Raw genomic sequence first — 57,671 nt, 5'->3', positions numbered from 1 at the left:
AGCGCGCCCATAATAAATAGCAGGGGCAAACTGGGAATCGTCAGCAGCAAATCAGCAACGCGCATAATAATCTGATCCGCAATCCCGCGAAAATATGCGGATATGACCCCCAGCGTAGCCCCCAAAAAGACTGACAATACCATTGAAGCCAAACCCACGGTAAGAGAAATTTGACCTGCTTGCATCACACGTGTCAACACATCCCGCCCCAGCTTGTCTGTTCCTAACCAGTGATGGATATTTGGCGCCTTGTTCATCATTAATATATTTGTTTTATTATCGGAATAAGGAGAAAATAGCGGACCGATAAAACAGAGCAAAAACATAAATACCACGACAAGCAGACCAGCCATAGCAAGCTTGTTTCTGAACAGCTGCCGGAGCGCTTGCTGCCACATTGAAGATTTAACAGTTGTTCGCAGTCTGCCGCTGCTCTTGCTCAAATTACTGCTCACGGATGACATTCCTTAGCCCCCTTCTTACACTTTCACACGCGGGTCCGCGATGCGATACAAAATATCGGACAACAGTGTTCCGATAACGCTCAATATGGCAATTAGCATCGTAAAGCCCATAAGTAGTGGATAATCCCGGAGCGAAAAGGATTGCATGTACAACTGACCGATTCCTGGCCAATTAAAAATCTTTTCAATAATCAGGGACCCGCCAAACAGCGCAGGTAATTCGAAGCCAACGAGCGTAATGGCAGGCAGCAATGCATTTCTCAATGCGTGCGTAAAAAGTACCTTTCTTTCCTTTAAGCCCTTTGCACGGGCTGTGCGTATATAATCCTGCTGGATCACGTCGATCATATTGCTACGGAAGTAGCGGGTCAACGACCCCAGTCCCAGCAACGTCATAACGATCACTGGCAAGGTCATATGCTGGAGAACCTCCTTCACATACTCCATACCTGTAGCGTTACTCCCCGTATTAAGCATGCCACCGGGTGGCAACCACTTCAGGTCAACTGCTGCGATTTTAATCAGATACAACCCGATAAAAAATGAGGGCACAGACATGGCAGCGAAAATCACCACCATTACCAGAGTATCAAACCATGAATACTGCTTATAAGCAGCAACCACACCGATAATGACCGCGATAAACCAGGTCAGGAAGGTCGATACAACGGCCAGCAAAAACGAGTTCCAGATATACTCATTAAATAAGGTCAGCACCGGCTTTTGCTGGGCAAGCGAATAACCAAAATTTCCATGCAGCGCATTGCCCAGCCAATTTCCATAGCGTTCAAGAATAGGCTTATTCAGGCCGTAAATTTCCCTCAGCTCCGCCTTTCTCTCTGGCGACAGCTTCAGATTGCCGCTAATGAAATCTCCCGGTGTCATGGCATACAGGAAAAAAATCATCATCGAAGCGGCCAACAAAATAATAACCATATACGTCAGTCTTTTCGTTAAAAACGAGCTCATGACAGACTCCTTTCAATTCAAGGTCAGGCTACTCATTACGTTTCCCCTATTTGGGAGGCCCCTTGATCCGAACCTGATGTTCTTCACAAGGGGCCCGCAAATGTGGCTTATTTAAGGGACCATTCGAACAGATTACCAGACAAGCCAATGAACGGACTGACCTTTACATGTTCCATCCGACCATTGTAGGCATACACCGTCTTCTTATAGTTGGTAAAAATTACGGGCAATTCATCGTTTAGCAGCACATATAATTCTTGATATATTTTCTTGCGTTCTTCCATATTCGTCGTAGACAAGCCTTTTTCATACAGCTCTTTTACCTTTGGATTGTTATATCCCTTGACTTCTCCATTGACGAATTGCTCGATTCCATCTGATGGATCTGTCAGCATGCCTGTCGAAAAGGCGGCAAGATCATAATCCTTACCTTCTACTTTGGCGACCATTGCATTAAAGTCTGCAAAGATTTCCGGCTGTAGGTCAACACCAATCGCTTTGTAATTTTCAGCCGCAAGCGCAATAAAGGTATCTGTTTCTGGACGTTTAGAGGTCAGCAGGTGAATGGTCAGCTTCTGACCGTTTTTCTCACGGATGCCATCACTACCTTCTGCCCAGCCCGCTTCATCCAGCAGCTTTTTCGCTTGCTCTGGGTCGTAGTTATATGGATTGATTCCATCGGTCGTGTAAGACCAGAATATTGGGGAAGCTGGAATGTTTGCGACCGCCCCTGCTCCCTGAGCTGCGTCGACATAAATGCTTTTCCGATCCAGTCCATAGGTCAATGCTTGACGAACCTTTTTATCCTTAAGCTTTTCATTTTCAAGATTTACTTGCAAATATCCGTAAGTGCTAGGGGTATACGGCAAAATGTTTAAAAAGCCAAGCCCTTTTAGTTTGTCTATATTTTCCTGAGTTGCGGTGAATTGAGCAAAATCGGTATCGCCTGTTTCTATGAATTGCCAAGCGTCGCCTTCTGCTGTTTTGTAAATGAAATGCTGTGTTTTCGGTTTGCCTTTGAAAAAGTGATCATTCGCCTCCAGACGAACTTCTTGCCCTGGAATGAACTTTTCCAACTTATAAGCCCCATTTCCCAGAGGGCTACTATGTAAATTTTTAAAATAATCCAGCTGTCCGAACTTGTAATCCTTGCCGTAGTAGGCTTTGGACAGTACATAGTCACCCAGAATCGGCAGAGCCAGCGCGTTTGGTTTTTCTAACGTCGCAGAAATGGTCTGCGCATCAATCACCTTGATTCCTTCAATTTGTTTTGCCTTGCCTTCCGTATAGTCTTTGCCGCCTTTAATGTTCAGCTTTCGGATTTGGCTGTCACCAGGATAGGCTTTGTCATAGATCAACGTCCAGGTAAAAGCGACATCCTCTGCTGTCAAAGGAGAGCCATCACTGAATTTTGTACCGGGAACCAGATGAAACGTGTACGTTAGATTATCCTTAGAAATATCCCAGCTCTTAGCCAGATTGGGCAGCGGAAGCCCCTTCTCGTCTACCGTGACCAGCGGAGTCCACAACTGCGAAATCACGTTGCCGTCATAGCCGCTTTGGTTAAAATACGGAGTAAACACCCCGGCTGGGTCAGTCAGACCAACAATAATCGTGTCGCTTCTCTTTTTGGACACTTCCGGCAATTTGGATAAATCAGAAGCTTGTACCAGACTTGTTAATGGCTGCGCTGTAGCGGCTGTCTGTGCGGCATCACTATTTTGCGAAGTAGCATCGCTAGTGCTATCTGATCCACCACTAGAGCAAGCTGCTAATAAGGTAGAACTTGCCAGAAGTAGACTGCTGAGTAGAATAATTCCCTTTTTCAAAATAATCCCCCCGAGTTAATTTAGTAAATTCCGATCGAACAAGTTGTAATTAATAAGATAAATCTCATTATAGGAATCTATTCCGGTTCTGTAAAGAGAGAACTCCATTTTTTATGTAAAAAAATAGACGTCATCTCATCTGGATTCCAAATGATCGACGTCTATTTGTTTAAAGTGTTAAAGTCTAACTGGTGAGTGCAGCCTAATTTCGCTCCATATAGCCCAGGATGCTCCGATGCATTTCATCCACAGCCGAAAGCCGTGCGCTATAGCCGAGCAATGTTTCACCATCAAAATGTGCATGGATGAAGCCAGAGGCCCGGAGCTTAAAAATATGGTCGTGGGTGATTCCCTTGGACAGCTTGAGATGACGGACAATCTCAATAAAGGTTCGTGGAGACTGGCTTTGGTACAAATATTTTAAAATCTTAAGCCTGCTCTTCTCCCCCAAACTTCGGATCATTCGATATTCCTGTGGGGATAAAAAATCGTCCTCCTGAACATAAATCCCTGCCGAATAATGGCACAACAGGAGCGACCCAAATCGATAAATGATATTAATCGGCTGAAAATGGTATTGAGGCACCAGCAACACCCGTGTCAGCCCTTCGGAAGGCTCGAACCGGAAGCCATTAGTGGTACGATCCACCCACTCCATAGAGCTATGTAAGCCCTTCTCCTTATTTCTCCGTTCAGCTTCCTGTTCCAGACCGCTTAGAATACTTGTATCCACATGGCGAAAATACTCCTCGTCCCAGCCAGATAGCAGTTGCAAAGCAAGTTTACGAAGCTTCTCCATATCGTCAGGCAGCGGGACCCCAAAGGCTGATGCCTGTTCATTTAATTCCTGTACAGCCCGGTTCTCCAGACGGTCTACGACCTCTTCAACGTTCCCCTGATCAGAAAGCATACAGACGAGTCCATAAATAACCTTCCAATCTGCATTGATTTCCATGGACTCCAGCAATTTGGACAAACCTGGAGACAGCGTTCTACGCACTTGCTCCGCCCACCCGGCTGATAAATCGGTCTTCTTGTAAGCCTTGCGGCAAATAAAGGTGTGTAAGCTGCTGAGCAGCTCAAACACCGGTCCATATGCTACATGTACATCGTAAGGAGCATTCACGTCGTGACTCATCGCTTTCTGTCCTCTTTTCTTTCATGTCTGATGTCCATTATACATACTATCGTACACCCGTTCATTCTTAGTGATCCATTCATACGAGAATTTAGCAAAACACAGATACAAATATGAAGGAAACAAGCATCATAATCAAGACGAAAAAAAAGCCTGATCTCATCAGACTCTAACTGTTCAGCTATGAATTAAAAAAGGTTGTCTCCCACAAATATCGCAGGAGACAACCTTTGGACAAATAATATGATGCTTAAAGTTTGTTAGCTGCTACTTTCCACTCTAATATTCCTGTGGATACTGAACCTTTGGATACCATTTCAATTCTTAATTTCGTTGTTTTTACAGGCGTAAAAGTGGTCGTATTATACTGGTCTGCCGAAGTACCCAATCCATTAGCCTGCTTGACATTGGACCAGCTACGACCATTCCAATACTTAATCTTGTAAGATTTAGGAACATCAACGCCAGCGCCATCTTTGAACCAATAGACATCCGTTTGGGATATCGTATATTCTTGATCAAAATCATATTGGACCCATTGTGTACCCGTCTCAGGCCAGTTACCATACACAGCATGACTTCTATCGTTGGAATTGGCAGGTTCAAATCCATCGTTTAGCGCGCTTACATTTTCCCAAGATGAAGTATAAGAGCTGCTAGCCGTTGCCGCAGGTGCTATGTTCACGATTTCATCAGGATCTGTTTCAATTGGGCCCTCGTCGTCTTTAGTCGTGATTGGGAAACGAGCCGTATCCTTCTTGATTTGACTCCAGGTATAACGCAGCATCCAAACATCCCAGTCGGTGATATGATCGGAATTGCCGGCCCACATAATGGTGTTCGTTGGGAATCCACCTGGTGGACGCTCATGTTCTTCATAAAAATCAGTTAAGCCAAATCCATGCCCAATTTCATGTTCCGTGATTTCAATCTCATCCGAGTTTAAAGTGCTAAAAAGGTAATCATCATTCACACGTTGGCCCCAATCCTGACCGGTTCCTCCTACAAAATTTTCGGTTACCCACAAATACATATCAAAGTGTTTATCATATCCACCCGGATACGAATAGTATGGGTCCCAATAGTGCTCATATCTGGACAAGGCTGCCGGCGCAACCGGGAGTACAGCGGGAATTTCAGGTTTTTCGGAAGCTAACTCATCTGTAGTCGTATCCGTATAAACGACCTCGTCAGGTTGCTTGTCCAGTAATAGTGAAGGATCAGCAACAGCCCACCCTACTACTTTTACTTTAATATCTTGATAGGGCCAGCCATCATATCCTTTGAGATGCTCCGTCCAATGATTCATCTGGCGACCTAGCATTCTAGCAATATCTTGGCGTTGTTGCAGTGTAACGGGCTTAGAAGATTGCCAGCGCACAACGTAATTGAGTGACCCTTTTCCCGCATCAATTTGATCAAAAATCGTGTTGTTACGAGCAGTCGAGCCTTCAGTCAACATTCTATTCTTCCAAACCCATTCCACTGAGGATTTGAGATAGGACGGCATATCAGCCAATGTCGAATCACCTGTTGCCGCAACCACAGAACTCACGTTTAGATGAGAATCCGCTGATACAAAACTAGCGTTTCCCATCAGTAATGAACTAGCAATGGCTACTGAAAAAGAAGCCGCCATCATTCCTTTTTTCTTCAACATTCGTCGTTTCCCTCCATCTCATTTCAAGAGATTACTTACTGATTCGCTGCTACTTTCCACTCCAAGATTCCTGTGGATGCTGAACCTTTGGATACCATTTCAATTCTTAATTTCGTTGTTTTTACAGGCGTAAAAGTGGTCGTATTATACTGGTCTGCCGAAGTACCCAATCCATTAGCCTGCTTGACATTGGACCAGCTACGACCATTCCAATACTTAATCTTGTAAGATTTAGGAACATCAACGCCAGCGCCATCTTTGAACCAATAGACATCCGTTTGGGATATCGTATATTCTTGATCAAAATCATATTGGACCCATTGTGTACCCGTCTCAGGCCAGTTACCATGCACAGCATGACTTCTATCGTTGGAATTGGCAGGTTCAAATCCATCGTTTAGCGCGCTTACATTTTCCCAAGATGAAGTATAAGAGCTGCTAGCCGTTGCCGCAGGTGCTATGTTCACGATTTCATCAGGATCTGTTTCAATTGGGCCCTCGTCGTCTTTAGTCGTGATTGGGAAACGAGCCGTATCCTTCTTGATTTGACTCCAGGTATAACGCAGCATCCAAACATCCCAGTCGGTGATATGATCGGAATTGCCGGCCCACATAATGGTGTTCGTTGGGAATCCACCTGGTGGACGCTCATGTTCTTCATAAAAATCGTTTAACCCAAATCCGTGACCAATTTCATGTTCAGTAATCTCAATCTCATCCGAGTTTACCGTACTCAGAACGTATTCATCATTCATACGCTGTCCCCAGTCGCCGCCGGCTCCCCCGCCAAAATTTTCTGTGGCCCAGAGATACATATCAAAGCGTTTATCCAATCCACCCGGATACGAATAGTTCGGGTCCGAAAAATGCTCAAACCGGGATATTTCATTAGGCGCAACTGGAAGCGCAGCAGGAATTTCCGGTTTTTCAGAAGCTAGTGTATCTGTAATGGTATCCGTATAAATGACCTCGTCAGGCTGCTTGTTCAGGAGCAGTGAAGGATCGGCAACAGCCCAGCCTACCACTTTTACTTTAATATTCTTATAGGGCCAACCGTCATATCCTTGAAGATGATCTGTCCAATGGTTCATCTGCCGATCTATCATTTTAGCAATATCCTGGCGTTGCTTCAGTGTGACGGGCTTAGAGGATTGCCAGCGTATAACATAATTAAGAGTCCCTTTTCCCGCAAAAATTTGATCAAAAATCGTATTTTTACGAGCCGTCGAGCCTTCGGTCAACATTCTATTCTTCCAAACCCATTCCACCGAGGATTTGAGATAAGCTGGCATATCAGCTAACGTCGAATCACCCGTTGCCGCAACCACAGAATCCCCGTTTAGATGAGAATCCGCTGATACAAAACTAGCGTTTCCCATCAGTAATGAACTAGCAATGACTACTGAAAAAGAAGCCATCATCATTCCTTTTCTGTTCAACATGTATGTACCTCCATATCCATTTGTATTATTGCAATAGTTTTCTTGAAATAACTATCTCTATCACCTCTCTTTTCGTGTTTGCGAACTAATCTAGGAGATTAAGAGTACACTATCAAATCTCCTTGTCGTTTTTTGTAAATAATCACAAATCATATTATCACTGGATTATTGCATCGTCAATATTTTCCTTAATGATTTAAATTAGTCATTTTAATCGTATCTTGGAACATATACTTGATCTTTGCATGCACAAAACTGGTATTTTATAAAATGAAAAAACCGTTTATTCACTAAATCAATTCCACCATAGAATTTGATTTTGGAACAAACGGCTCTATTTATAAGCTTTTTTCACACTACTCTAGCATTTTTTAGCGGTTAGGAAAACGAGAGGTATCCTTCTTAACCTGGCTCCAGGTATAACGCAACATCCAGGTATCCCACTCTGTTATTTTGGGGGAATTTCCGGCCCACATAATAGTTGGCACAGGAAACCCACCGGGTGGACGCTCATGTTCTTCATAGAAGTCAGGCAAGCCGAATCCATGCCCCATCTCGTGCTCTGTAATCTGGATTTCATCCGAATTCAAGGTGTTCAGGATATAATCATCAGGCATACGTTGCCCCCAATCCCCGCCGGCTCCGCCTTGAAAATTGGACGTTCCCCATAAGTACATATCAAACCGCTTGTCCAGGCCACCTGGGTAAGAATAGTTAGGGTCCATAAAATGTTCAAATCTCGATAGTGCGTTAGGAGCAACTGGAAGTTTAGCTGGAATATTCGGGTCTGTTTTACTTAAGTCATCCGTAATGGTATCCGTGTAAACGATTTCATTAGATTGTTTGTTAAGAATCTGTGATGGATTCGCAACGGCCCAGCCTACTATTTTTACTGTAATATTGTTATAAGGCCAGCCATCATACCCTTTCAACTGCTTATTCCAATTATTGATTTGGCGACTCAGCATGGAAGCCATATCTTTACGCTGCTGAAGAGTGATATTTTTAGAGGATTGCCAACGCACTACATAATTTAGCGTTCCTTTTCCCGCATAGATTTGATCAAAAATCAAATTTTTACGGTTGGTGGAGCCTTCTTTGACCATTCTATTCTTCCAAACCCATTCTACCGATGGCTTAAATTTAGCAGGTATATCAGCAGCAGCCAAATTAATATTTGTCGACGCTATATCAGAAGTGCTTTCCAAATCTGAGGCTGCTGAACCAACGTTAGCCCCGCCAACCAGTAAAGAAGCAGCCACTACCAATGAAAAAGAAGCCATGATCATTCCATTTTTCTTCGGCATTTATTTAACCTCCATACCTTTTATTTTTACGAGACATCTAAAAGGACAACGCCTACTCTCTTATTACACCCACTCTCGTTTTTGAATAAAATTACAATTTTATACTATCATTGGAATGATATAGCGTCAAACAAAAATATCCCCTCTACAAGGAGGGGATAAGTATCCATAGACTAGGCTTGCACTCCTACTCTATGGATATCAATGCCGATTCTGCCAGTGAAGCCAGTAGCTTCGCTGTTCCGGGCAACGCGCGTTCGTCCAGATCAAAGGCAGGATGATGCCATTCCTGGCTTCCCGCAGTGCCGACAAAGACAAATACACCAGGGATGTTCTTCTGATAAAACCCAAAATCCTCGCTCGCCGAGGATGGTATGGGACGAACTACGTCCAGACCGACCGCTTCTGCCGCCTCCTCCGCGATGACGGCCAACTTACCGTCGTTCAGCACAGGCGGCGGACCCTCGATCCAGCGGATGGATGCTTTCGTGCCGAAAGCATCCGCAACGCCTTTTACGACCTGCTCGAAGCGCTCAATCACCTGGGCGCGAACATTTTCGTCAAATGTGCGAATGGTTCCGTCCAAATGGGCGCGGTCAGGAATGATGTTCCAGGCGTTGCCACTGTGCAGCTTCGTGACGCTAATGACCGCGCTATCCAGCGGATTAACGCTCCGACTCACAATGGATTGCAGCGCCGTAATGATATGTGACGATACCACGATGGGGTCAATCCCTGCATGCGGCACTGCCGCATGTGTGCTCAGACCCTCCACCTCGATGTAAAAACCATCCGCCGCTGCCATTAGCGGACCTTCTTTGATGCCGACCGTGCCTACTGGCAGGTCCGGCTTGTTATGTAGGCCAAATATGGCCTGCACCCCTGCCAACGCACCGCTGTCCAGCACTTGGGCAGCGCCTTTGGCCTTTTCCTCAGCTGGCTGGAACACCAGCCGAACCGTGCCTTTCAGCTCCTGCTCCCGCTGCTTCAACAATACGGCTGCTCCTAACAGGGATGCGGTATGAAAATCATGCCCACAGGCATGCATCTTGCCGGGATGCACCGAAGCATAAGGCAATCCCGTCTCTTCCTGAATAGGCAACGCATCAATGTCTGCACGAAGCGCGACAGTTGGTCCCTCCTGCTGTCCGCCGATTTCCGCTACTAATCCGGTACGCAGCGGCACATCCAGAATGGTTATGTTCTGTTCTTCCAGCAGACGGCGGATAAAGGCGGTAGTTTCAACCTCCTCGTTAGATAACTCGGGATTTCGATGCAGATGGCGGCGAATGTCCACCAGCTTCTGCTCCAAAACCTGCTCCTTCGTCCCGGTTGATCCACTCATCCCTATTCCTCCTTCGTGAACCCAAAATAGTTACAATTCTCTCAGACCAACAACATCTAGGACTGCACAGGCAACCCGGCAAAAGCTTCATGCAATAACTCGAACGAGCGCACGCGCTTGTGTATATCCCTTATTCCTGTCGTAACAATTAGCTCATCGGCCTGATACTTCGCTTGAATTTCCGTCAACACAGCATAGATTTCGTCTTTATTCCCTTTGTTAATTTGCGCTTGTGTAGCTTCAATTGTATATCCTTCACCTGATTGCTTGCCGAACTCTTCTGCACTTTCCAGCGTGCCCACCGTAGCCGTCTTGCCACTGGCCAGATGAATTTTGTACAGCTTGTGCTCCCCTGCTAACTCCTCAGCTTCCTCGGAAGTGTCCGCTACGATGACTGAAAGCGCAAAAAGAGCTTTCGGCTCACGTCCATAACTATAATCGAAAGACGCCCGATACGTACGGAATGATTCCAATGCAATCTGCTCATTACTATTGATAAATTGCGAGAAAACGTAGGGCAACCCCAAACGCGCAGCAATTCCAGCACTGTCTGTACTTGTACCCAAAACGTAAATATCCGCTGGTGTTTCTGGAATCGGATTCGCCTGTAACCCGGCTAACGGTCCTTCTTCAGACGGAATATTATGAATATAGCGACTTACTTCATCAATTTTTTCTTCGAGAGAAGGCGCGTCATGAACGTTTCGTTGTAACGCCTGTGTGGATTTCGGCAACCCGCCCGGCGCGCGTCCAATTCCCAAATCTACGCGACCCGGTGCAAGAGAGGACAGCACATTAAAGTTTTCAGCTACTTTATAAGGGCTGTAATGCTGAAGCATCACTCCACCAGAACCGACTTTAATACGTTCAGTGCGTGCCAGCAAATGGGAAATGAGTACCTCTGGCGAAGAGCCCGCAACCTGCTCGGAATCGTGATGCTCTGATACCCAGAAACGCGTAAACCCCAATTCCTCTACACGCTGTGCTAGCTTAATCGTATTACGAAGGGCCTGCGCTGCCGTTTCCCCCTCGTGTATAGGGCTTTGATCCAATACTCCGATTTTAATACTCATGTCTCCCTCTCCCGTCTAAATTGAATAGTTATATTCCGGTGTAATCCGTTTCAGGAATTGTTTGGTACGTTCCTCTTTGGGGTGGTTAAAAATGTCGTCCGGTGTGCCTTCCTCGATAATATGACCGCCATCCATAAATACCACATGATTTGAAACATCGCGCGCAAAGCCCATTTCATGTGTAACGACAATCATTGTAATGCCTTCCTTCGCAATCTTGCGGATCACCGACAGCACCTCACCCACCAATTCAGGGTCCAGCGCCGAAGTCGGCTCATCGAACAAAATCACTTCCGGGTTCAGCGCCAAGGCACGCGCTATGCCGACACGCTGCTGCTGCCCTCCGGATAGCTGGCTTGGATAATGATTCAGCTTTTCACCCAGACCGACCTTTTCCAGCACTTCAATGCTAATTTTTTTCGCTTCCTCCTGCTTGACCTTGCGGACAACGACAAGCCCTTCCATGACATTTTCCAGTGCTGTTTTATGCTTGAACAAATTGTACTGCTGAAAAACCATAGCCGTCTTTTGACGTAGAGCCAAAACATCCCTCTTCGCAGGTCGCTTGCAGTTCACTGTAAAATCGCCAATGCTGACTTCCCCATCATTCGGCTTTTCCAGATAATTAATGCAGCGTAGCAGAGTCGTTTTTCCTGAACCGCTCGGGCCTAAAATAACGACGACCTCGCCTTTGTTCACGGTCAAATCAATGCCTTTGAGCACTTCATGTTTGCCGAACGACTTCGTTATATTTTGCAGACGGATCATGATGCTCGACCTCCATTAAACACATTGATTTTTTTCTCCACCAAGCCGGATATTCGCTCAATTAATACCGTCAAGCCCCAAAATAGCAGTGCAGCCGCGATATATACCTCTAAATATTTCCAGTTGGTAGATGCCAGAATTTCAGCCTGTGCCTGGATTTCTGTGACCGATACCGTGAAAGCCAAGGTAGAGCCATGAAGCATCCCAATAACGGAATTCGTCAGGTTTGGCAAACTCACCACGAACGCCTGCGGAAATACAATCCGTCTCAGCACTTGCCACGTCGTCATACCGACGGCATAAGCCGCCTCGATTTGTCCCTTGTTGACCGATTGAATTCCAGAACGGACGACCTCAGACATATACGCGCCACTGGTAATGGAAAACGAAATGAGTGCAAATACCATATAAGGAACATCTTTGGATTGCAGCGGCCAGCCGAAATGCTTCGCTCCCGCATCAATCAACAAAGGCAAACTGAAATAAATAAGCAGCAAATGCATCAGCATCGGTGTGCCACGGATAAAGGTGACGTAACCGTGAGAAATCTGGGACAACACAGGAACCTTATAAATTCGCGCCAGCGCCGTTATAATACCGATGACCAACCCTGCCAGTACGGAAACCACCGTAATAATTAAAGTGTTGGGCAACGCGGAGAACAACCCTAAAAAGGCAGTATATATAAAGCCAAAATCCAGACTCATATGCCTTTACCTCCTTTACTAAGACGGGGACTTCTCAGGTAACGCACCACAAAGCTTTTTCGTTTTTCGGGTTCTTTCTGTACTGCATCCCGATGCTCATGCCGGAGAAGCGTATTTTCCAGCACCTTGAACAATTTTTGTAAAATCAGACTGATCACCAGATAGATAAGGGATAACGCGATATAGGTTTCAACAAAATGCTGGGTAGCCGACCCTAATGTCTGTGATTTCCCTGTCATCTCCATCGCTCCGATCGTAAATGCCAGCGAAGTATCCTTCAGATTGCCAATCACCAGATTGGAAAATACCGGAACCACCACAGCCAGCGCTTGCGGCATTATGATACGTGTAAAGGTCTGGTAGCCTGACATGCCGACGGACTGCGCAGCCTCGATTTGTCCTCGATCTACTGCCTCTACTCCTGACCTGATAATTTCGGAAATAAAGGCTCCACTATTGAGCGCGTAGGTCGCTACGGCAAACCACAGCACATCCCATCTGGAGGAATTGATATCCAACAGCTTTAGTAGCTCTGGCAGGCCGTAATACACCAGAAACAATTGGATTAGAATAGGTGTTCCGCGAAAAAAGGAAACATACACTTGAGAAACACGTTTGAGAAATGGAATGTTATACATGCGAGGCAGCGCAACCAACAGACCAATGATAAGCCCCAATACAAGCGAGCTTGCCACAATAAACAAGGTGATGTGTAAGTAAGACAGCATTTTCGGGATAAAGCTAAAAACATAGTCAATATTGAACTCTCTGCTCATATGCCTGCCTCCTTTCTATACATCAACGGTCAGAATACATAGAGTACCCTGACCGCTGAAATGTCCAAGTCTATCCTTACTTCTTACTGCTACCTTCTTTTTTCACATCTTCCAGAGACTTAGTGAAATCCTCTCCAAGCCATTTAATGCTCAGCTTCGACAACGTACCGTCGTCCTTCACTTCCTGAATGGCTTTGTCCAGGTCATCCGCCAACCCTTGCTCATTTTTGTTCAGTACATACAGTACATCCGATTGAGTCAAAGGATCACCAACGGTCTTCAGAGCTACTTCTCCTTTTTCATCGGTGTTAAAACGGTTCGCAAAGTCTGTCGTAACGGTAGCATCTATACGGCCGCTCGTAATTTGTTGCACCGTATCATTGGCTGCACCACTCGTATAAACGATATTCAGGGCATCTCCGTGGGTTTTGTTATACTCTTTCAGCACATACGCCGCATTACTGGTTGGGCTGGTGAGTACCTTTTTCCCTTTCAAATCATCAATTGAATGAATGGTATTGTTATCCTTCGCTACAGCGACTCTGTTCAGAAAAATGCTATACGGATTTTTGTTGAACAGATACTTGGCTTCGCGCTCCGGGTTTTTTTCCATTTGATGCGATACCAGATCAATCTTGCCGGCATCGAGACTTAGCAGCAAATTTCCAAAGTCCATCGTTTTGAATTCAAATTCGTATTGAGGCAGGCGCTTGTCCAGCTCCTTAATCAGCTCCACATCAAAACCTGTTAAATTTCCGTTTTCGTCAATAAAGCATACATTTTTGAATTGAGTACCTGTGCCTACGATAATTTTCTTCACGTCTCCGCTTGAACCTGACGCGCTAGACGCGTTATCTGAGGAACCGCAGCCTGCCAACACCAGGATGATTGCCATAACAGACAATATTGCAAACCACTTTTTCATATGAATCCCCCTCATCTCTTTGTATATCAGCAGTTTGCGACATACATGGTAGCTACAACATCCAATAATTCATAATTCCTATAAGCTTAATTGGTTTTAGGATGTGATTAATTTAACACCTGGAAACCTATACGTCAATCCACCAAGCTATAGAACATTCCTATAACAAAACAGCACCCCGGAAACCTTCTGTCAGTGCATCTGCAAAATCCGAGGTCACTGCACAGTCTTCTTTGGTCGCTATTATGCTAATCTGCATAGACACCCCAGCTACCTCTGGAACATGGATACGGAACAGTTTCTGATCTTTCACTTCACGGTTCACACAGACATCCGGCAAAAAGGCAATACCCGCTTCTTCCAATACCAGCTTTTTGGCCGTGACCACATTGTCTACCTGAAAAGCAATGTCCGGTGGCTGCTCCAGTGATTCAAAAGCGCGATGAATCCTCATCCAATCTAGTGATCCGCATTCGAAAAATACCAGTGTTTCACGTTGAATATCCTGTATGCTGGCCTTTCCTGTTTTCATAAACGGATGGCCGTCGTATACATACAGGGAAATCGGATCTTCATAAAAAGCAAGCGTACGGATAGCCGGATGCATCACTTTACGGACAAAACTAATGTCTACCTCACGGTTCAACAGTTTATGTACCAGTTGATCCGTCGTAGCCGTCACAATTTTGTAGTTAACCTCTGGATAACGGGCACGAAGCTGCTTTAATATCTCAGGAATGATGTAGTTCGACACCGATATCGTGCAGCCAATTCGAATTTGCTGAGGGGCTTTCTTACGCTGTTGGAGCTTTTGCTTCCCTTTTTGCAGCACCTGAAGCATCTGCTCCGCATAAGGAAGAAACTTTCGTCCATCCTCCGTCAGAACCGTTTGCTTGCTTTGGCGGTCGAACAGCTTGCATTCTAGCTCGCGCTCTAGCGTCTGAATCCGTGCTGTAACGGAGGGCTGGGACAAGAACAAGGCTTCTGCCGCCTTGTTAAAGCTCCCATAATGATTCACGTATACAAAGGCTTCCATATTCTCGATATTCATACGTAAGTCCCCCAGTAAGTTTTATATACATTTATCCAATATGTTAACTTGGTTTTTTTGTATCATAAAACTCACTGAACGACCTGTCAATGGAAATATTGAAAATATCTATAATTTTAATAGCTCATTTAGTTCTTTAACAGAACGTTCCAACCGTGCAACCAATTCTTCGGACAACCCGTATGCTCCATCTGGTAGACGTTCGACCCACTGATCCACTGCATACACCCCGCCAAGAATATGTCTTCCGCCCAGTGCATTAATAACCGGCTTCAAGGCATAGTCAATGACCAGCAGATGAGCCAGCGTACCTCCGATAAATAAAGGCAGGACAGGTTTCCCTCTTAGCCCCTCCTGCGGAACCAAATCCAGGAATATTTTCAATAATCCTGAATAGGACGCCTTATAGACTGGAGAAGCCACAATAACGGCATCCGCTGCTGCAATCAATGCAAGTGATGCTGTGACGTCGGGGCTGTTAAAGTTAGCTGTGACCAGATCCTCCGCCGGCAAGTCGACCACATTCAGCAGTGTGACCTCCGCTCCAGCCTGCTGCAACTGCTCCGTTGTATAGTTAATCAAGCCGTATAAACGGGATTGTGTAGACGGACTGCCTGATAGGATGACAACCTTGGACATATTTTTTCCTCCTTCTGTTATGCGTCAACCTTCACTTTAGATTTGGCTGCTGTATAGCGGTTCTCAGGAATAGGCACGCCCAGGTTTTCACGTAGTGTGCTAAATTCATAATCCTGACGGTAAATACCGCGTTCCTGCAAAATAGGCACAACCAGATTTACGAAGTCATGCAGACCCGAGGGTACATCAGAACCAATGATGAATCCGTCTGCTCCTTTTCTTTCAAACCACTCCTGCACTCGATCCGCCACCTGCTCAGCGGTTCCGATAAAAGAGGTTCTCGGCGTAGCTGAACGCAACGCAACCTCGCGTAAGGTCAAATTTTGTTCCTTGGCTACTCGTTTGATTTTATCTGTACCGCTGCGGAACGCATTGCTGCCAATACCATCAAGCTCAGGGAATGGCTCATCCAGCGGATATTGTGAGAAATCATGATGATCGAAGAAACGTCCCAAATATTTTAACGCAGCCTCAATCGTCACCAGATTAGTGATCTCTTCATACTTACGTTCCGCTTCCTCCGTCGTGCTGCCAATAATCGGCGATATGCCCGGCAAAATGACAATATCCTCTTCGGATCTACCATAGCGTACCGCACGTTCTTTCACATCACGATAAAACTGCTGCGCTTCCTCTAACGTTTCATGTCCTGTAAATACAGCATCCGCTTCCTTGGCGGCCAGGTTTTTGCCATCCTCCGAGGAACCTGCCTGAAAAATAACCGGCTGTCCCTGCTTGGATCGTCCAATGTTCAGTGGGCCCTGCACAGAGAAAAACTCACCTTTATGGTTCAATGTATGCAGCTTTTCAGGATCAAAGAATACGCCGGCTTCCTTATCACGAACGAACGCATCCTCTTCCCACGAGTCCCACAGTCCTTTGGTAACCTGTAAATATTCCTCTGCAATTTTATAGCGCTGCGGATGCGACGGGTGCTCGCCTTTGCTAAAGTTAAGGGCAGAGCCTTCCAGCGGAGAAGTTACCACATTCCAGCCTGCACGACCTCCGCTAATATGATCAATGGAAGAAAACTGGCGTGCTACCGTGAACGGTTCGCTATAGGAAGTCGACAGTGTGCCGACCAGTCCGATATGCTTCGTCACCCCAGCCAAAGCGGACAGAATCGTAATTGGTTCAAAACGGTTCAGAAAGTGGGGAATAGATTTTTCGTTAATGAACAGGCCATCTGCGATAAATACGAGGTCAAACTTTCCTTCCTCTGCCTTTTGCGCCTGCGTTTTATAAAATTCAAAGTTAACACTCGCATCCGCAGGTACTTCAGGGTGACGCCAAGTCGTCATGCTTCCCCCAACACCGTGAATAATCGCACCAAATTTAATTTGTCTATTCTTAGCCATAACTCTTCCACCTCTCTTGAACATAATTGTTATCCTACGGCTATCATTTTTTAGGGCAGCTAGGCTGCTAATGGTTTGTAGGGCAGTCTCCGCTACTTATTTTGTATAGGCAGCGGAGTAACTGATCCTTTTCCTATTGGCCTATACTACTTGATTGTAACTTTCCAGCACTTTACCCAACTCTTCCAGATCCGGGTTGAGCAGTGCTTCATATTTATTATCCCCGCCTACCTCGACGACAGGGACATAACGAATACCATATTTGGTCTCCAGCACGTCACGCAGCGCATCATTTCCGTCCACTTGGATATTTTCATACGGCTGATTTTGGGATTCCAGGTACGATTTGATCTCTCCACAAAAATGACAGCCGGTTTTACTCCACAATACAACTTTAGGTTTGGACGACATATACATACCTCCGTGAGCTTAATGTTTATAATCCCGATGAATTAAATAAGAATTATATCTATAATGTATCCTCCCCCCTCCTTTCCGTCAATCGCTTGTGCAATAGACAATGATAATTCATCGATAGAAAATTTTAATTATATATTGTATTTCATCGCTTATTGGCAGCTTGGTTATTTAAATTTAGGGGAATTGGAGTTTAAATGTGCCTTGACGCGGATATCCTTGGAATAGTAGCGTCCTTGTGGCGAAATGAAATGAGGTTGAGCAAATGCAGGATTGGGCCGAGGTTGCTATACGCACATTAATGGCTGTCGCTATATTATTTTTAATCACCAAAATTCTTGGAAAACGTCAGGTATCCCAGCTTTCCTTGTTCGAATATATAACAGGAATCACGATAGGTAACCTGGCTGCTACCATTCCTATGGAGCGTGAATCCACCTGGTATCTAGGCCTCATAGCCTTGTCAGTATGGGTACTGACAACACTTGGCATTGAATATTTGCAAATTAAAAGCAAGAAAATCAGAGATATAACAGATGGAAGGACAACAATCCTGATCAAAGACGGCAAAATTTTAGAGGATAATCTGAGAAAAGAACGGCTCACCCTGGATGAACTCATGGAGCAGCTTCGAAGCAAAAATGTATTCAAAGTATCTGACGTGGAATTTGCTCTTATGGAAACCAGTGGCGAAGTCAATGTGCTGTTAACCAAAGACAAGCAGCCTGTGACACTTAAGGATTTGAATATGCAGCAATTACCGGAGAAGGAACCAACAGCAGTCATTATGGATGGACAACTTATGGAGCAACAAATGGCATATATGGGGATCACTCAACAATGGCTGGATGCCAAGCTAAAGGAAAAGAGTTTAACAGTCAAAGATGTGTTTTTCGCGCAGGTGGATCCGCAAGGAGAACTGTACATTGACCAATATAGTGACAATGTACAGCTAAACAAGGTGCAGGATTCGAATCAAACCGTGCTGACTTTGCTGGAACAATGCACAACGGAGTTGCAAAAACTCGCATCTGGTTCCAGTGAGCAACAAAGAAAACAGCTATATGAGCAATGCTCACAAAGCTTGAAAGAAGCTATACAGGAGATGAAGCCGGTAAATACATCTAAGTCCTGAGCACATACGCATATGCCATAAGAGTATAAGTATGGGAACTAAAAAGGAGCGTCCTTCAGCCGTTTGTGGCTTTGAAGACGCTCCTTTTTAAATTACTGTGCCGTTGTACATTTCACAGTTGCTGCTGCCTTTCATTACTTTCTGGTGCAGCGGCAGCATAACTGTAAATACCGTTCCTTCTCCCACCTTGCTGGATACAGAGATAGAGCCGGTATGCATCTCTGTTATTTTATAAGCAATGGAAAGTCCCAAGCCACTGCCTCCAGCAGTTCGGGACCGTGACTGGTCTGCTTTATAAAAACGTTCAAAAATGCGCTGCTGATCCTGTTCGTTGATGCCCTGTCCCGTATCCGCAATGCAGATAACCGCCTGATCACCGTTACTTGAAAGAGAAACAGATATGCTTCCACCCTGTGGTGTAAATTTAATGGCATTGTGAAGAAGATTCACCCAAACCTGGCCCATCAGATCCTCGTCCGCGTTGACCTCAACTATATCCACCTCAACAGTCATCTCGATTTTTTTAGCCTCCCATTGCGGTTCGCAGGCGAGAATAAGCGAAATCAGCTGCTTGTCCAGCCGATAAAGGGACGGACGAAACGGATGCCGCTCCGAATCCAGAATCGCCAGCTTCATGAGATTATCGCTTAGCTTGGATAGACGAATACACTCCGTCTCGATGATCGTCAAATACCGGTCTCGCTGCTCACGATCCAGTTTCTCATCCTTCAGCGCCTTGGCGAATCCGATTATCGAGGTCAGTGGTGAGCCGATTTCATGGGATACGTTCGAAATAAACTCCTCCCGCAGTTTTTCCATAGCCTTCAGATTTGCAGCCATATCATTGATACTGTCCACCAACTGTACATAAGGATGCGTCCTCCGATGTTTTCCGTTCCGCCCGCCGAGGTCCCAATCCAGATTAATGTGAAAGTCTCCTTGCGAAATACGTTTTAAAGCATCGATCATTTCGGTAAAAGCGTGCTGCTCTCTAGGCTGGATGAAGCGTCTTACCGTCATACTGATAATACCGAAGAAGAAAAAGCCAAGCGTCGCATTAATAAGAAAGACGAACAAATCATGAAAAGCCCATGACATGCGCGAATAGATCGCCGCCGTAATAAAGTACGCGGCAGTCCAGCTGAGATACAGCACCAATAACACCAGCATGAGTCTCGCAAGGATATGGAGGAATCCCGGTTCCCGCTTCATTGCCTTACCTCCAGTCGATAACCCAATCCCCGGATCGTACTGATCCGGAAAGAGTGGCTTGCCTCCGGAAACCGTTCCCGAAGGCGCTTGATATGGACATCAACTGTTCTTTCGTCTCCCTCATAATCATAACCCCAGATCTGTTCGATCAACTGGTCGCGGGTAAAGGTTTTGCCAGGATAGCTGGCCAGCTTGAAGAGCAACTCAAACTCCTTGAGCGGCAGGGTAATCTCCTTCTCTCCAGCCCGACACTCAAATGTATCGCTGCGCAGGACAAGATCTCCGACAGTCACTGATTTTGAAGCCATGATACGATAACGTTTTAATAAAGCCTTCACGCGTGCGACAAGCACCATGGGGTCGAATGGCTTAACAAGATAGTCGTCCGTTCCGAGCGCGAAGCCTTTCACGATCTGTGACGTCTCGCCTTTGGCTGTAAGCATAAGCAGCGGCAGGTCGGTCTGCTCTCGCAGCTTACGGCACAGCTCCCAACCATCCATTCCCGGCATCATGATATCAAGAACAAGCAAATCGACCTTGTTTTGATCAAAAATGCGCATCGCGTCCAAACCATCCACCGCCTCGACTACCTCCAGACCTTCCATTCTCAAAAAGTGTCCGACCAGTTCACGAATATGCGGATCATCATCAACGACTAATACACACGTCATTTCAATCCCCCCTAACTAACTCTGCCTTAAATCTCTCGTCCTCGTCAAGAAGACCGCCATCTTATGCTTTACGCATATAAGCACGCACCGTAAGCGGCGCGAAGATCGCCACAATGACTGTAGCGCCAAGCAGTGAGATCGCCAGTTCCTCGCCAATCGTTCCCGTATTCGCAAGCTCCCTGACTGCGTTCACAAGATGTGAAATCGGGTTGACGTTTACAAACCACTGTAGCCAACCAGGCATTGTGTCCACAGGCACAAATGCATTGGAAACAAAAGTGAGCGGAAACAGAACAATCATGGAGATGCCCTGTACACTGGAAGCAGTGCGGGCAATCACGCCAAAGAAGGCGAAAATCCAGCTGACTGCCCAGGAACACACGATGACCAAAAGCGCGGCGATAGCGACACTCAGCAGTCCTCCCTCTGGCCGATACCCCAAAATATACCCCATGGCGAAGGTAAGTACAGTCGCAATAGTATACCGGATACTGTCAGCCAGCAGAGCTCCAGCCAAAGGCGCAATGCGTGCGATTGGGAGTGACTTGAACCTGTCGAACACTCCTTTGTCCATATCCTCACGTAGTTGGACGCCGGTAACGACGGAGGTCGAGATCACCGTCTGCACGAGGATGCCTGGAATAATAACCGGCAAATAATGCTGCACGTCTCCTGAGATGGCGCCACCAAAGATATAGGTAAACATAAGGGTGAAAATGATTGGCTGGAGCGTGACATCAAACAATTGCTCGGGAGTATGCCGGATCTTCAGAATGCCCCGGTAGGCCATCGTCATGGAATTGAAAAACGCCTGCCTGAAACTCACAGACTTCTTCAATGTGCGATCAGAACCTGTCATAACAGTAGTACTCTTCATGCTCTCGCCCCCTCCACAGCATGCGCTCCTTGGGACGTCTGCTGTCTGTTTACTTGTGCCCCATGACCAGTGATGGACAAAAACACCTCGTCGAGCGTCGGCTTCTGCACACTCATCTCTGCTAGACGAATCTCTCCGGTACGGAGGGCGATCAGCAGGTCCGTTACCCGATCTGCGTTGGCCATCGGAGAGATAATCTTTCCAGCTTCCACTGACACGCTGGACTTAACTGAAAGCACCTGTTCAACGATCTGAACAGCTCTCTCGATGTCCTGTTGATTTTGCACTTTGAGTTGCAGAGTCGACGCCCCCACTGCCGCTTTCAGTTCATCCACCGTACCCTCAGCGACTACCCGGCCATGATCGATCACCGCGATTCGATCAGCAAGTTGATCCGCCTCGTCGAGGTACTGGGTTGTAAGCAGTACGGTGGAACCGGTCTTGACCAAACTCCGGATCGTGTCCCACATCTGGACACGCGTGCGCGGGTCTAGTCCAGTAGTCGGCTCATCCAGGAAAATCAGCGGCGGCTTGGCAATGAGACTTGCGGCCAAATCCAGCCGACGGCGCATACCTCCGGAGAAATGCTTTAGCGGTCGTTTGGCCGCTTCGGCCAAGCCAAATTCCTCCAGCAGCTCCGCTGCCTTATTACGCGCCTCGGCACGTCCCAGTCCAAGCAGTCTGGAGAAGATGATCAGGTTCTCGGTAGCGCTAAGCGACTCATCGACCGATGCGTACTGGCCTGTCACCCCGATCAACTGACGCACAACCTGCGGCTCCTTTACTGCATCGTGCCCGAAGATACGGGCTGATCCCCCATCGGGCCGCAATAACGTTGACAGCATTCGGATGGTAGTCGTTTTGCCTGCTCCATTAGGACCAAGCACACCGTAGATCGTGCCAGCACGCACGTTCAAGTCGACACCGTCAACAGCCTGCTTGTCACCAAAAGCTTTTACGAGTCCCCTTGCTTCAATGGCCAAGGTCTCTTTTCTGTCTGTATAATCCACATTCATATCCTCCCTGTACGGTTTCTATAGAGAGGATAACCCACGTTTATGAACTGAATATGAATAGAACCGTTTACGTTTCACAAAATGGTCGACGATTCCTTTCTGACAGAGAAGCCAAAGAAGTCCCATATGGGACCTCTTTGGCTTCATGCTAAGCACTAACTTTGATATTGAACCTATTTACACTGTAAAAAAATAATCTCGTTCTACCTTGCTCACTCTTAAACCAAATGTTTTATACCACTCGGATTTCCCTTTTTCCTGCGCTACCTTGTGCAGCTCGTTATGTTTCCAATTTTTTATAGCGTCCAGAGACTCCCAATAGGAAACTGTAATGCCTACTCCATTGTGGTCACGAACACTTTCCACACCTAGAAAACCAGGCTGTTGGGCAGCCAGTTCCACCATTTTGTCTCCCATCACTCCGTATCCGCCATCTCCTTCCGTACGTTCAGAAGTAAAGATAGCCGCATAATAGGGCGGACGAGGAGTTTTAGCAATTGAATTCATATGACCCTCCTAAAACAAAATTAAATAACCTTTCTTTAATTTGATTATAATCATAAATATTAAATAAAAAAAATGAATATATCTGATATGATGCATGAATATATTTCATAAAAATAGGAGTGAACACAAATTTGTTTAAATATAAGATTTTTCTTTGCGTAGTTGAAATGGGAAGTTTCACAAAGGCCGGGGAAGTTTTAAATCTTACACAATCAGCAATCAGCCATGCGATCTCTGGGTTGGAACATGAACTAGGGCTGACTCTTCTGATCCGAGGTCGTTCAGGCATCAGATTGACCAATAACGGGGAAAGATTAATGAAGCGATTTAGAGAGATTGTACAAATGGACGAAAAGCTTTACCAAGAGGTAGCTTTAATTAAAGGATTGGAAATCGGAACCGTGAAGATCGGTACATTTTCAAGCGTCTCTATTCATTGGCTGCCCCGTATTCTAAAAAAATTCAATGAGCAGTTTCCTCTTATTGAAGTAAAACTGCTCGATGGGAACTACCATGAAATTGAGAGCTGGATAGTCAGTGGGGAAGCTGATTTCGGCTTTGTGAACCTACCCACGTTAGACACATTAGAGGCGTTGCCATTAAAAGAAGAAAGCATGCTTTGTCTACTTCCTTCCGATCATATTCTTGGAAAGCAAGCTTCAATTCGAGTAAAACAGCTCAGAGATGAGCCTTTCATTATGCCTGTTGCAGGCTGTGACACCGATGTAAGAAATATTTTTTCACAGCATAATATGTCACCTAAAATCAAATACGAATTAGAAGATGACCATGCGATTATGGCTATGGTGCAGAATGGCCTAGGCGTGAGTATTCTTCCTGAAATGATCCTGTCTCACATTCCTTACGACATCTCTATTCGACCTTTGGACGAAAGGCATTCCCGTACTATCGGTATCGCTACCGCTTCCTTAAAAAATGTTTCTCCAGCAGCTAAAAAATGTATGGACTTTATTACTGAATGGATCAACTAGCTTCAGCATGTCGGCCAAGGAAGCGGATTCTCAAAGCTGGACCAGTCCATATTCATTTCGTTATCGTTCAGTAGACATTCATCTAGCTCTTCTTCCAAGTCTGGTCGATTCATTCCGATACCTATCATGACGATTTCGTTCATGCGGTCGCCCCATTGTTCATCCCAATGGTCCAGAGCCTCAGGGTCGGCTGCGACGATCTCCTGCCGTTCTTCTTCAGATAACGCAGCAAGCCAGCTTCCCGCAGGGCCAAATTGAATAGATGGTCCAGCTTGGCTAATACTCGCTGCCCAATCCTGCGGGGTTGCAATCCAGGCCAAACCTTTGGCGCGAACGACCTCCTCCGGCCAGTAGTTCATAAATTCAGCCAATCTCGCAGGATGAAATGGTCTTCTACGGCGATATACAAAGGAATTGATCCCATATTCGTCCGTTTCTGGTGTATGGCTTTCAAGCTCCAGCTCACGAATCCATCCAGCGGATTGACTAGCCTTGTCAAAATTGAATAGCCCTGTATTCAAAATGTCCGAAGGAGCGACCTTTCCCTTGGAAGTACGAATGATCCGGGCTTCAGGCTGTAATCTCCGCAGCACACCCTCCAGCTTGTCCAGCTCCGCAGGCTGAACCAGATCGCACTTATTCAGAATCAATACATCACAGGTTTCAATCTGGTCAATCAGCAAGTCCGAGATATCACGCGTGTCGTCTTCACCAGTAGCCTGCCTGCGATCCAGTAGCGTTTCTCCTGATTCAAAATCATGCCAGAAACGATTCGCATCGACTACGGTCACCATGCAATCCAGTTTTGCCAGCGATGCCAAATCAATGCCAGTTCCTTCATCAACGTATGTAAAAGTTTGAGCGATTGGCACGGGTTCACTGATGCCTGTAGATTCGATTAAAATATAATCAAAACCGCCTTGTTCCGTCAGCTTCTTGACCTCCAGCAATAAATCTTCACGCAATGTGCAGCAAATACAACCATTAGACAACTCGACCAGTTTTTCTTCTGTTCTGGACAAGCCGCCCTCTTTTTTAACCAGCTCAGCATCTATATTCACTTCACTCATGTCATTGACGATGACTGCCACTTTCATTCCGTCCCGATTGTTTAATACATGATTCAAAATCGTTGTTTTTCCTGCACCCAAATATCCGCTCAACACTGTTACCGGTATTGCTTTCTTATTCATCGCTGTTACGCTCCCTTGAATATTGGCTTTTCATTTTCATTCTTTTTCAAATCGTAATAATTACTATTAACATTAACTTTCAGTAATATACAGCATCCCTCTTACCTTGTCAACTGTAAGAAACTCTTGAATTGAATGATCTAAAGTTATTAATATGAGAAATAACGATACTTAAAGAATTAGGTGAATGCTATGCGCTCAATCTGGTTAGGTGTGTTGGCGGCTTTCTTTTTTGCTTTTACATTTGTTCTGAACCGGTCTATGGAGCTGTCTGGCGGGAGCTGGATCTGGAGTGCTTCATTGCGATATCTGTTTATGGTTCCTATTCTAGTCGTCATTGTGATGACCCAACAAAAGCTTAAGCCTCTTTGGAAAGTCATGAAGGAACAACCAGGAACGTGGTTGTGGTGGAGCTTCATCGGATTTGGCTTATTTTATGCTCCGTTATGCTTCGCATCGGCTTATTCACCAGGGTGGTTGATCGCGGGAACCTGGCAAATTACCATCATTTCTGGTTCTTTGCTTGTCCCTTTATTTGCTGAGGTTGTCCAAACGGAGAACGGCCCTGTCAAAATACGAGGAAAAATCCCCCTCCAGGGACTGTTGATGTCTCTCGTTATTTTAATCGGCATTATTGTTATGCAAGTCGAACAGTCGCAATCCATTTCTACCCAAGATTTTTTATTCGGTATTCTGCCTGTCATACTCGCCTCATTCGCTTATCCATTAGGTAATCGTAAAATGATGGAAGTCTGTGCAGGACGATTGGATGCCTATCAGCGTGTGCTCGGGATGACATTAGCCAGCTTACCCTTCTGGTTATTGCTTTCGTTATATGGAGTTTTCAGCGCGGGAATGCCAAGTAAGGATCAGACGATACAGTCTGCTTTGGTGGCTGTGTTTTCAGGGGTGATCGCTACGGTTTTATTTTTTAAAGCTACAGATCAGGTTCGTGGAAATATGCAAAAGCTGGCGACCGTAGAAGCAACACAATCTCTGGAAGTTCTTTTTGCATTAATGGGAGAATTAATCTTTTTGTCTATCCCCATGCCGTCTCCTTTATCATGGATGGGTATGTTCATCGTCATCCTCGGCATGATTCTACACAGTTATGTAACACATCATAAGAAAACCACTCAGAAAATCATATCTAAAAAGATAGATCCCATTTAGCGCATATTTATTCTTGTTACGGTCGTTCAAGTGTGGATCAGGCACCAGAAAAAAAGCAGCAGATCAAAGAGGAAGCTCCTGATCTGCTGCTTTTTTGCCGATTATTTCTCACAAAGAATGATGTTTTATTACGAGTACGAAGTATTATTTACCAAGCGTAGGCTTCTGGCGCAGGTTTTCCCGGACCGGGGAAAATCTCATTCAGCTTGGCAAGCACATCTTCGCTCAATTTGACCTCAGGTACCCGTAGAGCATCCTCTAACTGTTCTAAGGTCCGTGGTCCGATAATTGGAGCCGTTACGGCCGGATGGGACAGTACCCAAGCCAGTGCAATCACGTCTTCCTTTTCACCCAGCTCGCGGGACAATGCTGCAAATTGCTCCAGCTTCGCACGATTCTGCTCCACCTTTTCTTTGGCGCGTGCGCTGCGAGAACCAGTACCTGCTAACGCATTCCGTCCCAACAGTCCGCCGGCCAGCGGGCTCCATGGGATCACACCCAGACCCAGCTCTTGAGCTGCTGGTAATACTTCAAGCTCGGCGGAACGTTCGTTCAGGTTGTACAAATGCTGCTCGGATACAAGCCCCAGAAAACGCCGTGCCTTCGCTTCTGCCTGCGCCACCGCAATATGCCAGCCTGCAAAATTACTGGAACCGATATAATCAACTTGTCCCCGATCCACCACGGACTCAAATACGCCCCACAGTTCATCCCATGACACATTTCGGTCAATGTGATGCATTTGATATAGCTCTACATGGTCGGTTTGAAGACGTTTCAGCGACGCATCCAAATGACGGCGAATTTTGTAAGCAGACAAGCCTGATCCTGCATTGGGTCCGTCATGTTCATTTTTCATGTCTCCGTATACCTTCGTTGCCAACACGACCTTCTCGCGTCTTCCGCCGCCCTGCTGGAACCAACGTCCGATAATTTCCTCTGTCCAACCTTTACGATCATGGCCATATACATTAGCCGTATCAAAAAAGTTAATGCCCGCATCCAGTGCGGCATCCATAATTTTAAACGCATCCTTTTCTTCGGTTTCCGGTCCGAAATTCATCGTCCCCAGACATAACCGACTAACCTTCAAGCCTGACTTTCCTAAGTATGAATACTCCATACTGCTTCCCGCCTTTGCCTAAGGATTTTAAAATTCCGCAAAATTACATGCCAAAAAAGACCATACTCCGTTTATTCACCAGAAAAAACCACATTGAAACAACCCCAAATGCAATTTAAGGTTGGATAGCGCATGCAAAAAAGCCCCACGCACCGCCGAAGCAGCAAGCGCGAGGCATCTCCTACCATACTACCTACTCCATATGAAAAAATAGTGACTTTACGGCGGTTGCAGCGGAGCGGAGAATTTGAATCTGGAGAAGCGAAGCGTTCGCCTTTGCCATGGGATTTTTACCTTGTCATGTCCTAATCCAAAGAATCCCGTGGCAACAGCGATCGTAAGATCAAATCCTTCGCGGAGCGGCTCACTTCAGCCACCGTAACTCATTCTTTTTTTACAATCAAGGAATCAATTTCGTTTCTTTTGCTCGCTCGGCCATTTTTTTCGTATGCTTGCTGAGCGGCTTCTTAAACACCAATCCAAACAGGAAGCAAACACCGATAAATACAAACAGCATCACCACATCTCGTATCACCGTTGAAGGCAACATCCCTCCTACTGTCTCTCGTAACAGACTAACCGCATAGGTGAATGGTACGAACGGATTCAGCGCCTGAAAAAACGGTGTACTCGTCGCAATCGGGAATGTCCCTCCTGAACTGGAGAATTGAAGCACCAGCAGGATGACTGCCAGTCCCTTGCCGATATTGCCGAACACAGAAACTAGTGTATAGGTCATCGCCGTAAACACCAGACTGATCAGCATAGACGATAGTACAAAAGCTACTTTGGCATCCACATACGCCCCGAGCAGGAACAAGTCACCGAGAGATACGCTCAGCGCTTGAAAAATGCCAATCGTGGAGAATGTCATAAGCCGTCCGAAATACACTTGGTAGCTTTTAAATTGTCCTTCCGGGTCATCCACATCTACCCTGAACATGGAGACCAGTAGCATCGCACCTACCCAAATCGACAATGTAGTGTAAAAAGGTGACATCGCAGAACCATAGTTGGGAATTGGGTATATCCGCTCCTGCTTCAACGATACCGGACTGCCGAGAAAATCACTTTCCTTTTTCACATCCCCCTTTAACAATGCAATAGCGCGTCCGAGTGCATTTTCGCCCTTAAGCTTGCGAATTGTGTCTGCAGCCTGACGTATGGAATCCTCGGCAGCTGGAAGATCGGTCCTTACAAAATTGGCTACTTGGTGTACCGCTTTTTCAGCTTCAGGAAATTTATTTTCAATTAAATCAGCCATTTTGACAAACTGTTGTTCCGCTTTAGGCAAATCATTACGCACAAAATCTGCTGCCTGATGAATTTTATTTTTAACCGCTGGCAAATCGTTATTTACAAAGTCTGCCGCTTTGTTCACAGCATTCGTAAACTCGCCCATGCGCCCCTGAATCGTCGTCGCCGCTTCATGCAGTTTTTGACGGTATTGTGGCAGATCCTGCTGGAGACGTGTTAGCTCTTGCTGACCGAATTCTGCTGCAGCCTGTGCGTCATTTAATAGCTTTTCAATATTCGGTAGCTGCTCTTGAGCTGTAGTCAGCACATTGGCAGAATTGCGGGCAACGGATTTGATCTGATCCAGCGCCTTTTGAATGGCGGGTGCATACTCCGTATCATAATTGCCCAAAATGCTGTCAATTCCGCTACTGATTTCTCCTGCAAGGCGATCAGTGTCATCCAGCAGATTTTGCGCAGGCTTTTCGCCGCGCTGAATGGCATCCCCGATGCTAGTTACTGTGCTATTCAGACGACGGAAACGATCCTCTACCCCGCTCACACGGGAAATAAGTGAATCCAGAGGTTGACTTGGCAAGTATCCGTTCACACGCTTCAGCAATTGAGAAATATGATCCAACACTCCCACGGCAGTTGTCAGCCTACCGCTGACACGATTCACCGCAGCTTGTGCTGCTTTAGGATCAAAATCCACACCACGAACAATGTCTGTAATCTGAGAAACTTCATTCGCGATTTGTTGTACCAGTTGTAAGTCTTCTTTAACTACTGTACCAATCGAATCAAGCGCACCCTCGTTTTTGTCCAGAAATTCGAGTAAACCGGTTGTAAAATCCTTGCCTGTGTCCGCTATTTTCTGTACTTCTGGCAGTGCTTTCTGGGCAGCATTAATGACTTTAAGAGCCGTTTGCGTGTCCTCTAGGGCTGTGGCCAGTGCGCTTTCTACCTTGCTGAAATTTTGATCTAGTTCAACAATTCGATCACCGGCCTTTTGAATATCAGGTAGTCTTTTTTGGATATCCAAAATAACAGCGGCTACCTTGTCCAGCTCAGGCATGTTTTTGTCAATTTTGAGCACCAGGTCACCGGCACGGTTAATTTCAGGAATTTTCTCCTTCAATGCAATGATCTTTTGTCCCTGTGCCTTTATTTTCGGCAAATTTTGCTCCAGTTCCAATGCCTGTTTGCCCAACCTTTCGATATCCGGCAATCGATTATTCAGCTCCAACACCCGGTTCTCAATATTACGAATCGTCGGGAGCTCCTCCTCCAGCCTGACTCCGGCTTCCTTCAACTTCGTCAATACCGCCTGGCTGGCAGTTTCAATAAAGTTTTGGCTAATCTGGTTCGTCAGAGAGGTTGCCCCCGAAGATGTAATTTTCGGAGCTACTGCATTAATTTTTTCATTTACGGCGTAATCAATTTCCGGCTTTTGCGGATTTTCCGTCAGCACACTCGTAATTTTCTCTGAAAAATCTTTCGGGATCAGCAGGCTGGCATAATAATCACCATTCAACACACCTTTTCGTGCTTCCGCTTCATTGACAAAAGTCCAACCCAGCTTCTTGTTATTTTGAAGGTTATGCAAAACCTCATCGCCGATATTAATCTTTTTACCATTCACTTCTGCACCCTGATCTTGGCTGGTTACTGCAATTTTAATCCCAGATGTATTCGCATACGGATCCCACATCGCTTTCAAATTCACCCATGCATAGACAGAAGGCAAAAGAATGATGCCAATGACTAATAAAGTCCCGGTCGATACTTTGAATACATTTCTCCAGTCTGTTAAGTAGATTTGCCATATCTTCCGCAACTTCATCACTCCTTGTATGTACATTAACCTGTCGTCCATTGTTGTATGCACACGTATTGTAAACGATTCGAGCGAATGAAGCCAATCCTGTTACAAAATATGTCAAAAGCGTATGCCTCTTATAGAGATCATACGCTTTTCAATAAAATCATTCTGCTTAATTTCGAACTCCATTCGCGGGCATAGCCTCTAGGGAATAAAATGCTCCTTTTTTATTGATTTTTCCCACCACAGTAACTGCGCCTTTTTGGGAGAACGTATACTCGTTATCCTTAATTTTTACGGTATATCCTTTTAGGTTAATTCCAAAAAGAGATTGCACTTTCGACTTCGCGGCTGAAAGAGCCTGAGTTTGGCTGAGCTTTGGCTTAGCGAATGCTTTGACAAAATCCTTTTCCCCCGTCCAATCCATGCCAAGCTCGTTTTTTACGGCCCACACTTTACCAGTTTTCACCCCAATCAACACGTTGTTTAACTCATTATCGTCCCGGAAATTCCAAACGGTATCATTGCCTTCATGCTGACGAAACACATATTCAAACGGATTGCTCGAAGCAATACCAACTGTTTTAAGCGAACGATTCGCTTTGTTGGACAGTGAAGCTTTAACGTCTTTAAGCGAATACATTATGCTAGCCGTTATTTTATTTCCTTGATCAAGGTCAATGTAGAGACTCTGGTCATGCCCCCATAGCACCCAATAATTTTTGAGTTCTCCTTCGTCATCCGGTGAATATACACGCCAGACAGCATCCGTTTTAAACACTCCATCAGAATCAAATGTTTTCAGGAACGATGCAACCTTGCTGCGTAGATTATTGTCCATAACTTTGTTGAGATCAGCCGCATCATAAATAATGCTGGTGGATTGCACGATTCCCTTTTTGGAATCGTAATTTTGGATGAAATCAGCATTAGCTGTCCCGCTCAAAGTACCGTTTACCGTCCATGAGTCAAAAGCAGTATCAGCGCTTGTAAACTTTATTGTTTGTTTCCCCGCTAATGTGTTCAGCACATCTGTTAAACGCTTAGTGGCGGTTGGGTCCAAGTTAACAGAAGTTTGTGCGTTTTGAGCTATGGCAGCGGCGGGCTGCTGTGCCCATGCAACTGGAGCCGTTCCCAAAAGCATGGATATTGCCGCAACTGTTGCAGTGATAGAATTCCATTTTTTCATGGGGCAATTCCTCCTGATGTCTCAAAAGAGACTTAAAAGAATGGATACATATATTCCTTAGACGTAATACAAAAATAAAAGTTGCTTGCCCCAACTCAAAGAAGCCCTTCGGACCTAATAAATAGGCTCGAAGAGCTTCTTTCTTATGCATCGTTATCCATTCTTCAGCAGTCTGGCCGCCGAAAATGCTGCACCATGACGCAACTTCCGCTTTTCCAACCGTTTGTGCAGCGAACGATTATACAGAACCTGAATGACAAAATACGAGATAATGCCCAGCACCACACCGAAAATCGACATGCCGATCAGGATGTGCAAGCCTCCGTGCAGCAAGTCTCTGAATACAGACCAGTTGCCGTGAAACAGCTCCATAAAAGAATGCTCGTGAAGTCGTCCGCCCCTGACATGTACCGGATAATGGGATGGATAAATCCAAGCCCCCACTTGCTTGGCGAATGGCATCAGTACAATTGGCAAAAAGGTCAGTTTACCTACAACGTTACCCACAATGGCCGCAGGCAACGAGCCGCCGGACAGACGAACAATCGGATAAAAAACAAGGTATACCAGAGAAGCCGTGGAAATCACAATCATCTCCAGCGCAAAGCCAATGGCGAAGCCCAAAGAGATCTTTTTAACTCCACCAGGGGCGCGCAATAGCTTGATGAAATTCAGCCGAATCGCACGCCATATATTTTGAAACATATTATATTTCTTCTTCGATTTATGAGGTTTGAGCCTTTTCGGATTGAGCTTTATCAATAGGAGGACTCCTTCAACAGTACAATTCAAGTTCAGGAATGAGTATATACAGTTCCCATCCTTACTTATGTCTATACTGTCATTATAACCCTCAGCGTTCGAAAAGCAATGTTATTCCGTCTGTTTCGCCGTTTTAGGACAGAATTCGCTTGTTGACATCGTTTTGGAGAGGCACAATGTCCCAAATCTCAGCCGCGTATTGCTGAATCGTGCAATCACTAGAAAATTTACCAGAGTTCGCCATATTGACAATAGCACGCCGAGTCCACTCCGAGGGATTCCGATACACTTGTTCAATGTGAACCTGTGTATCCACATAGGATGCAAAGTCTTTGAGCACAAAGTATTCATCATTATGATCAATCAGGGATTGATAAATGGCCTCAAATTCCCGTTCATGCCGCGTAAAAGGAGCATCGTTCACGAGTTGATCCAACACTTCACGCAGTCTTTCGTCGCTATTGGCTGTTTTGCGCGCCGAATACTGGCCGTCCCGGTAATATGCCTCGATCTGGTCCACCTTCAATCCAAAAATGAACATGTTGGCATCCCCTACCATTTCATGCATTTCAACATTGGCTCCGTCCAATGTACCTATTGTGAGCGCACCGTTCATCATAAATTTCATATTCCCTGTGCCAGAGGCTTCCTTGCCTGCCGTGGAAATCTGCTCACTGACATCCGCCGCAGGAATAATCAGCTCCGCTAGCGAGACAGAATAATTTTCAAGGAAAACGACTTTCAGCTTGTCCTTGACATCTACATCCCGATTGATCGTGTCCGCCACGTTGTTAATAAGCTTGATCGTCTGTTTGGCGAGAAAATAACCGGGGGCGGCTTTGGCTCCAAAAACAAACGTGCGTGGCGTCACATCCAGGCCAGGATTACTTTTAAGCTGACTGTATAAATGCATCACATGCAAAATGTTGAGCAGCTGTCGCTTATAACCATGTAACCGTTTGACCTGCACATCAAAAATGGAGGACGTATCCAGTCGTACTCCCTGTTTTGCAAAAACATGCTCAGCGAGCCTGACTTTATTATTTCGCTTAATCGCCTGTATCCGTTCTTTGAACGACTCGTCCCCACTGTAACGAAGCAGGTCGATGAGCTCCCTTGGACGGGTCCTCCAACGTGTACCGATGGTCTCATCGTACAAGCTTGCCAGCTCCGGGTTAGCGTGCATCAGCCAGCGGCGATGGGCAATCCCGTTTGTTTTATTATTAAAACGGTCAGGGTACAGCTCGTGAAACGACTTCATCTCTCGTTCCTTTAATATTTGCGTATGCAGCGCAGCCACCCCATTAACGCTGTAGCTGCCGACGATTGCCAAGTGAGCCATACGGATTTGTTCACCATGAATAATCGCCATTTCACCAATTTTGATGTCCTGTCCTGGGTAACGCTCCAGTAGCATAGCGCAATAACGTTTGTTAATTTCTTCAATGATCAAGGAAATACGAGGTAGTAGCTCCCGTACCATATTGACAGGCCATTGTTCCAGCGCCTCACTTAATATCGTATGATTCGTATATGAAACGGTTCGCGTCGTAATATCCCATGCTTCGTCCCAGCCCAAGCCCTTCACGTCCATCAGAATACGCATCAGTTCCGGTATAACCAGCGTCGGATGTGTATCGTTAATGTGCAGTGCTATTTTATCGGGCAACTGGGCGTAAGGTAAACGAAGCTTCTCGAACGTACGCAAAATACTTTGCAGGCCGGCCGAGCACAGGAAATACTGCTGCTTCAAGCGAAGCAGCTTCCCCTCATAATTGGAGTCATCCGGATATAGAAATGCCGAGATGGATTCCACCGATCGATTGTAGTCGAGAAAGCGGTAATAACCGCCCTCGCCTCGAATCGGTCCTCGAACGGGATCAAGCGCTGATTCCGCACTCCAAATCCGCAGCGTATTCACCTGCGCATGACCATAGCCTACCAGCGGAATATCGTAAGGGACAGCCCAGACTGTTTCGGTATCCTGTGTCTCGAATACAAGACGTCCCTCCTGTTCACGGGTTTCCACTCTTCCCCAAAAATGAACCTCGACCTTTTTGTCAGGACGGCGTTCCTCCCAGACATTCCCTTTCTGTAGCCAGTAGTCCGGCAGTTCAACCTGATTGCCGTCCACAATACGCTGTTCAAACAGACCATATTTATATCGGATACCGCAACCATGTCCTGCATAGCCAAGGGATGCCAGCGAGTCCATGAAGCAAGCCGCCAGACGGCCGAGGCCACCATTGCCTAGCCCCGCGTCCGCCTCCTGTTCTTCAATTTCCTCCAGATCCCAGCCCAGTTCACCCAATGCCTGCCGAACCATATCCAGTACGCCCAAATTCAACAGATTACTGCCCAATAGACGACCTATCAAAAATTCCAGTGAAAAATAATAAATCTGCTTCTCTTGTCCTTCTTTGTAGGCTTGGTTCGTTTCTGCCCAATTCTTGCCGACTTGTTCACGAATCATGCCACCCAAAACCTTATATACGTCTTCCGACTGAGCCTCCTGCATCGGTTTGCCCAGCCTTCCGACCAGTTGCTCTCGAAAAGCCTGCTTAAATGCTTCTTTATTGCTGAACAAAGTTGTACCTCCTGTTATTTCCGTTTTAATGGCTAAGTATATCCTTTAAATTACGCTATTCTTGGCAATGACATAGGGAACTCTAATGTCTCCAATCAGAGTTCGATCTGGTGAAAGCTGTACATCTTTATCTAAAACCACATTCTCCACAACTGCCCCTTTACGGATGACGCATTTTTGCATAATAATCGAGTTGCTTACCCGCGCACCCTCCTCCACCCGTACTCCACGGAAAAGAATACTGTTCTCGACCTTGCCCCCAATGGTGCAGCCATTGGCAACAAGTGAATGATCCACCTCGGCGCTGTGCGTATAACGGGTCGGGGCTTCATACTTGATTTTGGTATGCACCGGCTGATTCTGAAACAGTGCATGATACTGCTCCTGATCCAGCAGCTTCATGCTATTTTTATAGTAGCTCTCGATAGAATTAATGACCGCATGATAACCTTCATAACGATACGCATAAATGCGCAGTCCACTTGGGTTTTTCTGGATGGCATCGCGAAAGAAATGATTATCCTGATGGGCAATGCAATGCTTCACCTGATCCAGATACAAGCCTTTGTCCATCACGAACATTTCCAGATAAATATTATGATGATCCTGCTCCTGATGAATACCAGTCACTCGTCCGTTCTCATCAATCTCCAGTCGTGCACAAGGAGCATGCTCAGATTCGAGCTGGTCTATGGGTTTATATACGAGGGTAACATCTGCATTTTTCTCCCGATGATAACGGTATACATCCTCGATATCAACCTTATTGACATGCTGAGTTCCTGCGTGAACAATGGTTTGCCCCGATGAGCGATGGAAAAAGTCCAGATTGTTGTGCACATGCTGCAAATCCCCACGTGATGCATCCGTCGGATCATTCCAGTCCGGTGGCAAAATAAACAACCCGCCCCGTCTGCGGTCTAAATCCCAAGGCCGACCTTCACCCAGATGGTCCAACAGCGAACGGTATTTGCGGCGGATAAACAGTGCAATATCATGCACCCCTGCATGCATCATGTTGGATAAGGTAAAATCAATGAGCCGATATCGACTGGCAAAGGGTACTGCGGCCCCGCACCGGAAATAGGTCAATTCCTTCAACTGATCCAGTTCGTGATCCAGGTTGATAACTCCAATGAGTCGGCTCATAGCAGACACCGTCCTTATCCGGGTTAAATTCGTGCATGAAGCTGGCTTTCCTGATCGAACAAAATAATCTCATCAGAACTATCTTCAGGTCCGATAAACGCGTTGTCTTCAATAACGATGTTCTCATTCACGATAGCCCGGTGGATACGTACATTGCGCCCAATTTTTACGTTTGGCATGATGACAGAATCGGTAATGACGCTCCCTTCACCTACTTCGACCCCATAAAATAGTACAGAATGCCTTACTTCTCCATCCACCATGCAGCCTTCATTTACAATGCTGTTTTTGAGGATTGCCCGTTGGGTTATATACTGGGCCGGTTGATTAGGACTGCGGGTATAGATGCGCCAGAAAGGATCGTTCAGATCCAAAGGCGGATCCTGAACCAGAAGATCCATGTTGGACTCCCACAAGCTCTGAATGGTACCTACATCCTTCCAGTACCCGGCAAACGGGTACGCATACAACGACCGGCCATGCTGAAGCAGCAATGGAATGATATCCTTGCCAAAATCATGTGAGGATTCAGAATCGCTTGCACTTTCCAGTAAATAGCGACGTAACACCTCCCATTTGAACAAATAAATGCCCATGGAGGCCAATGTGCTTTTCGGCTGATCAGGCTTCTCCTCAAAGTCATATATTTTCAGATCATCATCGGCGTTCAATATCCCAAATCGTTTGGCTTCCTGAATCGTGACATTGATGACAGAAATGGTGCAGTCTGCTTCCTTCTCCTTGTGATAGTGGAGCATTCGACTGTAGTCCATTTTATAAATGTGATCCCCTGACAGAATGAGTACATGCTCTGGGTCATACTGATCCAAGAAATGCAGGTTTCGATAAATTGCATCCGCCGTGCCTCTGTACCAGTTGTTTCCATTTTCTTTCTCGTGCGGTGGTAAAACAAAAACTCCTCCATCCAGGCGATCCAAATCCCAGTCGCTCCCAACGCCGATATAGGAATGAAGCACCAACGGCTCGTATTGGGTCAATACGCCTACGGTGTCTATACCAGAATGAGTGCAATTGCTGAGAGGGAAATCAATAATGCGGTAAGTTCCTCCAAAAAATACTGCCGGTTTGGCTAGTGTACGGGTAAGTCCTTTGAGTCTTTTGCCTTGTCCGCCGGCGAGCAGCATGGCAACCACTTCCTTCTTTCTCATAACAAAGACCTCCCTGTCATGTGCGTCTGAAGCAATTGTGGCGGGATATTTAATAATATCCATTAAACATGAAAAGACAGTCGTAATCGTTTCATTGGCGAAGGAACGGGTAAGATTTGATGGAGAAGGGTAAAATCATAGTTATGCGGAACGAGTGCAAGGAATCACTAAATCGTAAAATCCCGTTCATCTTTTCACATTTTGGATGCTTTTAAAGCAAGCGTGTATGACAACATGATCATAAGGAGGCGTTATTCATGAAGAATAAAAAATGGGTGGTAGCCGCATTGGGAATGGGTGTTACGTATCTGATGAAAAATAAAGGGGCACGCGATAAGGTATTGAATAAGGTACAGACTATTGTCAATCGTGCGAAAACATCTGCAAAATCGTAAAATGTTAAAGCTAGAAAAAAGCGAGCCTCTCTGAAGCATGGTTCAGGGAGGCTTTGCTCTGACTTTTCTCTGCGTCTACGAACAAAATATTGTTCGAGGCTGTATCCGTAAACGGTCAGGCGTTCTCCTTATGTTCTTCTACTTCCATGATATGTTCAACGGTAAAGGTTCGATGCGTCCATTCGGAAGAACGGTAAGCCTCTAGGAGACCAAAGGTACGAATTTTCTCCTTGTCCACCTTCTTAAAGGTATGAGTAATCCCTACCTTGCCCCTGAAAGGAAAAAAGGAAAGACCTACAGTCTGATCCGATAGCCACTCGGCCCAAACTCGCCCGCTTTCATGTCGAACAGCCGGGAAGCTTAAACCTTCAGCAAACCATTCATAATCTGCTGTAGGCGTGCCCGGCTCTCGGCTGCACAAAAACAGACTCAATTCGTCACAAAACAACATTCTCCGTACATCCGTCCGCACTTGATGGTCGAAGGTTACGCCACATGCCAGCTCCTGTTTGAGCCTCTGACGACGCTGTGCCTCCGCTTCCTGATAAGCATGCGTAATCTGCTTGTCCTGAGCGTTTTGATGCTCGGTCCGTCCGACTAGCTCCTTGTACATCAAGCTACACAGCAACGCCGCATACGTATTACCTTGTTCGACTTCATCAATCCCAAGACGATAGAAAACAAAACGAGGATTGAGCGGAAAATCAATAAACGTATAAGGTGCAGACACATGATCATTCCAGAAAGGAGCAGCGTCTAACTGTATCCAGCCCCGATCATGCTCCCTTGCTGCATATACAAAATCCTGCTTATGACGTCTATTCTTGAAGGCACTCTCTTCCCATTGTGAAGCCAACTCACCTGAAATATGGGCATGGTCATGCTGCGTCGTCATGATATAAGCTTGGTCCGTTTCATAAATAACCATATGCTCTCCCCTTCCGTTCGGCGATTCGTGTGATTGTGTACAAACTCTCTGATTGAAGGCGATGGTTATGCTTACGTTTATTATATCAGGATAAGGTTAAAAAGGCAGTGAAGTTTTCCGCCTCTTTATATCTAATTACCCCTTTGATTCTGCACTCGAAACTGTTGCGGGGTCATCCCCTCCAGCTCACGAAACACTTTGTTAAAGTGCTTTGCATTGTCAAAGCCCACGTTAGCCGCAATTTCATAAATCTTGCCCCCTTGACACTCCAGCAGCTTTTTGGCTTCTGTAATGCGCAGCCTTTTTACATATTGAACAAAGCTAAGGCCTGTATAGGCTTTGAACGCCTGACTAAAATACGTATAATTCAAGGATACTGAATTGGATACTACTGCCATATTCAAATCCTCGCTGTAATGAGCATGGATGTATTGGATAGCACGTGTCATGCTACCGCTTCTATCGACGATGGCACTCGCGCCAGCTGGTCTATCTTTCTCTACGCTGACAACACCATCGTATATGAGGTGGTTCCTCTGCTTCAATTCCTCATTCAAAACTGCCAGCGCACCGAACAGTTCCTCCCTTACGATTGGCTTGAGCAAATACTCCCGTGCCCCACAGCGAATCGCTTCGCGCGCATACTGGAACTCGTCATATCCACTGAGAATGATTACCAAAGGTCTGCGACCCGGCTCCAGCTCGTGAATATGCTGCATCAGCATAATGCCATCCATAACAGGCATACGGATATCCGTTATCACCAACTCGGGCAAAAACTGCTTCACATGCTGCCAGGCTTCCATTCCGTCCTTGACCAGTACACATTCATAGAGACCGGAAAATTCCCGTTCGATCATAGCTTGAAGTCCCATTCGAATATTTTTCTCGTCATCCGCAATCAACAGCTTGGTCGTCATGGTCTGCCCCCCTCATCATGTAACGTTTAGGCAAAATCAGGGTCACTGTCGTCGATTGTCCGGGGATGCTGTCCAGTCTTATGCCATACTCTTCGCCATACTGCATACTCAAACGGCGATGCACATTATACAAACCGATTCCCCCATTCATCCCGGGCTCGTGGGAATCCATTTCCGTTCGCGCTAGACCAGCCATGATGGCGTTTCTTCTTTCTTCAGATATCCCCACTCCGTTATCCTGTATGCGCAATTCTATAATATCCTGCTTAGGGCAGGCTTCAATCGTGATGCTGAATGGGCTTTGCAATGCACTCCAACCGTGCTTGATAGCATTTTCGACTACAGGCTGCAGCAACATTTTCAGCATCTCCAGTTCCATAAACGCCGACGATAGATGAATTTCCAATCCAATTTGGTTATCGTGGCGAATGTTCATGATGGCCACATAATGCTGAATATGGCGGATTTCATCCCGCAAAGCAACACACGATCCCGACCATTGGAGATTATAACGCATCATCGAGCCAAGGGAAGTAAGGGCATCCGACAGCGGATACTGTCGTTCTATCTCCGCCATCATTTTTAAATTTTCCAATGTATTATAGAGAAAATGGGAATCAATCTGATGCTTGAGCGCTAGCAGCTCAGCCTCCTGAGCAGCGGCCTGCTTGTGTACTGCTTCGGCAATGAGTCCGTTTATCCGACTCAGTAGACTGCGAAAATATAGAGCCAGCTCAGCCACTTCTCCCCGCCCATATACTGGAATTCTAAGCTGAAAGTCACCCTCCTGCTCTACTTTTTTCATGGATTCACGCAGTGTATGTAGCTGCTTGAGAATGTAGGCATGCAGGGTATAAGAAATGACGGACATAAACACAATCAGCATACTAATAATGAGTAGCATGGCATTGCGTTTCTGACGGAGATCACCCAGCGGACCGTCCAGCGCCACCACATTTAGCAAATAGGCGTCCAACCCTTCTATATAACGGTACATGCCGAGATAAGGCTTATTCTCATAGGAAAAATCAAAAGCACCACCCGGTCCCTGAACCTGGGACTGAAACAGATGGTGCACATGGGACAGAGGGATCGAAATTGAATCTGATTGAGAGGAAGCTGTAGCTATATCGGTAGAAGACATTGGTTTATCAGCGTTCCTTGAGCTGGAATCGTCGCCGTCTAGAATGAACATTTGCCATGCGCGGTCACGTTGTGGGATTCCAAATACTCTAGGTGAAAATAGCTCCAGCCTCATGTTTGTTTCTACCAACCCTGCGTGTCTTCCTCCGGTAGACTGAATTTCACGCAGCAGTGCCATATACTGCACTGTCTCACTTTCCTGCCGGGATTGCCCCAGAAGTAAGCTTTTCGGCCCCTTGTACATTTCCCACCATATTTTCCCTTGTCGGAGTTGGGCCGTTTTCAGCCAGGAAGCTTTAGGCAGTCGTGATTCATTAAAAATCATTGGCCATATTTCATGTGCCTGAGGATTACTCGTATACAGTCGAATGTTCTCTACATTGGGATTACTGTACAGCAAGTGCTGTAAATTTGGAAACACATTCAAGTTGAATTGGACCAGCTCATCGCTGCTTATTTCACGTTCCTCGGTCAGATAACGAAGTACGTTGCGATCTGAGATCGCAAGCTGTGCGGTTCGCTCCATAATTTCCATATTGCTGTGAATATGGGCCAGCTCTGTATCCAACACATACTGATTTTGTACGGTAATGTCTTGCATGGTATTCTCGTACAGTTGGTGAAAGGTATATAGCGAGAACAATACCACCGGAATTAAAATGACTCCGATATACGCGACAATGAGCTTAACTTGAAGAGAGCAACCGCCAAGCCGATCGGCCGTCCCCTTCATCCACTGCCATATAGTGCTGCGCAGCAGGCTCTTCATCTGTGAACGTGCACGGCCTGGCATGAAATCACATCCTTAGGGGTTCAATAGATTAAGTCATCGAATTAAATCATTTGGTGAACTGTTCAATTTTCTTAAGGTTTTCCTCATAGGCTTTTTGCTGATAGGCCATAACTTTGTCATATCCTGCTTTTCTGCGATCTTCCAAAAAGCGAGCAAACAGCTGGTCGAATTCCTCATCTGAGGAAGCCAGCAGCAGCTTCGGCAATGTCTTGCCCCAAATTTTATCTATCTGGCCTGACGCAATGCCCTCCGCCGAAGTTCCGGTCGGTTTGATATTGTCATATTGGGAGAAGCCTTTCGTCTTGCCTTTCGTCCAATCCTCTGGCTGCTTATACGGCTCGACGCTGGGCGGCGCCCACTGCAAATTCATATTCGTATCCATCAGCATCCAGAAGGTGAAGGAGGCTCCATATTTTTTATCAAAAGCAGAACGATCCTTGTTCAGCAGTTCCTGCACCTCTGGCTTGAAGGCTGGCTTACCGTTAACCATGTCCCACAGCTTGCCCTGCTCCCCCAGATACAGATCGCGGTTTCCTTCCTCGCTAATCAGATAAGTCAGAAATTCAATAGCCCGCTCCTTGTCTTTGACATCCTTCGAAATAAGCGTCACCGTCCAGCCGGAAATACCCGGCCCAGCCAGCGTCGGCGGGTCCAGCTTACTGTTCGAAGGTCCATCCACCGCGATATAGACGGAGTTCGGGTCCTTCGCATATAACATTACCTGTTGTGTGGCAAAGTCAGAGCGCTGATATAACATGGCAAAATATCGGCCCTGTGCCACCTTTTCCTCCATTTGCGGACGTTTGTCGATAAATACGTCCTTGGCGATCAGGCCCTGCTCATTTGCTTGACGGAATGTTTTGAGCCAGCGAATATACTCTTCGTCCGAACGACGATCGTATAGCTTGCCGTCTTTTTCATGAGGAATGGCTAGGAAGTTAAGTAAATAGTCTTCAAAAGAATAATTTCCGTTATCCGTAAATTCGTGGAATCCCATCGGGATAAGAGGCTGACCGTTCACCTCTGGAAATTTCTCTTTCACTTTTTGAAGCGCTTTCAAAAATCCTTCCGGTGTTCTCATATCCGGCTTGCCGATCGCCTCGTACATATCCTTCCGAACCATAAACGTCTGGTTGGAAACAAAATTTTGGCCGTATTTTTGATAATCCTGTGGCGAAGAAGAAGCGTTAGGATACCCGTAAACATTCCCGTCCGTTTGGCGATACCAGGACATTTTCGCCGGATCAGCTATTTTAATCAGATACGGATCGTATTTCTCGGCCAGCTTGTTGAGCGGAAGCACCATCTTGCCCTCAATCATTTTTTTGACCGCGTCCTCTCCCCAACCAAGCGTGACAAAATCAGGCAGCTTGCCGGAGGCCAGCATGGTGTTGAGCTTTTCATTTTCATTCCCTGCGGGTACGATAAAATTGACGCTGACCCCGGTCTTTTGCGTAACATACTTCGAGGTCATATCCGTCCCCCACTTGTTCGGGAACCAGGAAAAGTTCAAATACCAGTCAAACGTAATCGGCTCCATATCCGCCTTCCATCCCGGTGCATCTGCCGTAGCCTTGGTCTTCTCGTCCTTCAATTCCGTGACAGTACCGCCTCCACCGGACGTACATGCCGCGAGCAAACCCACCAGCAGAACAGAGGCCAACAGCCCCTTCTGCCATTTGCGAATGTTCATTATAAATCTCCCCCTTGGATGATGTGCTAACCCTTGATCGAGCCGATCATCAGACCCTTGACGAAATATTTTTGCAGAAAAGGATATACCAGTACAATAGGCAGTGTCGTCACGACCATCGTCGCCAGCTTGATCGATTGCGAAGTGACGGACTGGGCAACAATTCCCGGTGCAGCAGCCATCATCTGATTAGAGCTGGATTGGGCAACAACCCGGTACAAATATGTTTGAATTGGCTGAAGATCCGTATTATTAATATAAATCATTCCGGTAAAATAATCGTTCCACTGGTATACCCCATGAAATAACGCAATCGTCGCTACTACCGGCATAGATACAGGAAGCACGATCCGGCAAAAGATACCAAAATCATTCGCACCGTCTATTTTCGCCGCCTCTTCCAGTGCATCCGGCAGTTCTCGGAAAAAAGCCATAAAAATAATAAGGTCAAAAAAACTGAACATCGCAGGAATGATGTACACCCAAAAGCTGTCCAGCAGTCCAAGATCACGTATCAGCAAATAGGTTGGAATCAATCCCCCACCGAAAAACAGGGTAATGGTGCCAATCAGCATATACAACTTGCGCCCGATCAGCTCCCTACGGGAATATGCATATGCAATCATGGCAGTAAAAAACACATGAACAATCGTGCCGATAAGTGTCTTGGCAATAGTCACCCCCATCGCAGCCATAATACCGTTGTTAGCAAATACGGCCTGATAGCTGCCCAGACTGAAGACTCTTGGCCACCAGTAAATGCCGCCCCGCATAGCGTCTGCTCCTTCGTTAAAGGAGTTCACCAGCACATACCACACGGGATACAACGTGACAAAACAAATGATCAGCATGAAGACGTTGTTCATGAAATCGAATATCGCTTCGCCTGCTGTTCTGCGTTGCAATAGCTGCATGCAGCCGTCCTCCTTCAAAATAGAGATGTATTATTCACCCGCTTGGTCACCGAATTGGCAATTAGCAGCAAAATGAGAGCAAGAACCGATTTCAGCAAACCCACCGCGGTAGAATACGAGAAACGGCCCTGCTGAATGCCCATCTGATACACATAAATATCAACTACATTACTTGCACTTTCATTCAGCGAGTTACGCAGGACGAGAATTTGATCGAAGTTGGAGTTCAATATGCCGCTAACCGCCAAAATAAACAAAATAGATATTGTCCCCTTGATAGCGGGAAGTGTGACGTACCACATTTTCTGAAACCGTCCGGCCCCGTCAATGGTGGCCGCTTCGTACATGTCTGTAGATACCCCCGCCATTGCTGCCAAATAGATAATAGCTGACCATCCAAGCTCCTTCCAGATATCCGAGCTAACGACGATAGCCCAAAAATAGCTCGGCTCTGCCAAATAACTGATCGGCTGGTCAATCCAACCCCAGGCTAGCAACAGTTGATTAATCATCCCAGTATCTGCCAGCCACGTCGTTAAGATCCCGCCAAGAATGACCCAAGATAAAAAGTGAGGAAGGTATGAAATGGTCTGAATAGATTTTTTGAACCGAGTAGATCGTATTTCATTCAGGAATAGAGCAAATACAATAGGCAACGGGAACCCGATGGCCAGCTTGAGTAGGCTAATGCCCAGTGTATTTTTGACAATGTACCAAAAGTTATCATCCTCCAAAAAGGCCCGAAAATGCTCTAACCCCGCCCAAGGTGCGCTTGATAGGGTACCAATGATGTCAAAATGTTTGAAAGCAATCAAAATGCCGTACATCGGAATGTAATGGAAAATAATCATCCAGACCACCCCAAGCAGCGCCATAGTCTGCAAATGTCTTTGTTGAACCCATTTGCGCGCTAGTGATGCCCCTCTACCCGATCGAACCGGTGGCTGTGGCTGCGGATTCTTCCATCCTGTTCTCATACGAAGACCTCCCTTCTTTGTAATGTAAGCACTTACATTTATTATTTTAGAGGCTTCTGCTTCGAATGAGTAGTACTGGATTTTTCGATTTTGGTATCTAAAGTTCAGGTGGGGATCTGACTATACGCGAAAATCTTCTTCCATCCTTTGGATTTTTACATCTATTAATTTACGAAAAAGACTATCAGATGGTACGATAAGACTATATGTGATTCCAATCATTACCTATATACCTAGATCAGGAGGATTAAGAATGGAAGAATTGGTTCGTTCGATTCAGAAACAGGTTCGAATTAAAAAGGTTGCCTGTTGGGCGGGGCTCATCATGTTTGGTCTGTGTACTTTAGTTGGCGTTGCAGCTCAGGAATGGCTTATGACGCTCTTGGCGCTCGCGATGACAATTTTATCCGTCTATGGATTAACCATAATGCGTGGTATGACAAAGTTTACCAAAGAGTATCAACCGGGAAAGGGCTACGGTTATTATCGCCGTACGGTACAACAAAAGCTGCGCTATCTAACTTGGGGACAGTGGTTAGTAGGCGGCCTAATTGTCCTGATGTTCTTTATATTTAATGTCCGACTTAGCGCTTTTCTCATAGCTATCTTGGGCATCCTGACTATTCAGTTCAGTATCAAAAAACGAATTAAAAATCATCAGGAACCCGATGTCACTGAGCTGGAGGAGTTTGTACGGATGGGGATTGTTTCTCCGCATGAGCAGACTATTGGGGTATATAAAGATTTTCTACACCTGAGTCATACATTTCGGGGTAACCAAATTGTTATCGTTACAGACAAACGCCTGATTTCTGTATTTGTAGAGGAACAGGGGCGTGCGGTGAAAACGGAAATGCTACTCTCGGGTATAAACAAAATACGCGCAATCGGTACGGGTTTCCAGGGTCAAGGTATATTGCTGTCTGTAAGCAACCGTGACCATAACGAGCTTCACATTCATATGGTCGGGAAAAGCATTTTCTTTTCTCCAGAGCAATTCATAGGTTCCTTGCTACGGGCACTGGATGCAGCGTTAAAAAGCAGACCATACAGTACGGAAGAACCATTCCCCGTTTACCAACAGACAAGAATTTCATTGCATCCATCAGAACAAGGTTTGCTGCATAAACCTACAACAGCTTAAATATTTTTGGGACATGTGCCACGTTATATATACGTTATGATCGGTCTTCATAATACGCCAAATAGCAAGTAAGCCCTGATCTTAATGAGCTTACTTGCTATTGGGTGTACTTCTACTTTACTTCTGCCTTCTTAATGATTGGCTCCATGATAGAACACCGTGATGAGGTCATGACTTGTAACAAACACTAGCAAACTAAACAGACTGAGCGACAGAGGGCGTGAAATCAATTTTTTCATCCTTTAACACTCCTTTTAAAATAGTTATATATTGGTCTTGCTGTGTTGCTGTAGCTTGGGATCTGAAAATTTCAAATATAGCAGTACATTTCCTAAACTCATGCTCATGTTCCATACCCAGGGTATCGGACAGCATGAGAGATTGCAGGATATAGCCCAACGCAACCGTAAACTGTTGTTGCTTGATATAATAAAGAGCCAGTTGATAGCAGAAGCGAAAATAATAAGATACATTCACAGGCTCTTCAAAATATGTAAAACCTTCAATTTGTTCGGCAAATGATTCTAGCACAGCCTCTAAAGGATAGTCGTATCTCGACGCTCCCTCAACGATGGAAAGAAGCCCCGGTAACAGTTCTTCCGGATTATTACGAAGAAATTCGATGTATTCCTGCAACACTTCGGCATGACCTGACAAAATATCAAGGGCATACAAATTAGCTCTAGCAGCATAGCGGTAATATTCTACCTCTGCCTCCCCATATTGATCGAGACCATTAAACCAGCCCAATTCTGCATATTTTTCGATGCAATCGCGAGCGGCCTCATACTTGCCCTGTTTTTGGAAGGCCATGCCTTTCATGAGATGACTGTAGCCGTAGTAGTAGACTAGCGGCCGTTTGGTATGTATGGGTTGTATAGGTTTCTTGCGCGCTTTGTAGAGCTGCAATTCCTGATACTTTTGGTTGACATGGCTATACAGCCGGTCGCATAAAGCAATCATATTGGCACCATCCGCAAATGAAAAAGACAGCTTAATCATGTTAACAAGTGTGTCTAGATCTGTGATGTCGGAGTGAACAAGATCATCCACCGTTCCCGCCTCCTTGTCCGACTTTTTATATTCACCAAACAAAAGTAAAATCTAAATCCTATCTAAAAATAACTTAATTACGTATTTATTACGTAATTAAGTTATATCATAAATACAAACATGTGACAAGTACATTATGATAATATATTCCAATTTTTCTAACATGCCTATTTAGAAGCATACAAACTCAAAAAGGGAAGCGGAATAATTCCGCCTCCCTTACACTACAACCTTTTATAACGTAACACCGTTTTTAAAAATAGCGAGCTCTCTGAAATTGTTTTTCTCATTGTTCACCCAGGTTCCGCTGGCTACATCGACGATGTAATCGACAAAGTTGCGGAGCGCATCTTCCATACTGACATCCTCCACCAATGAACCGGCGTTATAGTCGATCCAATGAGGTTTAGCCTTATACAACGGCGAGTTGGTTGAGACCTTCATCGTCGGAACAAAGGAGCCAAACGGCGTACCGCGTCCGGTTGTGAAAATGACGAGCTGGCAGCCCGCTGCGGCGAGAGCTGAAGATGCCACTAGATCGTTCCCCGGCGCGCTGAGCAGGTTGAGTCCCTTGGTCTTGAGACGCTCCCCGTACTGAATAACATCAGTGACCGTAGAAGACCCGGATTTTTGCGTACAGCCCAGTGATTTATCCTCCAGCGTCGTGATGCCCCCTGCTTTATTGCCCGGTGACGGATTTTCGTATACTGGCTGCTTGTAATCCAGAAAATATTGTTTGAAATCGTTAATCAGATGTACGATCTTATTAAATACTTGCTCATCGGCAGCGCGCTCCATTAAAATCGTCTCCGCGCCGAACATTTCAGGTACTTCTGTTAATACCGTTGTTCCACCTTGCGCGGCCATATAATCCGACAATCGTCCGAGTAGTGGGTTGGCAGTAATACCCGATAAGCCATCAGATCCACCGCATTTCAATCCGATGTTCAGCTCTGACAAAGGTACAGGTTCCCGCCGATCTTCTTGCACGGCCGCAAAAATTTCATGAAGCAGCCTTACCCCTTCCTCTACTTCATCCGACACATCCTGGGAAAGCAAAAACTTTACCCGCTCCGAATCATATTCCCCGATGGCTTCCTTAAATTCTTTCATCTCATTGTTCTCACAGCCCAAACCCAGTACAAGTACACCACCTGCGTTCGCATGTTTCACAGCATCGATCAAAATCGTGCGCGTATGTGCATGATCGTCACCCAACTGAGAACAACCATAGTTATGCTTGAGCACCAGTGCATTTTCAAAAGGTGAAATATCTCCCGCTTCCTGCTTGAAACGGTTTAAAATAAGTTCAGCGATCCCGTTCACACAGCCGACCGTCGGCACAATCCACAACTCATTGCGAATCCCCACACGGCCGTCCTTTCGCCGAAAACCTTGAAACGTACGACTCTCCTGTTCATATAAATGAGGAGCTGGCTTAGGCTTATAAGTGTACTCCTCCACGCCTGTCAGGTTCGTCTTCGTATTATGCGTATGCACATGCTGTCCTGCCTGAATGGGCTGAATGGCATGACCGATGGGATATCCGTATTTCAGAACATGCCCACCTTCAGCTATATCCTGCAAGGCGATTTTATGCCCACGTGCTACATCCTCGGCTAGCTCCACTCGTTGTTCTTCTTGTGCTCCCCACGCCAGTGTCTCTCCCTGCTTGTAATCACGCAAGGCGACAGCCACGTTATCTTGATCATGAATTTGAATGAACTCCAGCATTCCGGTCTCCTCCTTGCTTATGCTCTGGGCACGCTGTTCCCGGTTAGAGAATCGAGCGTCTCCTTCATTCCTCTGCTTGTAATTTCATACACGTGCTGTGCCGTTTGTTCAGCCAGTCCTTCGATCTGGTTCAGGTCTTGCCCCCACCATGTCTGCCGGCCAAGTACCAGCGCAGTCAATTGCTTCGCCCCGGCGAGAGTACCGTCATATTTACTCCACAGTTCACCAAACGTACTCAACACTTCAGCTTCGTCTGCCAACGCAATCGACTCGCCATTTCTGTCACCCCGGTAAAATACGAGCAAGGACGCCAGCGAAAATACAATTTTGGCAGGCAACGCCTTACGCTGTGTCACATACTGGAGCAAGGATGGCAAGTTCCGTGTCTTGAACTTGGACACCGAATTTAGTGCGATACTCATAACATAATGACTTACATAGGGATTACGGAATCGTTCAATAACATCGTCGGCATATACATTCAATTCCGCTTCTGGCGAGTCCAGCGTCGGAATAATTTCTTCTCGAATCAGCGACTGGATAAAGTTTCCCATAATATCATGCTCGACCGCCTGCCCCACCGTGTCCAGGCCATATAAATAAGCTACAGGGGTAAGCGCCGTATGTGCTCCATTCAAAATGCGTACTTTCCGTGTACGGTATGGCGCCATATCGTCGACAATCAGTACATTCAATCCGGCCAAATGAGCAGGTAATTCTTCTTTAAGCCACTGTGGCCCTTCAATAACCCATAAATGATACTGTTCGCCCACAACAACCAAATCGTCCTTGTAACCCAATTCTGCTTGAATCTCATGAATCCGGTCTTTGGGATAACCAGGTACAATCCGATCGACCAAACTGTTGCAGAACGTATTCGATTCCTCCAACCATGCAATAAACTCGGCCCCAAGCTTCCATTGGTCCGCATATTTCAGTACGATTTCCTTGAGAGCGTCTCCATTACGGTCGATGAGCTCGCACGGAATGATCACCAGTCCCTTGCTCTGATCGCCCCCGAAGAATTGAAAGCGCTTGTACAGAAAGGCGGCTAGCTTGCCTGGAAAGCTCTTTTGCGGACGATCTTCCAATTGATCCTCTGGTGCATAAGCGATCCCCGCTTCCGTCGTGTTCGACACGACAAAACGCAGCTCCGGCTTTTGGGATAATGCTTCATACTCGGAAAAATCAGAGCCGTATGGATTAATCCCACGAGTGACGCACTCCACAACGGTATGCTCCTTCATGGCCTTCCCATCCTTAATCCCTTCAAGAATAACCGTATACAGGCCATCCTGCTCGTTAAGCTTCTCCACGAGGCCTCCTGGCTGCGGTTGTACAATCACAACTCCCGTATTCCATTCTGCCAGCTTATTCATTTTGTCAAATTGCCAGTCTACAAAAGCACGCAGGAAGTTCCCTTCCCCGAATTGCAGCACCCTCACAGGATGCGGGTCTGTTACGATAAAGCTTTTTCTGTTTAATTGGTCTAATTCATCTACTTGTTTCATCCGGAGTAACCTCCCACAATTACCATAATGATTTCATCGTTATTTTATCACAATGCACACGTTAACAAAATAGTTTTATCAATATTTTTAGTTTAAAAAAATAATAATGACAATAATATGAACACGTTAACATATACGTTTATATAAAAATTTGCAAGTATATCGTCCTTTTTCTGTTGTTTCGCACCTGATCCAAGACGGTTAAGGCTAACTATCACCCTATCCCGAGACCTTGTTCTTATATACATTTCAGGAGAATAGACGCAAGAAAGCACGGGCAGGATAACACTACTTACTAGGCAGGAGGAACATCTATGAAGACAATCGCAGATACTATTGTACAAGTTTTGGTCAATGCAGGGGTCAAGAGGGTTTATGGCATTGTTGGAGACTCTCTAAATAATATGGTTGATTCCATTCGCAGCAATGGTCAAATCGAATGGATTCATGTAAGGCACGAAGAAGTGGCTGCCTTTGCAGCCGGAGCGGATGCTGACCTTAGTGGTAGCATTGCTGTATGTGCTGGAAGTAGTGGTCCCGGAAATTTGCATCTGATTAATGGTTTATATGATTGCCACCGCAATCGGGTGCCTGTACTGGCTATTGCCGCTCATATTCCAAGCGACGAAATCGGAAGTGAATATTTTCAAGCTACGCATCCTGAGCATCTTTTCGGAGAATGCAGTCACTTCTGTGAGGTTATTACGACACCGCGTCAAATTCCCAGAACGGTGACCATGGCCATTCAACAGGCAATTTCACGTTCAGGTGTCTCCGTCATTGTTCTTCCCGGTGATGTAGCAGCTTTGGAGGCGGAAAAGGTACCTGTCCCTGAACATGTCTATCATCCCACTGCACCTGTAGTGCATCCGTCAGCTTCCGAAATTTCCAGACTGGCCGAATATTTGAATAAAGGCAAACGAATTACGTTACTATGCGGCGCCGGCTGTGCACAATCTCATGAATTGCTCATGCAGCTATGCGACAAGTTAAAATCCCCTATGGTATCTGCTCTGCGAGGCAAGGAATATCTGGAGTATGACAACCCTTACTATGCTGGATTGACGGGACTGATCGGGTATTCTTCCGGGTACCATGCGATGATGGATTGTGACGTCCTGCTTATGCTCGGAACAGACTTCCCTTACAGACAATTTTACCCTGAAGATGCGATTGTCCTACAGGTAGACATAGAGCCAGCCCATCTCGGCAGACGTACTCCGTTGACGTATGGTTTATGCGGGGATGTAAAAGCCACATTGGAAATGCTGCTACCGCATTTAACGTCAGAGCATGATTCCAAGCATCTAGAGAAAACCGTCTCCCACTATACCAAGGTACGCCAGGAGTTGGATGACCTTGCCGTCGGTAAACCAGGTCATACGCCGATCCATCCCCAATATCTCGCCAAGGTCATCAGTGACGCCGCGCAGGAAAATGCTATTTTCACCTGTGATGTCGGTACTCCCACTGTATGGGCTGCGCGTTATTTGCAGATGAACGGTCAGCGTCGGCTTCTCGGCTCGTTCAACCATGGCACGATGGCAAATGCGCTGCCGCAGGCAATCGGAGCGCAGGCTACTGAGCCTGACCGACAAGTGATTGCCCTCTCAGGCGATGGCGGGCTCACGATGCTGATGGGCGATCTGCTCACTCTGAAGCAGCATCAGCTGCCTATTAAAGTCATTGTTTTCAATAATGGCGCTCTCGGTTTTGTCGAGCTGGAAATGAAAGCAGCCGGATTCCTGGAAAACGGCACTGAACTGGTGAATCCTGATTTTGGTGCTGTAGCGCAAGCCATGGGGCTCAAGGGCATCCGGGTTGAAGATCCAGCAATGCTGGAGGATGCCATTCAGCAAGCATTGGCTCATGATGGCCCTGTTGTGGTAGACGTGGTGGTGAACCGTCAGGAACTATCTATGCCACCCAAAATTAATCTTAAACAAGCAGAAGGATTTACACTGTGGATGATGAAAGCGATGTTGAACGGACGCGGTGACGAGATTGTAGAACTGGCTAAAACCAATCTCTTTCGTTAAATCCAGACGAAGCAGAGCGCATTTCAACCTAAAAGGGGCAGAAACCATACATTTAGCATGGTTTCTGCCCCTTTGGCCTGCTGTTAATAAAACGAAACTCAGCGTGGTCTGCTTGCCGTTGATTTCCGTTTCATAAGCGCAGTCTCCATAAATATAAGCTCACCCTCATTGGACGGTGACTGAATTCGTTCCAGAATGCAGGCGGCTCCGCGCTCACTTATCTGCTCAATCGGTCTTTTGACCGTTGTTAACGGTGGAGTCGTATACATTGAGAACCCGATATCGTCAAAACCAATGACTGAGATATCCTCTGGTACCTTCAAGCCGTTTTCGAATACCGCATTCATGGCCCCAATAGCCATATCATCGTTAGAGCAAAATACCGCTGTCGGCGGCTCCTGCAAGGAAAGCAGTTGCTTCATTGCCTGGCTTCCGCTTTCAGTATCATAATGACCTTGCACGATATATTCATGTCGAATCGGCTTACCACTATCAATCAACGCATTCATAAAACCCTCACGGCGTTGCTGGGTAGACTTGAAGCCTTCTACCCCTTCGATGATCGCAATGCGTTCATGCCCGCTTTCAACGAGAAAGGAGACCGCTTCATAGGACCCTTCCTTATCATTAGAAATCACATTTACAATCCCCGCACCGGACACCTGCCGATTCAGTACAACAAGCGGAATACCTTGACCGAGCACATGATAAATAAAAGGGTTGTCCGCCTCGCTCTGGCTCATCAGAATGATACCATCAAAACGCTTGCGGTGAATGGCCGAAAAATCGGCGTAATCGTCAATTCCTCGCACAAACAAATTGTAATCCACCCCGATGACATGATTAACTCCGCGGATGGTATCCGCAAAAAAACTGGAGCTGGTGCCTTCTGAAATACTGGTGAAAAACAGGCCAATCGTATGCGAGCGCTGGAGAACCAGGCTTTTGGCATTAAAATTTGGAATGTAATTGAGTTGCTCTGCCAACTCCATAATTTTGCGTTTCGTATCTTCTTTAATCAGCGGGCTGTTATTGAGCGCCCGGGAGACGGTTGTATGGGAAACATTAGCCAATTTGGCAATGTCTTTAATGGTAGCTGCCATATACGTATCCTTTCCTTAGTGAGGCTCTAAAAAAATTATATACCCACCATACCACAGGAGCCGCCCGGAAAAGAAGACTTTCACAAATTATACGTGGTTGTCCGCATGTCGACGCTGTAACTCTTGAACCATTTCTGCATGTCTACTGTCCGTCAGCTTGTACATTTTACCGATGACCAGCATGGCCAAAGCCAGGGCAACAGCCGGATAGAGACAAAGTAATGCCTTGATCCCAAGCAGCGTTCCAGAGGACTGAACCACATTCGGAACATACCCGATGAGCGCTAGTCCAATACCCGATAGAAAGCCAGACAAGGATTGAGCCAACTTACGTGAAAAGTTAAATAACGAGTAAGTAATCCCTTCCTTACGCTCCCCGGATGACCATTCGCCATAATCAATGATATCGGACACGAATGCCCAAGTAACCCCGTTAGGAATACTAATACCAATGAACGAAATACTGGCCAGGATTGTGAAAATATATACATTTGAAGGCATGAAAAAGTTAATAGAGTCGGCAATGACACTAACCAGCATCCCCAGTATAGCTGTTTTTCGTTTACCGAAGCGCCGTACCAGCTTGGGCAGGAACAACACACCCAGTAGCGACGAACCGATAATAATAAAATTCATATAAGCCATTAATTCTACATGCCCCAAGTTATATTCGGCAAAATAGATCAGCAGTGCGGACTTAATATTGTACGCGGATATGGTGAAAATCGTCATCAAAACGAGTACCAGCAAAGGCTTGTTATTCGTAAAGGTATGCACGATAACGCCTATAGATAGCTTCTCTTTTGGCCCGGACTGGCTAATAATACGTTCTTTCGTTCCTCGGTAACATATGATGAAAGCGATCACACCAATGAGTGACATAATCCCCATCACAACCGGATAGCCAACATGATGGTTAGGAAACAGTAAAATAAGCGGCATGACAACGACACTGGTGACGAATAATGCGCCCAGAGATCCTGCCTGACGGAAAGATGACAATGAAGCACGCTGATGAGTATCCTGCGTAATGGCGGCACCCAGCGAGCCGTATGGAATGTTTACAATAGAGTAGCCGATCCCCCAGATCATATAGGACGCATAGGCGTAAATGAGTTTTCCTGTGGGGGAAATATTCGGCGAAATAAAGGTTAGAACCGTAAGAATTGCAAGGATAACGCTTCCAACGATAAGAAAAGGCCTAAATTTTCCACGTGCACCGATATGTTTGCGATAATCAACAAAGGACCCGACAATGGGATCACAGATGGCGGCAAACAGCTTGCTGACCAAGAAAATGCCTGCGGCGGCTCCTGCAGAAACCCCTGCTACATCTGTAAAAAATTTCAGCAAATACAACTGCCCCAAATCAAACATGAATCCGTTTCCAAAGTCACCCATACCATACGAAATCTTTTCTTTCAGGCTAATATGCTCGCCTGTCTTGTTGTCAGTTTGGACGCTCTCCTGCACGATAGGCACTCCCATACCTACACACTCCTCTATGTTTGTAATTATTTTCACATATCTAGTTGATAACTATTTTGTTTTCAATTGCTCTTACCGGGAGTTTGAAACAAGCTCCTGGCAAGAGCTATTTTTTATAAAGTTAGTGAGTTCTCACCTTAGGCGGTAGCTTCACTTACTATGAACAACCGTTGGGAAATTAAAATATTGCTCAGCGTTATTGTAGCAAATGTTTTGTACCATTGCTCCGAGCAGTTCCAGATCCTCAGGCGCCTTACCCTCCTGAACCCACGTCCCAATTAAGTCACAGAGTATACGGCGGAAATATTCATGGCGTGTGTAGGAAAGGAAGCTGCGGGAATCCGTCAGCATACCAATAAAGCGGGACAGCACCCCATAGTTAGCCAGCAACTTCATCTGCTCCTGCATGCCTTCGATATGGTCGTTATACCACCATGCCGTGCCAAACTGGATTTTCCCTACAGTTCCACCGGATTGGAAGCAGCCCGCGAGACTTGCCAGTACTGGATAATCAACCGAATTAAGCGAATACAAAATGGTTCTCGGTAATCCACCTGCCAGCTCCTGTGCGTCCAGCAATGCCGCCAATGGACGAGCGATAGAGCCATCATTTACGGCATCGTAGCCTGTATCCGGTCCTAAATGACGGAACATAGCCGTGTTGTTGTTACGCAGCGCGTGAATGTGGTATTGCATAGCCCAGCCATGTTCTGCATACTGTTTGCCAAGGAAAACCAGAACGTATGATTTATATTTCGCCTCCTCTAAAGGAGTCACATGGCCTTCCTCCAGCGCCTTGCTGAATATGGCTGCCGCTTCCTCCAGTGTCGTTTCTTCATAGACTACAGTATCCAGCGCATGATCAGATACCCGGCCTCCAGCAGCATGGAAATGGCGCACCCGGCTCGCCAGCGCATTCAAAAATCCTTCCAGGCCAGAAACATCCAGTCCGCTGACTTCACCCAACCGAGCCACCCAAGGCTGGAAAGTTTCACGATTAATTTCCAAAGCTTTATCGGGGCGGAAGCTTGGCAGCACTGCCACTGGGAAATCGGTCAGCTTGCTGATTTGTTTGTGGTATTCGAGATGGTCTGTCGGATCATCCGTGGTGCACACCACAGTTACCTTCGAGTTCACAATCAGATCACGTGCGCCAAATCCCTTTCCCTGCAGCTTTTGGTTTACCTTTTCCCAGATCACTGGTGCGTTCTGTTCATTCAGCAGCTCATAGACACCAAAAAAGCGTTGAAGCTCCAAATGCGTCCAATGGTACAGCGGGTTGCCTATTAGTGTAGGTACGGTTTTGGCCCAAGCCAAAAACTTGTCATAATCTTCACCATCCCCCGTAATCAGGCGTTCCTCAACCCCATTAGCCCGCATAAGTCTCCACTTGTAATGATCTCCGTACAACCAGGCTTCCGTAATATTTTTGAACGCTTTATTTTCATAAATTTCTTGTGGACTTAAATGACAATGATAGTCGATAATCGGCATATCCTTGGCGTACTGATGGTACAAGATTTCAGCCGTTGGATTGCTCAACAAAAAGTTTTCGTCTAAAAACGCTTTAGTCATTACTCTCTCATCCCTTCTATAATCGTGTTTCCTAATAAATTGTTAACGTTAACAAAAATGTTCGAGATACTACTTGCCTTTTAACAATTACATTCCCCATAGCAGTGGGAAATCCATATGATTTGTACAGGACAATACAACTATAATATGATACCTGTACATCATGTCATACTGGTTTTCTTCACCTTAAATTTAATGTTTACGTTAACAACAATTACATTGTAACCGCTATCCTTTGTAGAGGAAAGTGATTTTTATCATGTGAGCGGATAAAAATGATCTACCTCCATTTGGGACATATCTGTTCTATACCTTCTCGATGACCGACACCACAAGAAAATTCCACAATTTTAATTTTCCGTGATAGATCAAACTTTGAAAACGTTTTATATATTTTTCTCTTTTTTTCTGAAAATTTCTTTCTTGAAAATACCAGTTATTGTATTATAATTGCAATATACATCCATTGATTTACATTAAAAGTATTTCATTAGTTATTTCACAGAGAAGAAGAAGAGGTGGTAGCATTGAGTACAAAAGTGCAAGCTGTTCAAACTAAAACTATATCCGATACAAA

Annotated in this window: 50 protein-coding genes (2 of these 50 running past the window's edge); 8 read left to right on the top strand and 42 right to left on the bottom strand. The window is 45.9% G+C overall.

Going from position 1 to position 57,671, the window contains the following annotated elements; genetic code table 11:
- The 17 genes from opp4C to ACM1ND_RS11195 all read right to left on the bottom strand — a co-directional run.
- Nucleotides 1-464, bottom strand: partial view of an oligopeptide ABC transporter permease gene (opp4C, locus tag ACM1ND_RS11275; RefSeq protein WP_023988365.1) — the 5' portion only. Its footprint begins 463 nt before the window's first position; 464 of the gene's 927 nt are visible here — the first part of the coding sequence; the start codon lies at nt 462-464; its stop codon lies off the left edge, out of view.
- A gap of 15 nt (nt 465-479) precedes the next feature.
- A complete protein-coding gene (locus ACM1ND_RS11270; protein WP_023988364.1) occupies nt 480-1,433 on the bottom strand; it encodes an ABC transporter permease in 954 nt (317 codons plus the stop codon).
- A gap of 107 nt (nt 1,434-1,540) precedes the next feature.
- Nucleotides 1,541-3,262 carry an ABC transporter substrate-binding protein gene (locus ACM1ND_RS11265; protein WP_023988363.1) on the bottom strand — a complete coding sequence of 574 codons (1,722 nt, stop codon included), beginning with the start codon at nt 3,260-3,262 and terminating at the stop codon, nt 1,541-1,543.
- 202 nt (nt 3,263-3,464) lie between these two features.
- Nucleotides 3,465-4,400 carry an ArsR family transcriptional regulator gene (locus ACM1ND_RS11260; protein WP_023988362.1) on the bottom strand — a complete coding sequence of 312 codons (936 nt, stop codon included), beginning with the start codon at nt 4,398-4,400 and terminating at the stop codon, nt 3,465-3,467.
- A 250-nt stretch (nt 4,401-4,650) separates the two neighbouring features.
- Nucleotides 4,651-6,060 (bottom strand): discoidin domain-containing protein, encoded by a 1,410-nt coding sequence (locus ACM1ND_RS11255; RefSeq protein WP_071558817.1) that lies wholly within the window; start codon nt 6,058-6,060, stop codon nt 4,651-4,653.
- Nucleotides 6,061-6,095: 35 nt separating this feature from the next.
- A complete protein-coding gene (locus tag ACM1ND_RS11250; RefSeq protein WP_418027712.1) occupies nt 6,096-7,502 on the bottom strand; it encodes a discoidin domain-containing protein in 1,407 nt (468 codons plus the stop codon).
- Nucleotides 7,503-7,873: 371 nt separating this feature from the next.
- Entirely contained in the window at nt 7,874-8,809 is a 936-nt protein-coding gene (locus ACM1ND_RS11245; RefSeq protein ID WP_023988360.1) for a dockerin, read from the bottom strand.
- 187 nt (nt 8,810-8,996) lie between these two features.
- Nucleotides 8,997-10,154, bottom strand: a complete 1,158-nt coding sequence (locus ACM1ND_RS11240) for an amidohydrolase (protein ID WP_075154123.1) — start codon at nt 10,152-10,154, stop codon at nt 8,997-8,999.
- Between the two features lie 56 nt (nt 10,155-10,210).
- Nucleotides 10,211-11,227 (bottom strand): LLM class flavin-dependent oxidoreductase, encoded by a 1,017-nt coding sequence (locus tag ACM1ND_RS11235; RefSeq protein ID WP_418027710.1) that lies wholly within the window; start codon nt 11,225-11,227, stop codon nt 10,211-10,213.
- Between the two features lie 15 nt (nt 11,228-11,242).
- Nucleotides 11,243-11,995 (bottom strand): amino acid ABC transporter ATP-binding protein, encoded by a 753-nt coding sequence (locus ACM1ND_RS11230; RefSeq protein WP_023988357.1) that lies wholly within the window; start codon nt 11,993-11,995, stop codon nt 11,243-11,245.
- Nucleotides 11,992-12,702 carry an amino acid ABC transporter permease gene (locus ACM1ND_RS11225; protein WP_061830372.1) on the bottom strand — a complete coding sequence of 237 codons (711 nt, stop codon included), beginning with the start codon at nt 12,700-12,702 and terminating at the stop codon, nt 11,992-11,994. The genes ACM1ND_RS11230 and ACM1ND_RS11225 overlap by 4 nt, the downstream gene beginning before the upstream one ends.
- Nucleotides 12,699-13,478: an amino acid ABC transporter permease gene (locus ACM1ND_RS11220; protein WP_076160203.1), complete on the bottom strand. Its 780-nt coding sequence runs from the start codon at nt 13,476-13,478 to the stop codon at nt 12,699-12,701. Before ACM1ND_RS11220 ends, ACM1ND_RS11225 begins: the two co-directional genes overlap by 4 nt.
- A gap of 76 nt (nt 13,479-13,554) precedes the next feature.
- Complete coding sequence (locus ACM1ND_RS11215) at nt 13,555-14,403, bottom strand: transporter substrate-binding domain-containing protein (protein ID WP_023988354.1); 849 nt, start codon at nt 14,401-14,403, stop codon at nt 13,555-13,557.
- A gap of 160 nt (nt 14,404-14,563) precedes the next feature.
- Entirely contained in the window at nt 14,564-15,454 is an 891-nt protein-coding gene (locus ACM1ND_RS11210; RefSeq protein WP_013310069.1) for a LysR family transcriptional regulator, read from the bottom strand.
- A 108-nt stretch (nt 15,455-15,562) separates the two neighbouring features.
- Nucleotides 15,563-16,093 carry an NADPH-dependent FMN reductase gene (ssuE, locus tag ACM1ND_RS11205; protein ID WP_029519116.1) on the bottom strand — a complete coding sequence of 177 codons (531 nt, stop codon included), beginning with the start codon at nt 16,091-16,093 and terminating at the stop codon, nt 15,563-15,565.
- 17 nt (nt 16,094-16,110) lie between these two features.
- Nucleotides 16,111-17,451, bottom strand: coding sequence for an LLM class flavin-dependent oxidoreductase (locus ACM1ND_RS11200; protein ID WP_023988352.1), 1,341 nt, complete (start codon nt 17,449-17,451; stop codon nt 16,111-16,113).
- A 141-nt stretch (nt 17,452-17,592) separates the two neighbouring features.
- The gene (locus tag ACM1ND_RS11195; RefSeq protein ID WP_023988351.1) at nt 17,593-17,862 is read right to left on the bottom strand and encodes a glutaredoxin family protein; all 270 of its coding nucleotides are present in this window, start codon (nt 17,860-17,862) and stop codon (nt 17,593-17,595) included.
- A gap of 271 nt (nt 17,863-18,133) precedes the next feature.
- Between ACM1ND_RS11195 and ACM1ND_RS11190 the strand changes: the two genes are divergently transcribed.
- A complete protein-coding gene (locus ACM1ND_RS11190; protein ID WP_068940750.1) occupies nt 18,134-19,003 on the top strand; it encodes a DUF421 domain-containing protein in 870 nt (289 codons plus the stop codon).
- 87 nt (nt 19,004-19,090) lie between these two features.
- Here ACM1ND_RS11190 and ACM1ND_RS11185 read toward each other — a convergent pair whose 3' ends face one another.
- The 5 genes from ACM1ND_RS11185 to ACM1ND_RS11165 all read right to left on the bottom strand — a co-directional run bounded on the left by ACM1ND_RS11185 (nt 19,091) and on the right by ACM1ND_RS11165 (nt 23,286).
- On the bottom strand, nt 19,091-20,215 hold the full coding sequence (locus tag ACM1ND_RS11185) for a sensor histidine kinase (RefSeq protein WP_068940749.1): 1,125 nt from the start codon (nt 20,213-20,215) through the stop codon (nt 19,091-19,093).
- On the bottom strand, nt 20,212-20,886 hold the full coding sequence (locus ACM1ND_RS11180; protein ID WP_068940747.1) for a response regulator transcription factor: 675 nt from the start codon (nt 20,884-20,886) through the stop codon (nt 20,212-20,214). Before ACM1ND_RS11180 ends, ACM1ND_RS11185 begins: the two co-directional genes overlap by 4 nt.
- A gap of 61 nt (nt 20,887-20,947) precedes the next feature.
- Nucleotides 20,948-21,763, bottom strand: coding sequence for an ABC transporter permease (locus tag ACM1ND_RS11175; RefSeq protein ID WP_028542381.1), 816 nt, complete (start codon nt 21,761-21,763; stop codon nt 20,948-20,950).
- Nucleotides 21,760-22,779: a daunorubicin resistance protein DrrA family ABC transporter ATP-binding protein gene (locus tag ACM1ND_RS11170; protein ID WP_028542382.1), complete on the bottom strand. Its 1,020-nt coding sequence runs from the start codon at nt 22,777-22,779 to the stop codon at nt 21,760-21,762. Before ACM1ND_RS11170 ends, ACM1ND_RS11175 begins: the two co-directional genes overlap by 4 nt.
- Nucleotides 22,780-22,956: 177 nt before the next feature.
- Nucleotides 22,957-23,286, bottom strand: a complete 330-nt coding sequence (locus ACM1ND_RS11165; protein WP_025722950.1) for an antibiotic biosynthesis monooxygenase family protein — start codon at nt 23,284-23,286, stop codon at nt 22,957-22,959.
- Nucleotides 23,287-23,417: 131 nt separating this feature from the next.
- Here ACM1ND_RS11165 and ACM1ND_RS11160 point away from each other — a divergent pair, with 131 nt between their 5' ends.
- The gene (locus ACM1ND_RS11160) at nt 23,418-24,278 is read left to right on the top strand and encodes a LysR family transcriptional regulator (RefSeq protein WP_076317399.1); all 861 of its coding nucleotides are present in this window, start codon (nt 23,418-23,420) and stop codon (nt 24,276-24,278) included.
- Nucleotides 24,279-24,280: 2 nt separating this feature from the next.
- On the opposite strand, the gene ACM1ND_RS11155 is transcribed toward ACM1ND_RS11160, so the two are convergent.
- On the bottom strand, nt 24,281-25,471 hold the full coding sequence (locus tag ACM1ND_RS11155) for a GTP-binding protein (protein ID WP_068940746.1): 1,191 nt from the start codon (nt 25,469-25,471) through the stop codon (nt 24,281-24,283).
- A 192-nt stretch (nt 25,472-25,663) separates the two neighbouring features.
- Here ACM1ND_RS11155 and ACM1ND_RS11150 point away from each other — a divergent pair, with 192 nt between their 5' ends.
- On the top strand, nt 25,664-26,644 hold the full coding sequence (locus tag ACM1ND_RS11150; protein WP_023988342.1) for a multidrug resistance efflux transporter family protein: 981 nt from the start codon (nt 25,664-25,666) through the stop codon (nt 26,642-26,644).
- A gap of 148 nt (nt 26,645-26,792) precedes the next feature.
- On the opposite strand, the gene ACM1ND_RS11145 is transcribed toward ACM1ND_RS11150, so the two are convergent.
- Complete coding sequence (locus ACM1ND_RS11145) at nt 26,793-27,767, bottom strand: aldo/keto reductase (RefSeq protein ID WP_023988341.1); 975 nt, start codon at nt 27,765-27,767, stop codon at nt 26,793-26,795.
- Between the two features lie 132 nt (nt 27,768-27,899).
- Here ACM1ND_RS11145 and ACM1ND_RS11140 point away from each other — a divergent pair, with 132 nt between their 5' ends.
- Nucleotides 27,900-28,076 carry a hypothetical protein gene (locus ACM1ND_RS11140; RefSeq protein WP_254348152.1) on the top strand — a complete coding sequence of 59 codons (177 nt, stop codon included), beginning with the start codon at nt 27,900-27,902 and terminating at the stop codon, nt 28,074-28,076.
- A gap of 91 nt (nt 28,077-28,167) precedes the next feature.
- On the opposite strand, the gene ACM1ND_RS11135 is transcribed toward ACM1ND_RS11140, so the two are convergent.
- The 6 genes from ACM1ND_RS11135 to ACM1ND_RS11110 form a co-directional block, all read right to left on the bottom strand.
- Nucleotides 28,168-30,843 (bottom strand): YhgE/Pip domain-containing protein, encoded by a 2,676-nt coding sequence (locus ACM1ND_RS11135; RefSeq protein WP_053325308.1) that lies wholly within the window; start codon nt 30,841-30,843, stop codon nt 28,168-28,170.
- A gap of 157 nt (nt 30,844-31,000) precedes the next feature.
- Nucleotides 31,001-32,017 carry a hypothetical protein gene (locus tag ACM1ND_RS11130; RefSeq protein ID WP_023988339.1) on the bottom strand — a complete coding sequence of 339 codons (1,017 nt, stop codon included), beginning with the start codon at nt 32,015-32,017 and terminating at the stop codon, nt 31,001-31,003.
- Between the two features lie 153 nt (nt 32,018-32,170).
- A complete protein-coding gene (locus tag ACM1ND_RS11125; protein WP_028542387.1) occupies nt 32,171-32,722 on the bottom strand; it encodes a DUF2062 domain-containing protein in 552 nt (183 codons plus the stop codon).
- Between the two features lie 190 nt (nt 32,723-32,912).
- Nucleotides 32,913-35,366: a glycogen/starch/alpha-glucan phosphorylase gene (locus ACM1ND_RS11120; protein ID WP_023988337.1), complete on the bottom strand. Its 2,454-nt coding sequence runs from the start codon at nt 35,364-35,366 to the stop codon at nt 32,913-32,915.
- 45 nt (nt 35,367-35,411) lie between these two features.
- Nucleotides 35,412-36,515 (bottom strand): glucose-1-phosphate adenylyltransferase subunit GlgD, encoded by a 1,104-nt coding sequence (glgD, locus tag ACM1ND_RS11115; protein ID WP_023988336.1) that lies wholly within the window; start codon nt 36,513-36,515, stop codon nt 35,412-35,414.
- Nucleotides 36,516-36,538: 23 nt separating this feature from the next.
- Nucleotides 36,539-37,684, bottom strand: a complete 1,146-nt coding sequence (locus tag ACM1ND_RS11110; protein ID WP_023988335.1) for a glucose-1-phosphate adenylyltransferase — start codon at nt 37,682-37,684, stop codon at nt 36,539-36,541.
- 257 nt (nt 37,685-37,941) lie between these two features.
- Between ACM1ND_RS11110 and ACM1ND_RS11105 the strand changes: the two genes are divergently transcribed.
- Nucleotides 37,942-38,079 (top strand): hypothetical protein, encoded by a 138-nt coding sequence (locus ACM1ND_RS11105; protein ID WP_023988334.1) that lies wholly within the window; start codon nt 37,942-37,944, stop codon nt 38,077-38,079.
- Between the two features lie 115 nt (nt 38,080-38,194).
- Here ACM1ND_RS11105 and ACM1ND_RS11100 read toward each other — a convergent pair whose 3' ends face one another.
- The 6 genes from ACM1ND_RS11100 to ACM1ND_RS11075 all read right to left on the bottom strand — a co-directional run bounded on the left by ACM1ND_RS11100 (nt 38,195) and on the right by ACM1ND_RS11075 (nt 45,447).
- Complete coding sequence (locus tag ACM1ND_RS11100) at nt 38,195-39,007, bottom strand: DUF3891 family protein (protein WP_023988333.1); 813 nt, start codon at nt 39,005-39,007, stop codon at nt 38,195-38,197.
- 131 nt (nt 39,008-39,138) lie between these two features.
- On the bottom strand, nt 39,139-39,927 hold the full coding sequence (locus ACM1ND_RS11095) for a response regulator transcription factor (RefSeq protein WP_023988332.1): 789 nt from the start codon (nt 39,925-39,927) through the stop codon (nt 39,139-39,141).
- Nucleotides 39,899-41,863: a sensor histidine kinase gene (locus ACM1ND_RS11090; RefSeq protein WP_023988331.1), complete on the bottom strand. Its 1,965-nt coding sequence runs from the start codon at nt 41,861-41,863 to the stop codon at nt 39,899-39,901. The genes ACM1ND_RS11095 and ACM1ND_RS11090 overlap by 29 nt, the downstream gene beginning before the upstream one ends.
- 46 nt (nt 41,864-41,909) lie before the next feature.
- Nucleotides 41,910-43,556 (bottom strand): extracellular solute-binding protein, encoded by a 1,647-nt coding sequence (locus ACM1ND_RS11085; RefSeq protein WP_028542391.1) that lies wholly within the window; start codon nt 43,554-43,556, stop codon nt 41,910-41,912.
- A 26-nt stretch (nt 43,557-43,582) separates the two neighbouring features.
- Nucleotides 43,583-44,470: a carbohydrate ABC transporter permease gene (locus ACM1ND_RS11080; RefSeq protein ID WP_023988329.1), complete on the bottom strand. Its 888-nt coding sequence runs from the start codon at nt 44,468-44,470 to the stop codon at nt 43,583-43,585.
- Nucleotides 44,471-44,484: 14 nt separating this feature from the next.
- Nucleotides 44,485-45,447, bottom strand: coding sequence for an ABC transporter permease (locus tag ACM1ND_RS11075; RefSeq protein ID WP_023988328.1), 963 nt, complete (start codon nt 45,445-45,447; stop codon nt 44,485-44,487).
- A 253-nt stretch (nt 45,448-45,700) separates the two neighbouring features.
- Between ACM1ND_RS11075 and ACM1ND_RS11070 the strand changes: the two genes are divergently transcribed.
- A complete protein-coding gene (locus tag ACM1ND_RS11070; RefSeq protein ID WP_023988327.1) occupies nt 45,701-46,591 on the top strand; it encodes a hypothetical protein in 891 nt (296 codons plus the stop codon).
- A gap of 195 nt (nt 46,592-46,786) precedes the next feature.
- Here the strand turns inward: ACM1ND_RS11070 and ACM1ND_RS11065 are convergent, their stop codons facing one another.
- From ACM1ND_RS11065 to ACM1ND_RS11055, 3 genes are all read right to left on the bottom strand, one after another.
- On the bottom strand, nt 46,787-47,644 hold the full coding sequence (locus ACM1ND_RS11065) for a hypothetical protein (protein ID WP_023988326.1): 858 nt from the start codon (nt 47,642-47,644) through the stop codon (nt 46,787-46,789).
- 234 nt (nt 47,645-47,878) lie between these two features.
- Nucleotides 47,879-49,378: a UxaA family hydrolase gene (locus tag ACM1ND_RS11060; protein ID WP_013310046.1), complete on the bottom strand. Its 1,500-nt coding sequence runs from the start codon at nt 49,376-49,378 to the stop codon at nt 47,879-47,881.
- Between the two features lie 17 nt (nt 49,379-49,395).
- On the bottom strand, nt 49,396-50,889 hold the full coding sequence (locus tag ACM1ND_RS11055) for a tagaturonate reductase (RefSeq protein WP_023988325.1): 1,494 nt from the start codon (nt 50,887-50,889) through the stop codon (nt 49,396-49,398).
- A gap of 314 nt (nt 50,890-51,203) precedes the next feature.
- On the opposite strand from ACM1ND_RS11055, the gene poxB reads away from it, so the two are divergent.
- Nucleotides 51,204-52,928: a ubiquinone-dependent pyruvate dehydrogenase gene (gene poxB / locus ACM1ND_RS11050; RefSeq protein WP_028542396.1), complete on the top strand. Its 1,725-nt coding sequence runs from the start codon at nt 51,204-51,206 to the stop codon at nt 52,926-52,928.
- A 98-nt stretch (nt 52,929-53,026) separates the two neighbouring features.
- Here poxB and ACM1ND_RS11045 read toward each other — a convergent pair whose 3' ends face one another.
- The 3 genes from ACM1ND_RS11045 to uxaC form a co-directional block, all read right to left on the bottom strand.
- Nucleotides 53,027-54,031, bottom strand: coding sequence for a LacI family DNA-binding transcriptional regulator (locus ACM1ND_RS11045; RefSeq protein ID WP_028542397.1), 1,005 nt, complete (start codon nt 54,029-54,031; stop codon nt 53,027-53,029).
- Between the two features lie 87 nt (nt 54,032-54,118).
- A complete protein-coding gene (locus ACM1ND_RS11040; protein ID WP_071558824.1) occupies nt 54,119-55,519 on the bottom strand; it encodes an MFS transporter in 1,401 nt (466 codons plus the stop codon).
- A 150-nt stretch (nt 55,520-55,669) separates the two neighbouring features.
- Entirely contained in the window at nt 55,670-57,094 is a 1,425-nt protein-coding gene (gene uxaC, locus ACM1ND_RS11035) for a glucuronate isomerase (protein ID WP_028542398.1), read from the bottom strand.
- A gap of 518 nt (nt 57,095-57,612) precedes the next feature.
- Between uxaC and alsS the strand changes: the two genes are divergently transcribed.
- Nucleotides 57,613-57,671: the beginning of an acetolactate synthase AlsS gene (gene alsS / locus ACM1ND_RS11030; RefSeq protein ID WP_172828313.1), read on the top strand. Its footprint extends 1,645 nt past the window's final position; 59 of the gene's 1,704 nt are visible here — the first part of the coding sequence; it begins with the start codon at nt 57,613-57,615; the stop codon falls past the right edge of the window.

Origin of the sequence: Paenibacillus sp. JJ1722 (assembly GCF_048282685.1) — a bacterium.
Taxonomy (GTDB): domain Bacteria; phylum Bacillota; class Bacilli; order Paenibacillales; family Paenibacillaceae; genus Paenibacillus; species Paenibacillus polymyxa_B.
Note: the sequence above shows the minus strand (reverse complement) of the source record. Positions and strands in the feature narration are given on the sequence as shown.

Coding starts and splice junctions, on each gene's coding strand:
- ACM1ND_RS11250 (WP_418027712.1), bottom strand. CDS start 7,502: ATGTTGAACAGAAAAGGAATGATGATGGCTTCTTTTTCAGTAGTCATT.
- ssuE (WP_029519116.1), bottom strand. CDS start 16,093: ATGTCCAAGGTTGTCATCCTATCAGGCAGTCCGTCTACACAATCCCGT.
- ACM1ND_RS11105 (WP_023988334.1), top strand. CDS start 37,942: ATGAAGAATAAAAAATGGGTGGTAGCCGCATTGGGAATGGGTGTTACG.
- ACM1ND_RS11110 (WP_023988335.1), bottom strand. CDS start 37,684: ATGAGAAAGAAGGAAGTGGTTGCCATGCTGCTCGCCGGCGGACAAGGC.
- ACM1ND_RS11200 (WP_023988352.1), bottom strand. CDS start 17,451: ATGGCTAAGAATAGACAAATTAAATTTGGTGCGATTATTCACGGTGTT.
- ACM1ND_RS11190 (WP_068940750.1), top strand. CDS start 18,134: ATGCAGGATTGGGCCGAGGTTGCTATACGCACATTAATGGCTGTCGCT.
- ACM1ND_RS11150 (WP_023988342.1), top strand. CDS start 25,664: ATGCGCTCAATCTGGTTAGGTGTGTTGGCGGCTTTCTTTTTTGCTTTT.
- glgD (WP_023988336.1), bottom strand. CDS start 36,515: ATGAGCCGACTCATTGGAGTTATCAACCTGGATCACGAACTGGATCAG.
- ACM1ND_RS11090 (WP_023988331.1), bottom strand. CDS start 41,863: ATGCCAGGCCGTGCACGTTCACAGATGAAGAGCCTGCTGCGCAGCACT.
- ACM1ND_RS11180 (WP_068940747.1), bottom strand. CDS start 20,886: ATGACGTGTGTATTAGTCGTTGATGATGATCCGCATATTCGTGAACTG.
- ACM1ND_RS11245 (WP_023988360.1), bottom strand. CDS start 8,809: ATGCCGAAGAAAAATGGAATGATCATGGCTTCTTTTTCATTGGTAGTG.
- ACM1ND_RS11075 (WP_023988328.1), bottom strand. CDS start 45,447: ATGAGAACAGGATGGAAGAATCCGCAGCCACAGCCACCGGTTCGATCG.
- ACM1ND_RS11145 (WP_023988341.1), bottom strand. CDS start 27,767: ATGGAGTATTCATACTTAGGAAAGTCAGGCTTGAAGGTTAGTCGGTTA.
- ACM1ND_RS11195 (WP_023988351.1), bottom strand. CDS start 17,862: ATGTCGTCCAAACCTAAAGTTGTATTGTGGAGTAAAACCGGCTGTCAT.
- ACM1ND_RS11055 (WP_023988325.1), bottom strand. CDS start 50,889: ATGAAACAAGTAGATGAATTAGACCAATTAAACAGAAAAAGCTTTATC.
- ACM1ND_RS11170 (WP_028542382.1), bottom strand. CDS start 22,779: ATGAATGTGGATTATACAGACAGAAAAGAGACCTTGGCCATTGAAGCA.
- ACM1ND_RS11260 (WP_023988362.1), bottom strand. CDS start 4,400: ATGAGTCACGACGTGAATGCTCCTTACGATGTACATGTAGCATATGGA.
- ACM1ND_RS11095 (WP_023988332.1), bottom strand. CDS start 39,927: ATGACGACCAAGCTGTTGATTGCGGATGACGAGAAAAATATTCGAATG.
- ACM1ND_RS11140 (WP_254348152.1), top strand. CDS start 27,900: ATGCAAAAAAGCCCCACGCACCGCCGAAGCAGCAAGCGCGAGGCATCT.
- ACM1ND_RS11100 (WP_023988333.1), bottom strand. CDS start 39,007: ATGGTTATTTATGAAACGGACCAAGCTTATATCATGACGACGCAGCAT.
- ACM1ND_RS11255 (WP_071558817.1), bottom strand. CDS start 6,060: ATGTTGAAGAAAAAAGGAATGATGGCGGCTTCTTTTTCAGTAGCCATT.
- ACM1ND_RS11155 (WP_068940746.1), bottom strand. CDS start 25,471: ATGAATAAGAAAGCAATACCGGTAACAGTGTTGAGCGGATATTTGGGT.
- ACM1ND_RS11165 (WP_025722950.1), bottom strand. CDS start 23,286: ATGAATTCAATTGCTAAAACTCCTCGTCCGCCCTATTATGCGGCTATC.
- ACM1ND_RS11225 (WP_061830372.1), bottom strand. CDS start 12,702: ATGAGTCTGGATTTTGGCTTTATATATACTGCCTTTTTAGGGTTGTTC.
- ACM1ND_RS11240 (WP_075154123.1), bottom strand. CDS start 10,154: ATGAGTGGATCAACCGGGACGAAGGAGCAGGTTTTGGAGCAGAAGCTG.
- uxaC (WP_028542398.1), bottom strand. CDS start 57,094: ATGACTAAAGCGTTTTTAGACGAAAACTTTTTGTTGAGCAATCCAACG.
- ACM1ND_RS11210 (WP_013310069.1), bottom strand. CDS start 15,454: ATGAATATCGAGAATATGGAAGCCTTTGTATACGTGAATCATTATGGG.
- ACM1ND_RS11125 (WP_028542387.1), bottom strand. CDS start 32,722: ATGTTTCAAAATATATGGCGTGCGATTCGGCTGAATTTCATCAAGCTA.
- ACM1ND_RS11220 (WP_076160203.1), bottom strand. CDS start 13,478: ATGAGCAGAGAGTTCAATATTGACTATGTTTTTAGCTTTATCCCGAAA.
- ACM1ND_RS11060 (WP_013310046.1), bottom strand. CDS start 49,378: ATGCTGGAGTTCATTCAAATTCATGATCAAGATAACGTGGCTGTCGCC.
- ACM1ND_RS11185 (WP_068940749.1), bottom strand. CDS start 20,215: ATGAAGCGGGAACCGGGATTCCTCCATATCCTTGCGAGACTCATGCTG.
- ACM1ND_RS11175 (WP_028542381.1), bottom strand. CDS start 21,763: ATGAAGAGTACTACTGTTATGACAGGTTCTGATCGCACATTGAAGAAG.
- ACM1ND_RS11070 (WP_023988327.1), top strand. CDS start 45,701: ATGGAAGAATTGGTTCGTTCGATTCAGAAACAGGTTCGAATTAAAAAG.
- ACM1ND_RS11040 (WP_071558824.1), bottom strand. CDS start 55,519: ATGGGAGTGCCTATCGTGCAGGAGAGCGTCCAAACTGACAACAAGACA.
- ACM1ND_RS11215 (WP_023988354.1), bottom strand. CDS start 14,403: ATGAAAAAGTGGTTTGCAATATTGTCTGTTATGGCAATCATCCTGGTG.
- ACM1ND_RS11080 (WP_023988329.1), bottom strand. CDS start 44,470: ATGCAGCTATTGCAACGCAGAACAGCAGGCGAAGCGATATTCGATTTC.
- ACM1ND_RS11085 (WP_028542391.1), bottom strand. CDS start 43,556: ATGAACATTCGCAAATGGCAGAAGGGGCTGTTGGCCTCTGTTCTGCTG.
- ACM1ND_RS11270 (WP_023988364.1), bottom strand. CDS start 1,433: ATGAGCTCGTTTTTAACGAAAAGACTGACGTATATGGTTATTATTTTG.
- ACM1ND_RS11235 (WP_418027710.1), bottom strand. CDS start 11,227: ATGAGTATTAAAATCGGAGTATTGGATCAAAGCCCTATACACGAGGGG.
- ACM1ND_RS11045 (WP_028542397.1), bottom strand. CDS start 54,031: ATGGCAGCTACCATTAAAGACATTGCCAAATTGGCTAATGTTTCCCAT.
- poxB (WP_028542396.1), top strand. CDS start 51,204: ATGAAGACAATCGCAGATACTATTGTACAAGTTTTGGTCAATGCAGGG.
- ACM1ND_RS11230 (WP_023988357.1), bottom strand. CDS start 11,995: ATGATCCGTCTGCAAAATATAACGAAGTCGTTCGGCAAACATGAAGTG.
- ACM1ND_RS11130 (WP_023988339.1), bottom strand. CDS start 32,017: ATGAAAAAATGGAATTCTATCACTGCAACAGTTGCGGCAATATCCATG.